This is a genomic window from Citrobacter sp. Igbk 14 (genome assembly GCF_028069825.1).
Classification (GTDB): domain Bacteria; phylum Pseudomonadota; class Gammaproteobacteria; order Enterobacterales; family Enterobacteriaceae; genus Citrobacter.
In genome coordinates this window covers 1-57,133 of sequence record NZ_JANEWM010000019.1, presented here as the reverse complement: position 1 = coordinate 57,133, position 57,133 = coordinate 1, and the positions used below count along the sequence as shown (strand labels likewise).

General features: G+C 53.2%; 57 protein-coding genes, 5 tRNA genes, 1 other RNA gene and 1 riboswitch (1 of these 64 cut by a window edge). Of the genes, 21 read left to right on the top strand and 42 right to left on the bottom strand.

The annotated features are described in order from the left end of the window. The 4 genes in view from hlyD to NNN64_RS09840 are tightly spaced (at most 10 nt apart) and all read left to right on the top strand, a layout consistent with a single transcriptional unit that may run on beyond the window. Positions 1-39, top strand: partial view of a secretion protein HlyD gene (hlyD, locus tag NNN64_RS09855; RefSeq protein ID WP_271441260.1) — the 3' portion only. It extends 957 nt beyond the left edge of the window; 39 of the gene's 996 nt are visible here — the last part of the coding sequence; its start codon lies beyond the left edge, outside the window; it ends in the stop codon at positions 37-39. Further along, positions 32-1,768 (top strand): ATP-binding cassette domain-containing protein, encoded by a 1,737-nt coding sequence (locus tag NNN64_RS09850; protein ID WP_202039079.1) that lies wholly within the window; start codon positions 32-34, stop codon positions 1,766-1,768. Before hlyD ends, NNN64_RS09850 begins: the two co-directional genes overlap by 8 nt. Further along, positions 1,761-2,894, top strand: a complete 1,134-nt coding sequence (locus NNN64_RS09845; protein WP_121584394.1) for an ABC transporter permease — start codon at positions 1,761-1,763, stop codon at positions 2,892-2,894. The genes NNN64_RS09850 and NNN64_RS09845 overlap by 8 nt, the downstream gene beginning before the upstream one ends. Positions 2,895-2,904: 10 nt before the next feature. Further along, a complete protein-coding gene (locus NNN64_RS09840; RefSeq protein ID WP_271441259.1) occupies positions 2,905-4,011 on the top strand; it encodes an ABC transporter permease in 1,107 nt (368 codons plus the stop codon). Here the strand turns inward: NNN64_RS09840 and NNN64_RS09835 are convergent. Next, positions 3,973-4,383 (bottom strand): YbhQ family protein, encoded by a 411-nt coding sequence (locus NNN64_RS09835; protein WP_048212208.1) that lies wholly within the window; start codon positions 4,381-4,383, stop codon positions 3,973-3,975. The genes NNN64_RS09840 and NNN64_RS09835 overlap by 39 nt on opposite strands. Before the next feature lie 192 nt (positions 4,384-4,575). On the opposite strand from NNN64_RS09835, the gene NNN64_RS09830 reads away from it, so the two are divergent. Together NNN64_RS09830 and clsB are read left to right on the top strand one after the other, a co-directional pair. Continuing rightward, entirely contained in the window at positions 4,576-5,337 is a 762-nt protein-coding gene (locus NNN64_RS09830; protein ID WP_271441258.1) for an endonuclease/exonuclease/phosphatase family protein, read from the top strand. After that, positions 5,334-6,575: a cardiolipin synthase ClsB gene (clsB, locus tag NNN64_RS09825; RefSeq protein WP_271441257.1), complete on the top strand. Its 1,242-nt coding sequence runs from the start codon at positions 5,334-5,336 to the stop codon at positions 6,573-6,575. The genes NNN64_RS09830 and clsB overlap by 4 nt, the downstream gene beginning before the upstream one ends. Positions 6,576-6,719: 144 nt before the next feature. On the opposite strand, the gene NNN64_RS09820 is transcribed toward clsB, so the two are convergent. From NNN64_RS09820 to moaA, 6 genes are all read right to left on the bottom strand, one after another. Beyond that, on the bottom strand, positions 6,720-7,424 hold the full coding sequence (locus NNN64_RS09820; protein WP_137384338.1) for a Bax inhibitor-1/YccA family protein: 705 nt from the start codon (positions 7,422-7,424) through the stop codon (positions 6,720-6,722). Positions 7,425-7,465: 41 nt separating this feature from the next. Further along, positions 7,466-7,918 carry a molybdopterin synthase catalytic subunit MoaE gene (gene moaE / locus NNN64_RS09815; RefSeq protein WP_271441256.1) on the bottom strand — a complete coding sequence of 151 codons (453 nt, stop codon included), beginning with the start codon at positions 7,916-7,918 and terminating at the stop codon, positions 7,466-7,468. Between the two features lies 1 nt (position 7,919). Next, positions 7,920-8,165 (bottom strand): molybdopterin synthase sulfur carrier subunit, encoded by a 246-nt coding sequence (moaD, locus tag NNN64_RS09810; protein WP_271441255.1) that lies wholly within the window; start codon positions 8,163-8,165, stop codon positions 7,920-7,922. Further along, the gene (moaC, locus tag NNN64_RS09805; RefSeq protein WP_271441254.1) at positions 8,158-8,643 is read right to left on the bottom strand and encodes a cyclic pyranopterin monophosphate synthase MoaC; all 486 of its coding nucleotides are present in this window, start codon (positions 8,641-8,643) and stop codon (positions 8,158-8,160) included. Before moaC ends, moaD begins: the two co-directional genes overlap by 8 nt. A gap of 2 nt (positions 8,644-8,645) precedes the next feature. Continuing rightward, positions 8,646-9,158 carry a molybdenum cofactor biosynthesis protein B gene (gene moaB, locus NNN64_RS09800; RefSeq protein ID WP_271441253.1) on the bottom strand — a complete coding sequence of 171 codons (513 nt, stop codon included), beginning with the start codon at positions 9,156-9,158 and terminating at the stop codon, positions 8,646-8,648. Positions 9,159-9,177: 19 nt separating this feature from the next. Continuing rightward, a complete protein-coding gene (gene moaA, locus NNN64_RS09795; RefSeq protein WP_115602345.1) occupies positions 9,178-10,167 on the bottom strand; it encodes a GTP 3',8-cyclase MoaA in 990 nt (329 codons plus the stop codon). Beyond that, a riboswitch (molybdenum cofactor riboswitch) is annotated at positions 10,155-10,300 on the bottom strand. It overlaps the preceding gene by 13 nt. Before the next feature lie 289 nt (positions 10,301-10,589). Between moaA and yvcK the strand changes: the two genes are divergently transcribed. Then, positions 10,590-11,498 (top strand): uridine diphosphate-N-acetylglucosamine-binding protein YvcK, encoded by a 909-nt coding sequence (gene yvcK / locus NNN64_RS09790; RefSeq protein WP_101741867.1) that lies wholly within the window; start codon positions 10,590-10,592, stop codon positions 11,496-11,498. Positions 11,499-11,703: 205 nt separating this feature from the next. Then, positions 11,704-11,901, top strand: a complete 198-nt coding sequence (locus NNN64_RS09785) for a hypothetical protein (protein ID WP_271441252.1) — start codon at positions 11,704-11,706, stop codon at positions 11,899-11,901. A 58-nt stretch (positions 11,902-11,959) separates the two neighbouring features. Here NNN64_RS09785 and uvrB read toward each other — a convergent pair whose 3' ends face one another. Beyond that, positions 11,960-13,981, bottom strand: coding sequence for an excinuclease ABC subunit UvrB (gene uvrB, locus NNN64_RS09780; RefSeq protein ID WP_271441251.1), 2,022 nt, complete (start codon positions 13,979-13,981; stop codon positions 11,960-11,962). Between the two features lie 768 nt (positions 13,982-14,749). On the opposite strand from uvrB, the gene NNN64_RS09775 reads away from it, so the two are divergent. Then, positions 14,750-15,472, top strand: coding sequence for an ABC transporter ATP-binding protein (locus NNN64_RS09775; protein ID WP_271441250.1), 723 nt, complete (start codon positions 14,750-14,752; stop codon positions 15,470-15,472). On the opposite strand, the gene bioD is transcribed toward NNN64_RS09775, so the two are convergent. From bioD to bioB, 4 genes are read right to left on the bottom strand one after another with little or no spacing between them, the layout of a single operon-like run. After that, a complete protein-coding gene (bioD, locus tag NNN64_RS09770; RefSeq protein WP_271441249.1) occupies positions 15,438-16,136 on the bottom strand; it encodes a dethiobiotin synthase in 699 nt (232 codons plus the stop codon). The genes NNN64_RS09775 and bioD overlap by 35 nt on opposite strands. Continuing rightward, positions 16,099-16,884: a malonyl-ACP O-methyltransferase BioC gene (gene bioC / locus NNN64_RS09765; protein ID WP_271441248.1), complete on the bottom strand. Its 786-nt coding sequence runs from the start codon at positions 16,882-16,884 to the stop codon at positions 16,099-16,101. Before bioC ends, bioD begins: the two co-directional genes overlap by 38 nt. Then, positions 16,868-18,025, bottom strand: coding sequence for an 8-amino-7-oxononanoate synthase (gene bioF / locus NNN64_RS09760; protein WP_271441247.1), 1,158 nt, complete (start codon positions 18,023-18,025; stop codon positions 16,868-16,870). Before bioF ends, bioC begins: the two co-directional genes overlap by 17 nt. Next, positions 18,022-19,062 carry a biotin synthase BioB gene (bioB, locus tag NNN64_RS09755; RefSeq protein WP_271441246.1) on the bottom strand — a complete coding sequence of 347 codons (1,041 nt, stop codon included), beginning with the start codon at positions 19,060-19,062 and terminating at the stop codon, positions 18,022-18,024. Before bioB ends, bioF begins: the two co-directional genes overlap by 4 nt. Before the next feature lie 76 nt (positions 19,063-19,138). Between bioB and bioA the strand changes: the two genes are divergently transcribed. Both bioA and NNN64_RS09745 read left to right on the top strand, forming a co-directional pair. Continuing rightward, positions 19,139-20,428 carry an adenosylmethionine--8-amino-7-oxononanoate transaminase gene (gene bioA / locus NNN64_RS09750; protein ID WP_271441245.1) on the top strand — a complete coding sequence of 430 codons (1,290 nt, stop codon included), beginning with the start codon at positions 19,139-19,141 and terminating at the stop codon, positions 20,426-20,428. A gap of 57 nt (positions 20,429-20,485) precedes the next feature. Further along, positions 20,486-20,962 (top strand): kinase inhibitor, encoded by a 477-nt coding sequence (locus tag NNN64_RS09745; RefSeq protein ID WP_271441244.1) that lies wholly within the window; start codon positions 20,486-20,488, stop codon positions 20,960-20,962. A gap of 90 nt (positions 20,963-21,052) precedes the next feature. Here NNN64_RS09745 and hutH read toward each other — a convergent pair whose 3' ends face one another. The 5 genes from hutH to hutI form a co-directional block, all read right to left on the bottom strand. Next, positions 21,053-22,573 (bottom strand): histidine ammonia-lyase, encoded by a 1,521-nt coding sequence (gene hutH / locus NNN64_RS09740; RefSeq protein WP_271441243.1) that lies wholly within the window; start codon positions 22,571-22,573, stop codon positions 21,053-21,055. A 1-nt stretch (position 22,574) separates the two neighbouring features. After that, the gene (gene hutU / locus NNN64_RS09735) at positions 22,575-24,260 is read right to left on the bottom strand and encodes a urocanate hydratase (protein WP_271441242.1); all 1,686 of its coding nucleotides are present in this window, start codon (positions 24,258-24,260) and stop codon (positions 22,575-22,577) included. 211 nt (positions 24,261-24,471) lie between these two features. Then, the gene (locus tag NNN64_RS09730; protein WP_271441241.1) at positions 24,472-25,197 is read right to left on the bottom strand and encodes a histidine utilization repressor; all 726 of its coding nucleotides are present in this window, start codon (positions 25,195-25,197) and stop codon (positions 24,472-24,474) included. Between the two features lie 87 nt (positions 25,198-25,284). Continuing rightward, a complete protein-coding gene (hutG, locus tag NNN64_RS09725; RefSeq protein WP_271441240.1) occupies positions 25,285-26,226 on the bottom strand; it encodes a formimidoylglutamase in 942 nt (313 codons plus the stop codon). Further along, complete coding sequence (gene hutI, locus NNN64_RS09720; protein WP_271441239.1) at positions 26,223-27,446, bottom strand: imidazolonepropionase; 1,224 nt, start codon at positions 27,444-27,446, stop codon at positions 26,223-26,225. Before hutI ends, hutG begins: the two co-directional genes overlap by 4 nt. 224 nt (positions 27,447-27,670) lie before the next feature. On the opposite strand from hutI, the gene NNN64_RS09715 reads away from it, so the two are divergent. Beyond that, positions 27,671-28,954 carry a putative acyl-CoA thioester hydrolase gene (locus NNN64_RS09715; protein WP_271441238.1) on the top strand — a complete coding sequence of 428 codons (1,284 nt, stop codon included), beginning with the start codon at positions 27,671-27,673 and terminating at the stop codon, positions 28,952-28,954. Between the two features lie 93 nt (positions 28,955-29,047). Here the strand turns inward: NNN64_RS09715 and pgl are convergent, their stop codons facing one another. Further along, positions 29,048-30,043 (bottom strand): 6-phosphogluconolactonase, encoded by a 996-nt coding sequence (gene pgl / locus NNN64_RS09710; RefSeq protein ID WP_271441237.1) that lies wholly within the window; start codon positions 30,041-30,043, stop codon positions 29,048-29,050. Positions 30,044-30,207: 164 nt separating this feature from the next. On the opposite strand from pgl, the gene NNN64_RS09705 reads away from it, so the two are divergent. Beyond that, positions 30,208-31,026: a pyridoxal phosphatase gene (locus NNN64_RS09705; RefSeq protein WP_271441236.1), complete on the top strand. Its 819-nt coding sequence runs from the start codon at positions 30,208-30,210 to the stop codon at positions 31,024-31,026. Here the strand turns inward: NNN64_RS09705 and modC are convergent, their stop codons facing one another. The 4 genes from modC to NNN64_RS09685 all read right to left on the bottom strand — a co-directional run bounded on the left by modC (position 31,027) and on the right by NNN64_RS09685 (position 33,889). Beyond that, on the bottom strand, positions 31,027-32,085 hold the full coding sequence (gene modC / locus NNN64_RS09700) for a molybdenum ABC transporter ATP-binding protein ModC (RefSeq protein ID WP_271441235.1): 1,059 nt from the start codon (positions 32,083-32,085) through the stop codon (positions 31,027-31,029). 2 nt (positions 32,086-32,087) lie between these two features. Next, complete coding sequence (gene modB / locus NNN64_RS09695) at positions 32,088-32,777, bottom strand: molybdate ABC transporter permease subunit (protein WP_005125418.1); 690 nt, start codon at positions 32,775-32,777, stop codon at positions 32,088-32,090. After that, on the bottom strand, positions 32,777-33,550 hold the full coding sequence (gene modA, locus NNN64_RS09690) for a molybdate ABC transporter substrate-binding protein (protein ID WP_137384362.1): 774 nt from the start codon (positions 33,548-33,550) through the stop codon (positions 32,777-32,779). The genes modB and modA overlap by 1 nt, the downstream gene beginning before the upstream one ends. A 189-nt stretch (positions 33,551-33,739) precedes the next feature. Then, a complete protein-coding gene (locus NNN64_RS09685; RefSeq protein ID WP_003023026.1) occupies positions 33,740-33,889 on the bottom strand; it encodes an AcrZ family multidrug efflux pump-associated protein in 150 nt (49 codons plus the stop codon). Positions 33,890-34,019: 130 nt separating this feature from the next. Between NNN64_RS09685 and modE the strand changes: the two genes are divergently transcribed. The 7 genes from modE to gpmA all read left to right on the top strand — a co-directional run bounded on the left by modE (position 34,020) and on the right by gpmA (position 41,889). Further along, entirely contained in the window at positions 34,020-34,808 is a 789-nt protein-coding gene (modE, locus tag NNN64_RS09680) for a molybdenum-dependent transcriptional regulator (protein WP_137384363.1), read from the top strand. A 157-nt stretch (positions 34,809-34,965) separates the two neighbouring features. Continuing rightward, positions 34,966-36,438 carry a molybdate ABC transporter ATP-binding protein ModF gene (modF, locus tag NNN64_RS09675; RefSeq protein ID WP_271441234.1) on the top strand — a complete coding sequence of 491 codons (1,473 nt, stop codon included), beginning with the start codon at positions 34,966-34,968 and terminating at the stop codon, positions 36,436-36,438. Positions 36,439-36,657: 219 nt separating this feature from the next. Beyond that, the gene (gene galE, locus NNN64_RS09670) at positions 36,658-37,674 is read left to right on the top strand and encodes a UDP-glucose 4-epimerase GalE (RefSeq protein ID WP_040232497.1); all 1,017 of its coding nucleotides are present in this window, start codon (positions 36,658-36,660) and stop codon (positions 37,672-37,674) included. Between the two features lie 9 nt (positions 37,675-37,683). Beyond that, complete coding sequence (galT, locus tag NNN64_RS09665; protein WP_271441233.1) at positions 37,684-38,730, top strand: galactose-1-phosphate uridylyltransferase; 1,047 nt, start codon at positions 37,684-37,686, stop codon at positions 38,728-38,730. A 3-nt stretch (positions 38,731-38,733) separates the two neighbouring features. Next, entirely contained in the window at positions 38,734-39,882 is a 1,149-nt protein-coding gene (galK, locus tag NNN64_RS09660) for a galactokinase (RefSeq protein ID WP_271441232.1), read from the top strand. After that, complete coding sequence (gene galM, locus NNN64_RS09655) at positions 39,876-40,916, top strand: galactose-1-epimerase (protein ID WP_271441231.1); 1,041 nt, start codon at positions 39,876-39,878, stop codon at positions 40,914-40,916. Before galK ends, galM begins: the two co-directional genes overlap by 7 nt. Positions 40,917-41,136: 220 nt before the next feature. Further along, a complete protein-coding gene (gene gpmA / locus NNN64_RS09650) occupies positions 41,137-41,889 on the top strand; it encodes a 2,3-diphosphoglycerate-dependent phosphoglycerate mutase (RefSeq protein WP_271441230.1) in 753 nt (250 codons plus the stop codon). A gap of 109 nt (positions 41,890-41,998) precedes the next feature. On the opposite strand, the gene aroG is transcribed toward gpmA, so the two are convergent. Then, positions 41,999-43,051, bottom strand: a complete 1,053-nt coding sequence (aroG, locus tag NNN64_RS09645; protein WP_271441229.1) for a 3-deoxy-7-phosphoheptulonate synthase AroG — start codon at positions 43,049-43,051, stop codon at positions 41,999-42,001. Positions 43,052-43,426: 375 nt separating this feature from the next. On the opposite strand from aroG, the gene zitB reads away from it, so the two are divergent. Then, positions 43,427-44,368, top strand: a complete 942-nt coding sequence (gene zitB / locus NNN64_RS09640) for a CDF family zinc transporter ZitB (protein ID WP_271441228.1) — start codon at positions 43,427-43,429, stop codon at positions 44,366-44,368. On the opposite strand, the gene pnuC is transcribed toward zitB, so the two are convergent. The 19 genes from pnuC to cydA form a co-directional block, all read right to left on the bottom strand. Continuing rightward, on the bottom strand, positions 44,365-45,084 hold the full coding sequence (gene pnuC / locus NNN64_RS09635) for a nicotinamide riboside transporter PnuC (RefSeq protein ID WP_137383136.1): 720 nt from the start codon (positions 45,082-45,084) through the stop codon (positions 44,365-44,367). The genes zitB and pnuC overlap by 4 nt on opposite strands. Positions 45,085-45,111: 27 nt before the next feature. Beyond that, complete coding sequence (nadA, locus tag NNN64_RS09630; RefSeq protein WP_271441227.1) at positions 45,112-46,155, bottom strand: quinolinate synthase NadA; 1,044 nt, start codon at positions 46,153-46,155, stop codon at positions 45,112-45,114. Positions 46,156-46,436: 281 nt separating this feature from the next. Beyond that, positions 46,437-46,569, bottom strand: a non-coding RNA gene (locus NNN64_RS09625) — RtT sRNA. A gap of 22 nt (positions 46,570-46,591) precedes the next feature. Beyond that, positions 46,592-46,667, bottom strand: a tRNA-Lys gene (locus tag NNN64_RS09620). A gap of 32 nt (positions 46,668-46,699) precedes the next feature. Next, positions 46,700-46,775: transfer RNA gene (locus tag NNN64_RS09615), tRNA-Lys, on the bottom strand. A 149-nt stretch (positions 46,776-46,924) separates the two neighbouring features. Beyond that, positions 46,925-47,000 (bottom strand) — tRNA-Lys (locus NNN64_RS09610). Positions 47,001-47,003: 3 nt separating this feature from the next. Then, positions 47,004-47,079 (bottom strand) — tRNA-Val (locus NNN64_RS09605). Positions 47,080-47,105: 26 nt separating this feature from the next. Further along, positions 47,106-47,181 (bottom strand) — tRNA-Lys (locus NNN64_RS09600). Between the two features lie 164 nt (positions 47,182-47,345). Further along, a complete protein-coding gene (gene cpoB / locus NNN64_RS09595; protein WP_048212240.1) occupies positions 47,346-48,134 on the bottom strand; it encodes a cell division protein CpoB in 789 nt (262 codons plus the stop codon). 9 nt (positions 48,135-48,143) lie between these two features. After that, positions 48,144-48,662: a peptidoglycan-associated lipoprotein Pal gene (gene pal / locus NNN64_RS09590; RefSeq protein ID WP_003022983.1), complete on the bottom strand. Its 519-nt coding sequence runs from the start codon at positions 48,660-48,662 to the stop codon at positions 48,144-48,146. Between the two features lie 34 nt (positions 48,663-48,696). Next, complete coding sequence (gene tolB / locus NNN64_RS09585) at positions 48,697-49,989, bottom strand: Tol-Pal system beta propeller repeat protein TolB (RefSeq protein ID WP_038638949.1); 1,293 nt, start codon at positions 49,987-49,989, stop codon at positions 48,697-48,699. 90 nt (positions 49,990-50,079) lie between these two features. After that, positions 50,080-51,348 (bottom strand): cell envelope integrity protein TolA, encoded by a 1,269-nt coding sequence (gene tolA, locus NNN64_RS09580; protein WP_271441226.1) that lies wholly within the window; start codon positions 51,346-51,348, stop codon positions 50,080-50,082. A gap of 64 nt (positions 51,349-51,412) precedes the next feature. After that, positions 51,413-51,841, bottom strand: a complete 429-nt coding sequence (gene tolR, locus NNN64_RS09575) for a colicin uptake protein TolR (RefSeq protein ID WP_137381327.1) — start codon at positions 51,839-51,841, stop codon at positions 51,413-51,415. Positions 51,842-51,844: 3 nt separating this feature from the next. Then, complete coding sequence (tolQ, locus tag NNN64_RS09570) at positions 51,845-52,537, bottom strand: Tol-Pal system protein TolQ (protein WP_003022976.1); 693 nt, start codon at positions 52,535-52,537, stop codon at positions 51,845-51,847. Then, the gene (gene ybgC, locus NNN64_RS09565) at positions 52,534-52,938 is read right to left on the bottom strand and encodes a tol-pal system-associated acyl-CoA thioesterase (RefSeq protein WP_271441225.1); all 405 of its coding nucleotides are present in this window, start codon (positions 52,936-52,938) and stop codon (positions 52,534-52,536) included. The genes tolQ and ybgC overlap by 4 nt, the downstream gene beginning before the upstream one ends. 259 nt (positions 52,939-53,197) lie before the next feature. After that, a complete protein-coding gene (gene ybgE, locus NNN64_RS09560) occupies positions 53,198-53,491 on the bottom strand; it encodes a cyd operon protein YbgE (RefSeq protein WP_149335058.1) in 294 nt (97 codons plus the stop codon). Then, positions 53,491-53,604 (bottom strand): cytochrome bd-I oxidase subunit CydX, encoded by a 114-nt coding sequence (gene cydX, locus NNN64_RS09555; protein ID WP_061381940.1) that lies wholly within the window; start codon positions 53,602-53,604, stop codon positions 53,491-53,493. Before cydX ends, ybgE begins: the two co-directional genes overlap by 1 nt. Positions 53,605-53,618: 14 nt before the next feature. Further along, positions 53,619-54,758, bottom strand: coding sequence for a cytochrome d ubiquinol oxidase subunit II (gene cydB, locus NNN64_RS09550; protein ID WP_271441224.1), 1,140 nt, complete (start codon positions 54,756-54,758; stop codon positions 53,619-53,621). A 15-nt stretch (positions 54,759-54,773) separates the two neighbouring features. Then, positions 54,774-56,342, bottom strand: a complete 1,569-nt coding sequence (cydA, locus tag NNN64_RS09545; protein ID WP_137381347.1) for a cytochrome ubiquinol oxidase subunit I — start codon at positions 56,340-56,342, stop codon at positions 54,774-54,776. Positions 56,343-57,133: the final 791 nt, after the last annotated feature.

Below are 57,133 nucleotides of genomic sequence, written 5' to 3'. Positions count from 1 at the left end.
GTGACGGTAAAATTCGGTACCGAGGCGCGGCATGAATGACGCCGTCATTACGCTGAATGGTCTGACGAAACGCTTTGCCGGGATGGAAAAACCGGCAGTCGCCCCACTCGACTGCACCATTCATGCAGGCTACGTTACCGGGCTTGTCGGGCCTGATGGTGCCGGGAAAACCACGCTGATGCGGATGCTGGCGGGGTTGTTAAAACCTGATGACGGCAGCGCCACAGTGATCGGCTTCGACCCCATCAAGGACGACAGTGCGCTGCATGCGGTACTGGGTTATATGCCACAGAAATTTGGCCTGTATGAAGATTTAACCGTCATGGAGAACCTCAATCTCTATGCCGATTTGCGCAGTGTCACCGGCGAAGCGCGAGAAAAAACGTTTGCCCGCCTGCTGGAATTTACCTCGTTGGGGCCATTTACCGGGCGTCTGGCTGGCAAACTTTCCGGTGGGATGAAACAGAAGCTGGGGCTGGCCTGTACGCTGGTCGGCGAGCCCAAAGTATTGTTGCTTGATGAGCCGGGTGTCGGCGTCGATCCCATCTCCCGTCGTGAACTGTGGCAAATGGTGCACGAACTGGCGGGGGATGGCATGTTGATCCTCTGGAGTACCTCGTATCTGGATGAGGCAGAGCAGTGCCGCGATGTGCTGCTGATGAACGAAGGCGAACTGTTGTATCAGGGCGAACCGACGCAACTGACGCAAACCATGGCGGGCCGCAGTTTCCTGATGAGCAGTCCGCAGGAAAACAACCGTCGGTTGCTGCAGCGGGCATTAAAACTACCGCAGGTCAGCGACGGGATGATTCAGGGGAAATCGGTACGTTTGATCCTGAAAAAAACAGCCACTGCGGACGATATTCGTCGGGCGGACGGGATGCCGGAGATTAACATCAGCGAAACGACTCCCCGCTTCGAGGATGCCTTCATTGATTTACTGGGGGGGGCTGGTACGTCGGAATCCCCACTGGGCGCGATCCTGCATACGGTGGAAGGAACGCCTGGTGAAACGGTGATCGAAGCCAAAGCACTGACCAAGAAATTTGGTGATTTTGCGGCCACCGATCATGTGGATTTTGCCGTACAACGTGGTGAGATTTTTGGCCTGCTTGGGCCGAACGGTGCCGGTAAATCCACCACCTTTAAAATGATGTGCGGCCTGCTGGTCCCCACCTCCGGCAAAGCGCTGGTGCTGGATATGGATCTGAAAGTCAGCTCCGGCAAAGCGCGCCAGCATCTGGGTTATATGGCGCAAAAATTCTCCCTGTACGGCAACCTGACGGTTGAGCAGAACCTGCGCTTTTTCTCTGGCGTCTACGGTCTGCGCGGCCGTGCGCAGAAAGACAAAATTGGGAGTATGAGCGAGGCATTCGGCCTGAAAAGCATCGCGTCTCACGCCACCGACGATCTGCCGCTGGGCTTTAAGCAGCGCCTGGCACTGGCCTGCTCGCTGATGCATGAACCCGATATCCTGTTCCTTGACGAACCCACTTCCGGGGTCGATCCCCTCACCCGTCGGGAGTTCTGGCTGCATATCAACAGCATGGTAGAGAAAGGGGTTACGGTGATGGTCACCACCCACTTTATGGACGAGGCGGAATACTGTGACCGTATCGGGCTGGTGTATCGCGGCAAGCTGATTGCCAGCGGCACACCTGATGACCTGAAAGCACAAGCAGCCGATAGCGACACGCCGGACCCGACTATGGAGCAGGCGTTTATTACGCTTATCAATGACTGGGATAAGGAGCATACGCATGAGTAGCCACTCTCTCTCCTGGCGGCGCGTGCGGGCGTTGTGCGTGAAAGAAACACGCCAGATCGTCCGCGATCCCAGTAGCTGGCTAATTGCGGTAGTGATCCCGCTACTGCTGCTGTTTATCTTCGGCTACGGGATCAACCTCGACTCCAGCAAGCTGCGGGTGGGGATTTTGCTTGAACAGCAAAGCAAAGAGGCGCTGGACTTTACCCATACCATGACCGGCTCGCCCTATATTGATGCCACCATCAGCGATAACCGTCAGGAATTGATTGAGAAAATGCAGGCCGGACGCATTCGCGGCCTGGTGGTGATCCCGGTAGATTTTGCCCAACAGATGGCGCGCCCCAACGACGTAGCGCCCATTCAGGTCATCACCGACGGCAGTGAGCCAAACACGGCTAACTTTGTGCAGGGTTATGTCGAAGGTATTTGGCAGATTTGGCAAAAGCAACGGGCGGAAGACCGCGGTGAATCGTTCGAGCCACTGATCGATGTGCAGACCCGGTACTGGTTTAACCCGGCGGCCATCAGCCAGCATTTTATTATTCCTGGGGCGGTCACTATCATTATGACGGTCATTGGCGCGATCCTCACTTCGCTTGTGGTGGCGCGTGAGTGGGAACGTGGCACCATGGAAGCGCTGCTGTCTACCGAAGTCACCCGCGTCGAACTGCTGCTGTGTAAGCTTATCCCCTATTACTTTCTTGGCATGCTGGCGATGCTGCTGTGTATGTTGGTTTCGGTATTTATTCTGGGCGTGCCGTATCGCGGTTCGTTGCTGATCCTGTTTTTTATTACCAGCCTGTTTCTGCTCAGCACGCTCGGTATGGGTTTACTGATTTCCACCATCACTCGCAATCAGTTTAACGCCGCACAGGTGGCGCTAAACGCCGCCTTCCTGCCCTCAATTATGTTGTCGGGATTTATCTTCCAGATAGATAGCATGCCGGCGATTATCCGCGCGGTGACTTACATTATTCCCGCACGCTATTTCGTCAGCACATTGCAAAGCCTGTTTCTGGCGGGAAATATTCCGGTGGTGCTGATTATCAACGTGTTGTTTTTAATCGCTTCGGCGGTGATGTTTATTGGCCTGACGTGGCTTAAAACCAAACGTCGGCTGGATTAAGGGGACTGGCATGTTTCATCGCTTATGGACATTAATTCGCAAAGAGCTGCAATCGCTGCTGCGTGAGCCGCAGACGCGGGCCATTCTGATTTTACCGGTGCTGATTCAGGTCATTCTGTTCCCGTTCGCCGCAACACTGGAAGTCACTAACGCCACTATCGCTATCTATAACGAAGATAACGGTAAACATTCGGTGGAATTAACCCAGCGTTTTGCCCGTGCCAGCGCCTTTACCCATATTCTGCTGCTAAAAAGCCCACAGGAAATCCAACCCACCATCGACACGCAAAAAGCACTGCTGCTGGTGCGCTTCCCGGCAGACTTCTCGCGTAATCTGGATACTTTCCAACAAGCACCCATGCAGCTCATTCTCGATGGGCGCAACTCCAACAGCGCGCAGATCGCCGCGAATTATCTGCAGCAGATCGTTAAGGCGTATCAGCAGGAGCTGATGGACGGCAAGCCAAAACCGAACAACAGCGAGCTGGTCGTGCGTAACTGGTATAACCCCAATCTGGATTACAAATGGTTCGTAGTTCCGTCGCTGATCGCTATGATCACCACCATCGGCGTGATGATCGTCACCTCACTGTCGGTCGCTCGTGAACGCGAACAGGGCACACTCGAACAGCTGCTGGTTTCCCCGCTGACGACCTGGCAGATTTTCATCGGTAAAGCGGTGCCTGCACTGATTGTTGCCACCTTTCAGGCCACCATCGTACTGGCCATCGGCATCTGGGCCTATCACATCCCGTTTGCCGGTTCACTGGGTTTGTTCTACTTCACGATGGTGATTTACGGGTTGTCGCTGGTGGGATTTGGCTTGCTGATTTCGTCATTGTGCGCGACACAGCAGCAGGCATTTATCGGCGTCTTTGTCTTTATGATGCCGGCGATTTTGCTGTCCGGATATGTCTCTCCGGTCGAAAATATGCCGGTATGGTTACAAAACCTGACGTGGATAAACCCGATCCGTCACTTTACGGACATCACAAAACAGATTTACCTGAAGGATGCGAGTCTGAAGATTGTCTGGGGAAGTTTGTGGCCGCTATTGGTAATAGCGGCCACAACAGGCTCAGCGGCGTATGCGATGTTTAGACGCAAAGTGATGTAACTTTTTGTCTTTCGCCAACAGCGAGACCACTGCGGGTCCGGCAAGGATCGCCAGCCCCGCCAGCGCCAGTAACACGTTGTTTTGCAGCACACGCGACAGCAGCCACAGTACGATCATTGCCGCACCGAAATACCACGTGGTCGTCAGCTCTTCCAGCACGTCAGCCACATCACGCCAGCGCTGTTCATGGTGACGTTGCAATGCCAGCATTAAGATAACCGTTACGCCATACACGACGCATAATCCCAGGCCGACGTGCACCAACTTGCCACTCATCCAGCCCATTACCAGCAACGCCACTACCAGTAAATGCAACACAATCTGCCAGCAACTTAGACCCGTTGCGACACGAACACGTTGTTGCCACCTCATGGCTTTTCTCCTGAAGGATTTTTAACTAATTATTCAGAGTACCGGACTTTACGGAAAATTCCGCAACACCGCATCTTTTTGTGACGGCGACTACACTATTTATTTCGCCACAGAATTCGCGATACGGTCAAAACCCCCCGCATCCCGAAGGATGACGGAGAGAGTCAGGAAAGTGACGCCAACGGGAGAATCATGAGCGAATCCGCAGACCGATTTTCATTCAATGTGCTCACCATTAATACTCACAAGGGTTTCACCGCCTTTAACAGACGCTTTATTTTGCCCGAGCTGCGGGATGCCGTCAGGGCAGTTGGCGCTGATATTGTGTGCCTGCAGGAAGTGCTGGGCGCTCACGACGTACACGCACTGCAGATAGAAAACTGGCCGGATACCAGCCACTACGAGTTTCTGGCCGACACCATGTGGAGCGATTTCGCCTACGGGCGCAATGCCGTGTATCCACAGGGGCATCACGGCAACGCCGTGCTATCGCGTTACCCCATTGAACATTATGAAAACCGTGATGTATCCGTTGGCACGAGTGAAAAGCGTGGTGTGCTTTACTGCCGCATTGTGCCGCCGATGCTTTCCCGCCCGATTCATGTGATGTGCGTCCACCTCGGTTTGCGTGAGGCCCATCGCCAGGCACAGCTCAGCATGCTGACAAATTGGGTCAATGCCCTGCCCGACACGGACCCCGTGGTGGTTGCTGGCGATTTTAACGACTGGCGACAGCAGGCGAATTATCCGTTGAAGAGCCAGGCCGGTCTTGACGAGATTTTTACTCGCGCTCACGGTCGCCCGGCACGAACGTTCCCGGTGCGATGTCCTCTACTGCGCCTCGACAGGATCTATGTAAAAAATGCTAACGCCAGTATGCCAACCGCGCTGGCGCTGCGACACTGGCGACATTTGTCCGATCATGCCCCCCTGAGCGCGGAGATTCGTGTATGAAAACTGGCTGGCGTGAAGGCAATCAAATTCAGCTACTGGAAAACGGCGATCAGTACTATCCCGCCGTATTTCACGCGATTGAACACGCGGAGCAAAAAATCATTCTGGAGACCTTTATCTGGTTTGAAGATGCGGTAGGAAAACAGCTACATGCCGCGCTGCTCGCTGCCGCGCACCGCGGGATCGCCGCAGAGGTGTTGCTGGACGGCTATGGCTCACCAGATCTCAGCGATCGCTTTGTCGAAGAGTTAACCGCGGCGGGTATTGTTTTCCGTTATTACGATCCGCGCCCACGTCTGTTCGGGATGCGCACCAATCTGTTTCGCCGGATGCATCGCAAAATTGTGGTCATTGACGATCGCATCGCCTTCGTTGGCGGCATTAATTACTCCGCCGAACACATGTCTGACTACGGTCCGGAAGCCAAGCAAGATTACGCTGTGCGTGTTGAAGGCCCGATTGTGGTCGATATTCTTACCTTCGTGCTGGAGAGCCTGCCGGGACAAAGCGCCGTACGCCGCTGGTGGCGGCGGCATCACCGGGCCGTCGAAAATCATCGCCCCGGTGAAGCCCAGGTGCTGTTCGTCTGGCGTGATAACGAGGAACATCGCGATGATATTGAACGCCATTATTTGAAAATGCTCGCGCAGGCAAAGCGGGAAGTGATTATTGCCAATGCCTATTTCTTCCCCGGTTATCGTCTGTTGCATGCACTACGTAAAGCGGCGCGACGCGGCGTACGGGTAAAACTCATCGTTCAGGGCGAGCCTGATATACCCATTGTGAAAGTGGGTGCCCGGTTGCTGTATAACTATCTGGTCAAAGGGGGCGTCCACGTCTATGAATATCACCGCAAGCCGCTGCATGGCAAAGTGGCGCTGATGGACGATCACTGGGCTACCGTCGGCTCCAGCAATCTTGACCCGCTCAGTCTGTCGCTGAATCTGGAAGCCAATCTCATTATTCATGACCGTGCTTTTAATCAGATACTGCGCGACAACCTGAACCCTATTATTGCGCAGGACTGCAAGCGGGTTGACGAATCCATGCTGCCAAAACGTACCTGGTGGAACCTGACCAAAAGCGTATTGGCATTTCACTTTTTACGCCACTTCCCGGCACTGGTCGGTTGGCTACCGGCACACACTCCACGCCTGACTGAAGTTGAGCCGCCGGCACAACCCGCGCTCGAAACACAAGATCGCATTCAAACCGGGGATGCAGGAGGAAAAAACTGATGGCGACGTCGGGTGAAAAAGTTGCGGGTATCAAACGAGGAGGCGATGGCTAAATCATCATGACTTTAGTGCCGGATGCGGCTTAACGCCTTATCCGGCCTACTTTCAAGGCCGGACAGGCGCAGCGCCATCCGGCGACAAGCATTATCGACGATTGCCGAAGATACGCAGCAACATCAGGAACAGGTTGATGAAGTCCAGATACAGCGTTAACGCGCCGAGGATCGCATACTTGCGCAGATTCGAACTATCACGCAAGTCGATCTGCTCACCGATGTTTTTCAGCTTTTGCGTATCGTAGGCCGTCAGGCCGACAAACACGATCACCCCAATGTAGGTCACCGCCCACATCAGCGCTTCGCTCTTCAGCCAGAAGTTAACCAACGAAGCCAGAACGATACCAATTAACGCCATAAACAGCATGTTACCCAAGCCGCTGAGATCGCGTTTAGTGGTGTATCCGTACAGGCTCATAATACCGAACATCCCGCCGGTGACCACGAAGGTGCTGGCGATAGACGAGTAGGTATAAACGATAAAAATACTCGATAGCGTCAGCCCGGTTAACGCCGAATAGAGCATAAACAGCGTCGTTGCCATTCCGGCACTGAGCTTTTGCACCATTCCCGACAGGACAAATACCAGCGCCAGTTGTGCAATGATCAGCCCAAAGAAGGTAATTTTGCTGGAAAAGACAAACATCATCACCGCAGGCGTATTCGCCGCATACCATGCAATAAACGCCGTCAGTAACAACCCACAGGTCATCCAGCCGTAGACCTGCGCCATGTAGGTTTGCAGGCCGGAACGGGCCTGCACAATAGAATCGGATCGTGGGAATCGGTCCATGACAATCTCCTGAGTCAGTATGTGCCTAAACCAATTGTACTCTACCAGCGTTTTGCTGCTTGCTTATCGCTGTCGCGGGCGTCGACCCAACGTTCACCTTCTGGCGTGGCTTCGCGTTTCCAGAACGGCGCACGCGTTTTCAGGTAATCCATAATGAACTGCCCGGCATCAAACGCGCTACTACGGTGTGCACTGGTCACACCGACAAAAACAATTTCATCGCCCGGCCACAATTCGCCAATACGATGGATCACCGTTACCCGGCCTAACGGCCAGCGCGTACGCGCTTCGTCGACGATTTCCGCCAGCGCTTTTTCAGTCATCCCCGGATAGTGTTCCAGCGTTAATGCTTGCACGCTGTCACCCAGATTATGATTGCGGACTTTACCAGTGAAGGTGACCACCGCGCCGTCTTCATCGCGCTCGGCAAGCCAGGGGTATTCATCACCGACGCTGAAGGGTGCATGCCCAACAACAATTCGCGTTTCAGCCATTTTAGCCTCCGGTCACTGGCGGGAAGAAAGCCACTTCATCACCCGCCCTGAGAGGATGTTCAAAGCTGACCAGCGTCTGGTTTACCGCCGCCAGCAGCTTGCCATCTTCCAGCGCCAGTGCCCAACGATCGCCTTTGCCTGCCAGATGCTGGCGCAGTGCTTCTACCGTTGCAAATTCAGCTGTCACCTCTAGCGCATCGGTGTTAACCAGTTCTCGCACCTGGGCAAAGAAAAGAACCTTAATCATGTGCATCCACCTTAAAATCCCCCGACTTGCCGCCGCTTTTTGCCAGCAGACGTACCGGACCAATCACCATATCCTTTTGTACTGCTTTGCACATGTCGTAAATGGTCAACGCCGCTACGGAAGCCGCCGTTAATGCTTCCATTTCAACACCGGTTTTTCCCGTCAGCCGACATAGCGTTTCGATGCGGACACGGTTGTGTTCCGGTTCGGCCTGCAGGTTGACTTCAACCTTGCTGAGCATCAGCGGATGGCACAGCGGGATCAGATCCCAGGTGCGTTTAGCCGCCTGAATACCCGCAATGCGGGCCGTAGCGAAAACATCACCTTTATGATGGCTGCCATCAATAATCATCCCCAGCGTTTCACTACGCATGGTCACGAATGCTTCAGCTCGCGCCTCGCGTACCGTCTCTGCTTTGGCAGAAACATCCACCATGTGCGCTTCACCAGCGGCATTAATATGGGTTAATTGCGACATACTTATTTCTTCAAATGTGGGTGGAAGTTACACGGACGTGTACGGGCATCGAGCTGCGGCGCAATAATATTTTCCCAGGCGGTACGACACGCTTTGGTCGACCCCGGCATGGCGAAAATCAGCGTCTTATTTGCCACCCCGGCAACCGCACGAGACTGCAGCGTCGCCGTACCAATCTCCTCAAAGGAGAGCATGCGAAATACTTCGCCGAAGCCTTCGACTTCTCTGTCAAACAGCGGCAGCAGCGCTTCCGGTGCCTGATCGCCTTCGGTTAAACCGGTACCGCCGGTAATGAGCACGACTTGCACATCGTCACTGGCAATCCACGCAGAAACCAGGGCGCGAATCGCATAACGGTTCTCTTTGACAATCGCCTTATCAACAATCTGATGACCCGCTTCCAGCGCCGAATCGCGCAGATAATGGCCGGAAGTGTCGTCCTCTTCGCCACGACGGTTGGAAACGGTAAGAATAGCAATGCGTGTCGGGATAAATTCAGCGCTTACCTGACTCATGAGAAACTCCTTTTAGCGATCAGCCGCCAATGTAAGATAAGTTTTGCGTAATACCGGTATTGTTCTGATGCAGGAAATGGGTCTGCTTTTTCTCCAGCAACGCGGCAGAGATACGTTCTTCAAGCGCAGCCTGCTGGGCGTCGTCGGTCAGCAAATCACGCAAATTCACCCCGCCTTCACCAAATAAACACAGATGAAGTTTACCGACGGATGACACACGCAGGCGATTGCAGGTGGCGCAAAAGTCTTTCTCATAAGGCATGATCAGACCAATTTCACCGGCATAATCAGGATGACAGAAAACCTGAGCCGGACCATCGCTGCGCTGGCGTAACTGGTGGATCCAGCCGCGCTTAAGCAGTTCATCGCGCAGTACCTGCCCGGAGATATGGTGTTTGCGGAAGAGAGAACTGCCCTCACCCGTTTCCATCAGTTCAATAAAACGTAGCTGAATTGGCCGCGGTTGAACCCAGGCCAGGAAGGTGTCCAGTTGATGATGGTTTACATCGCGCATCAGCACGGTGTTGACTTTCACTTTTTCAAAACCGGCATCGAAGGCGGCGTCAATCCCCGCCATCACCTGCTGAAACTTATCCTGCCCGGTAATGGCATGAAACTGACGGGCATCGAGGCTGTCGACGCTGACGTTAAGTGCCGTCAGCCCGGCATCGCGCCATGCAGCAGCATCGCGCGCCAGACGATAACCATTGGTGGTTACCGCAATCTGACGAATCGCGTCGTTTTCACGTACGGCAGCAATAATGTCGGTAAAATCGCGACGCAGTGACGGTTCGCCACCTGTCAGACGCACCTTTTCCGTTCCCAGACTGGCGAACGCACGTGTGACGCGGCGAATTTCATCAACGGTCAGAAAGCCGTTATTAGTCACACCACCTGGCTTATAGCCATCTGGCAGACAGTAGGTGCAACGAAAGTTACACACATCGGTAATCGACAAACGCAAGTAGTAAAACTTACGCGCGAATGCATCGGTAAGTTGAGAGCCCATGTACACCTTTCCAAATACGGGAGGCGAAGTCATTTCTTCCTGCGCCCTGGTGACAATCGTATTCACGTATCGTCACGGCCAAAGCACCGTATCATTTGACCCAGGTGCAGAGGCTAGAGTGTTTATACTCGTCATGCTTCGAGTACATTGTGGTTATGCCGATACTAGCGTGTAAATGACACTTTTGCCATGTACACTTTCGCTGTATAAATATGTATATAGCGACATGATCGTGCGATTTCGCTACAGAATAAGCAAAAACCATGGTTTTGCATTGATATACATCATCTTGCTATCAGGTCGATGTCGTCAGAAAGGGGTAGATCGCAGAAAATTATTTTCTGCCGATGGCGACTGGATAATTGCTGAAAACACGCTATTTACGTTACTGTAGCGCCGATCAATTGATATCAGGAATAACTATGCGCACTCGTACGCTGGCAGATCTGGATCGCGTTGTCGCTCTCGGCGGAGGGCATGGATTAGGACGCGTTCTGTCGTCACTTTCCTCTTTAGGTTCACGTCTGACGGGCATCGTCACGACCACCGATAACGGCGGTTCCACAGGGCGAATTCGCCGTTCAGAAGGCGGTATTGCCTGGGGAGACATGCGGAACTGCCTTAACCAATTAATTACCCAACCAAGCGTTGCATCGGCGATGTTTGAGTACCGTTTTGGCGGTAATGGCGAACTTTCCGGTCATAACCTCGGAAATCTGATGTTAAAGGCGCTCGATCACCTCAGCGTGCGGCCTCTGGAAGCCATCAATTTAATTCGCAGCCTGCTAAAAGTTGATGCACATTTAATTCCCATGTCAGAACTGCCGGTGGACCTGATGGCGCTCGACGATCAGGGACATGAAGTGTATGGCGAAGTAAATATCGACCAGCTCACTACCCTGCCGCAAGAATTAATGCTCTCACCTAAAGTTCCCGCCACGCGAGAGGCGATTGAAACCATCGCGGAAGCGGATCTGATCCTGATAGGACCGGGGAGTTTTTATACCAGCCTGATGCCGTTATTACTGCTTGACGAAATGGCGCAGGCATTGCGTCGCACACCAGCGCCAATGGTTTATATCGGCAATCTGGGACGCGAACTCAGCCTGCCTGCCGCCAGCCTGACCCTTGCCGATAAGCTGGCTATCATTGAACAATATGTTGGTAAGAAGGTGATTGATGCGGTGATTGTGGGGCCAAAAGTCGATGTTTCGGCCGTGACCGACCGCATTGTGATTCAGGATGAACTGGAAGCCAGCGATATCCCCTATCGTCATGACCGTCAGTTGCTGCATAGCGCGCTGGAGAAAGCGGTGCAGGCGTTAGGGTGAACGTCTTTGCCTGATGCGCTGCGCTTATCAGGCCTACAAAACGCGCTGCACTGCCATCCGGCACCAAACGCTGTCTGATGCGCTGCGCTTATCAGGCCTACAAAACGCGCTGCACTGCCATCGGGTACCAAACGCTGTCTGATGCGCTGCGCTTATCAGGCCTACAAAACGCGCTGCACTGCCATCGGGCACCAAACGCCGTCTGATGCGCTGCGCTTATCAGGCCTACAAAACGCGCTGCACTGCCATCGGGCACCAAACGCTGTCTGATGCGCTGCGCTTATTCGGCATACAAAAACGCGCTGCACTGCCATCCGGCACCAAACGCTGCCTGATGCGCTGCGCTTATCAGGCCTACAAAACGCGCTGCACCGCCATCCGCTATCTGATACGCCGCGCATAAGGCCTACAGGTGCGCGTGTAGGCCGGATTAAGGGGTTTATCCCGCATCCGGCACACACTTACGATGCCGCGATAAACAATTCACGCAACTGATGCAACTGGTCACGGATCTGCGCGGCCTCTTCGAACTCAAGGTTCTGCGCATGCTGCATCATCTGACCTTCTAACTCGTGAATCTTCTGCTGCAACGCTTTCGGCGTCATATCCAGCTCAACCACCTCGGATTTCGCCCCAGCACGCGACTTCCCTTTACCTTTCGCTTTGGTCTTCGCAATATTCTGCCCCAACGCCAAAATATCAACGACTTTCTTGTTCAGCCCTTGTGGCGTAATACCGTGCTCTTCGTTATACAGTTGCTGCTTCTCGCGACGACGTTCGGTTTCACCAATGGCCTTCGCCATCGATGCGGTAATTTTATCGCCGTAGAGAATCGCTTTACCGTTGATGTTACGCGCGGCTCGACCGATGGTCTGGATAAGCGATCGTTCCGAACGCAGGAACCCTTCTTTGTCTGCATCCAGAATCGCCACCAGAGAGACCTCTGGCATGTCCAGACCTTCTCGTAACAGGTTGATACCCACCAGCACGTCAAACTCGCCCAGGCGCAAATCACGGATGATTTCCATGCGTTCGACGGTATCAATGTCGGAGTGCAAATAGCGTACCCGCTCGCCGTGTTCTTCGAGATATTCGGTGAGATCCTCCGCCATCCGTTTCGTGAGTGTCGTCACCAGCACGCGTTCGTTAATCGCCGCGCGAATGCGGATCTCAGACAGCAGGTCATCAACCTGCGTCGCGACCGGACGAACTTCAATGACCGGGTCCAGCAGCCCGGTGGGTCGCACCACCTGATCGACCACATCATCACCGGATTTCTCCAGCTCATAATTGCCCGGCGTCGCTGAAACATAAATGGTTTGCGGTGCCAGCGCCTCGAACTCTTCAAACTTCAGCGGACGGTTATCCAGCGCCGACGGCAGACGGAATCCATATTCAACCAGCGTCTCTTTTCGTGCCCGGTCGCCGCGGTACATCCCACCAATTTGCGGAATCGTAACGTGGGATTCATCCACCACCAACAGGCCATCGGCGGGCAGGTAATCAAACAGCGTCGGCGGCGGCTCGCCCGGACCGCGTCCGGACAGATAGCGTGAATAGTTTTCAATACCCGAGCAGTAACCCAGCTCGTTCATCATTTCCAGATCGAACTGCGTACGCTGGCTTAAACGCTGTTCTTCCACCAGCTTGTTATTCGCCAGCAGGATTTTGCGGCGCTCCGCCAGCTCGACTTTAATTTCTTCCATTGCCTGCACAATACGTTCGCGCGGCGTCACGTAGTGGGTTTTCGGGTAAATGGTGAAGCGCGAAATAGTGGATTCAACCTGCCCGGTTAGCGGGTCGAACAGCGATAAGCGCTCAACTTCTTCATCAAACAACTCGACGCGCAGTGCGATATCGTCAGATTCGGCCGGAAAGATGTCGATCACCTCACCACGCACACGGAACGTCCCGCGCTGGAATGCCTGATCGTTACGCGTGTATTGCAGCTCAGCAAGCCGGCGCAGGATCGCGCGCTGGTCGATAATCATCCCCACCGTCAGGTGCAACATCATCTTCAGATACAGATCCGGATCGCCCAGACCGTAGATCGCGGAAACCGAGGCCACCACCACCACATCCCGCCGTTCAAGCAGGGCTTTGGTCGCCGATAAACGCATCTGCTCAATGTGTTCGTTAACCGAGGCATCTTTCTCGATGAAGGTATCAGAGCTCGGTACGTAGGCTTCCGGCTGATAGTAGTCGTAGTAGGAGACGAAATATTCCACCGCGTTATCCGGGAAGAACTCTTTCATCTCGCCGTACAACTGGGCTGCGAGGGTCTTGTTAGGGGCCAGCACCATCGTCGGACGCTGTAAGTCCGCAATCACGTTGGCGATAGTGAATGTCTTCCCCGACCCCGTCACCCCGAGCAGCGTCTGATGCGCCAGACCATCCTCCAGCCCTTCTTCCAGGCGACGAATCGCCTCAGGCTGATCGCCAGAGGGTTTAAAAGCGGAATTCAGTTTGAACGGTTTACTCATGAGCAGCTACCTGAAGCAATGGGCGGGCAGGTGTGTAATTTTACTCGCAGCAGTATATTTTGCCAGTAAAATATACTGGATGAAAAAACAGTAACGCACCAGAATATTTCTGTTACGCCATCAGAAAGCCCGCCATAGCAGGCTAAAATTTTGGCACTGGCGAGATAAAACACCAGCAAAAATGTGTTATCCCCAAACCAATGACTTTTTTAACATTTGTCAAGACGGCAGATGAAAGTTTTATGGCAACGCATGACGCTTCTGCGACAGCCATTGCTTTTATCTAACATTCTGTATTTCAATGACTATTCTCTCAAGCCGTCTTTCGCATCAATTTAGTCGCAGGCCGCGTCTTCTCTCGCTTACATTGTGTTTTCTAACTCTAATACACAAGGTTATCCACAGGAATAGTGGATAACTGCCTCCAGCCCGTGCTGACTGCCGCCTGGCAAAAACACCGACTTGCCCTTTTCGGGTGGGATAAAAAAAAATTATCGGCATTTTTTTATATTTATCAGCCAACGAAGCCCTGGAGACGGTCGAGATCTTGCTCGCATTTTCACCATTTACCTGCCTGCACCATCCCGACGCGACCAGGCACTGGCAGTGTGCGCAAAATTAACCCGGATCGTTAAAATCCAGACATCGCTGCCGGTGGATCACGCTATCCCGCTGTTTTTCGCGTATTTCCCTTTTCTGGCAAGAGATTTGCAATTTTCTTCTGCTTCCCGGCCTGTCGGGCGAATAACTTCATGATGGAGAAAATCGATGTTGAGTCTTCGCGCAGTGAATCACTATTACGGCAACCAGCACACGCTATGGAATGTGGATCTCGACCTGCAGCCCGGCAAGTGTACCGGCGTGCTGGGACTTCCGGGGATGGGGAAAACGACGCTGGCCAATTGCATCATCGGCAATTTGCCTATCGAAAGCGGTACGATGGTCTGGCATCAGGCAGGCGCGCCACCGTGCGATCTGAGTCCGATCCCGGCGGCAAACCGCATTGCGCTGGGTATTAACTCCGTTTCACAAGAGAGACGAATTTTTTCGCAACTGACAGTCGAGGAAAATCTGCATATTGCGCGCCAGGCGGTTGAAGAAAGCGAAACGATGAACAGCAGCGATATATACCGCCTCTTCCCACAGTTGTACAGTCTGCGTCAGACCAAAGGGGGCGTCTTATCAGAGGATGATCAGCACCAGCTCGCACTCGCCAGCGCACTGGTTACACGCCCACGCCTGCTGATCCTCGATGAGCCTACGCGAGGCACGGGCCAGGCGTATATCCACAAGCTGGGGAACCTGATTGTGAGGCTAAGCCAGGAGTTGGGCATCGCGATTATGCTCGCAGAGCAAAGCCTGCCGTTTATTCGTCGGGTCGCTGATTGCTATTGCCTGTTACATCGCGGACGCAATGTGGCCCAGGGACAACTGACGCAGTTCAACGACCCGTTTCTTAACGCCTGGATGGTGCCAGAGGCAAAACGCTAAGGTCAAGATAGTGCCCTGTCGTTGCGCGTTCTGGCTCGTCTTCCAGCCAGGGGATTTCCCCCAGCAGCGGGGCCGGAATCGCGCGTTTCAGCGTTGCCATATATTCAGCATGGCGTTTCCCTGGCGGAGTCACATCATTGGCGACCCACCCCGCCAGCGTCAACCCAGCCTGTTGTACCGCTTGCGCAGTCAGAATGGCATGGTTGATGCAGCCAAGCTTGACGCCAACCACCAGAATAACCGGCATTTGTTCCGTCTGTACCCAGTCAGAAAAACTCAGCGTGGGTGAAAGCGGCGTATACCAGCCGCCAGCGCCTTCCACCAGCACCCAGTCGGCCTGCATTTGCAGCGCCTGTAAACCCGCAGACATCACTGAAGCCAGAATCGGTCGCCCTTCATCAGCGCTGATGATATGCGGTGACGTGGGTTCGGCAAAGGTATAGGGATTGATTGCCGTATAGTTCACTGCCACAGCGCTGTTGCGCTGCAGGGCAAGGGCATCAGAGTTTCGCAGACCATCTGCCGTCATTTCACTCCCAGAGGCGACGGGCTTATAGCCGACCGTTCGATAACCCAATTGTCCCGCTGCCTGCAGTAGCGCACAGCTGGCAATGGTTTTACCGACCTCAGTGTCCGTCCCGGTGACAAAATACGTTCTGGTCACGTTGAATTACTCCTAAAAAAAGTTGATACGTCAGCGGGTATTTTCCCTGCACGGAGGGCCAGGCTAACTGTAACTGCTGCAGTTGTGAACGGGTCAGTACGCGCTGTTCGCGTCCATCATGGAGATGCGTCGCACCGATCCCTTTGAGCGAGCGCATGGCGCTCAGCGCGTCGTCAAACCACAGTGTCACCGTATGAAGCTGATACTCGACGTCCCAGCCATGCAGCGCCTTTTCAAGTTGCTCCACGGGCAAGAAACGGTTGGTGTGCTCCCGGTCATCTACCGCTTGCCACGCCCGACGTAATTCCGGCATCGAACCATGTGCCAACGTACTAAACGCCACCGTGCCTCCGGGACGCACAACCCGGCAAAGCTCGTTTAGCGCCCCGCGTAAATTATCGCACCACTGAACCGCCAGATTGCTCCAGGCCAGGTCAAAGGTGGCGGTGTTTTGTGGGATGGCTTCAATATCCGCCAGCAGATAATGGTGGGCGGCATTTTGCCGCTGTGCCTCTGCCAGCATTTGTTCAGAAAGATCCAGTGCGCTGACTTCGCTTCCCTGCTCACGCCAGTAGCGACTCATGCGCCCAGGGCCGCACCCCGCATCCAGTACCCGTGCATAATCCCGTTCACCAAGCAGCGTCAGCAAGGCATCGGCGCTTTGGCACTGTAGCCCGGCATGTTGTTCATAGTGGGAAGCGGCGCGTCCAAATGCGGCAGCAATGGCCTGTTTATTGACCTGCGCCATGCAGCACCTCCAGTAAACGGTCAATATCCTGGCATTCATGAGCCTGCGTCAGCGTCAGCCGTAATCTGGCTGTGCCGACCGGTACAGTAGGAGGCCGGATGGCGGTCACCCAACAACCCTGAGCGCGTAAAGCCTCCGCCAGTTGCAGCACTTTATGGTTATCGCCCACGATCAATGGCTGGATGGCACTGTCTGAATTTGCCAGCGTGAAATCCGGCGTATCCAGGCCAGCACGAAAACGTTTGATCAACATCGCCAGTTTTTCCCGGCGTTCATCCCCCTCACGACTGCGGATCACTGCCAGCGCGGCACGCAATGCCTGCGCCTGCGCTGGTGGCATGCTGGTGCTGTAAATCAGATGACGGGCAAACTGCAGCAGATAATCAGCCACGCTGTCAGAACACAGTATTGCCGCACCGCTGACGCCAAATCCCTTACCAAATGTCACCACCAGCAGTTCAGGTTTGACCTGCTGTCGGGAGCACGAGCCGCGCCCTTCCTCACCGCACACGCCGATACCGTGCGCATCATCCACCAGCAACCAGGCCGCCTGGCGTTGCGCTGCAGCATGGATATCCGCCAGCGGTGCACTATCGCCATCCATGCTGAACACGCCTTCGGTAACCACTAACTGCTGCCCCGGACAGGGGGCTGACAGCAGACGAGCCAGATGTTGCGGGTCGTTATGGGTAAAACGGCGTAACACGGCGGGACTCAGGCTGGCCGCTTCCAGCAACGACGCATGGCTGAGGCGGTCGGCGACAATCCGGTCATTTTTTCCCATCAACGCGGCGATCACCGCCTGGTTGGCAGCAAAGCCGGAGATGAACAGCAATGCTCGTGAATAACCCAGCCATTGCGCCAGTTCGTCTTCGAGCGCCTGATGCGCGATGGAATAGCCGCTAACATGGCCTGACCCTCCGCTACCGACGCCAAAACGTTCAGCCCCCTGCTGCCAGGCACAGACTATCTGCGGATGGTGACTCAACCCCAGATAATCGTTACTGGAAAAATTCAGATACTGACGCCCCTCGGCCAACAACCAGCGCCCTGCCCCCTGCGTCACCGCATAACGGCGACGCAGGGCATCAGCACAACGACGCGCCGTTAGCGCATTGTCAATTTTTTGCTGCCAGGTCATACGGTTGCCGCGTTGTAGTAGTCGTCTGTATCCGGGGTGCGCAACGCCTGCTCCAGACGTTGCTGCTGTTCGTTATCCCCCGCCAGCACCGCCGTTTGTTGCGGATTCAGACCGAGTTTGCGGAATAAAAGCAGATCTTTGTCTTCGTTCGGGTTGGGTGTAGTCAGCAGCTTGCAGCCGTAGAAAATCGAGTTGGCCCCGGCCATAAAACACATTGCCTGGGTCTGTTCGTTCATCTGCTCGCGCCCAGCGGAAAGACGCACGTATGACGTTGGCATCATGATGCGGGCCACAGCGATAGTGCGAATAAAATCAAACGCATCGACATCGTCGTTATCTGCCAGCGGCGTGCCTTTTACTTTCACCAGCATGTTGATCGGCACGCTTTCAGGCGGTGTTGGTAAATTCGCTAACTGCAGCAATAAACCAGCGCGATCGGTCACCGTTTCACCTAACCCCACGATACCGCCAGAGCAGACTTTAATCCCCGCCTCGCGCACTTTGTCCAGCGTATCAAGTCGCTCCTGGTAGGAACGGGTGGTGATGATATTGCCGTAGAACTCCGGCGAGGTGTCGAGGTTGTGGTTGTAGTAGTCGAGTCCCGCACTGGCCAGACGCTGAGCCTGCGTTTCATTGAGCGTGCCCAGCGTCATGCAGGCTTCCAGCCCCAGTTCTTTTACGCCCTGGACCATCTGTTCCAGGTAAGGCATATCGCGCTCATGCGGATTCTTCCACGCCGCCCCCATGCAAAATCGCGTTGAACCGGCCTGTTTCGCCTTACGCGCGGAATCCAGAACCTGCTCAACTTCCATCAGGCGCTCGGTTTCCAGACCGGTTTTATAGCGTGAACTTTGCGGGCAGTATTTGCAATCTTCCGGACAAGCACCGGTTTTAATCGACAGCAGCGTACTCACCTGTACCTGCCGCGGATCAAAATGCTGACGGTGCACCTGTTGCGCTTCAAACAGCAGATCCAGCAGCGGTTTTTCAAATAATTCGGTGACTTGCGACATTGTCCAGCGAGAAGTGTGAGCCATATTGATATACGTTTCGTTGTAAGTTTGGTGTAGACTCGTAAACCTAAATCTTTTTAATTTGGTTTACAAGTCGATTATGACAACGGACGATCTTGCTTTTGACCAACGCCATATCTGGCATCCATACACCTCGATGACCTCTCCTTTGCCGGTTTACCCGGTGGCTCGCGCCGAAGGTTGCGAACTGATTTTAGCCAGCGGTGAGAGACTGATTGACGGCATGTCATCCTGGTGGGCGGCGATCCATGGCTACAATCACCCGCAGTTGAACGCCGCGATGAAAACGCAGATTGATGCCATGTCGCATGTGATGTTTGGCGGTATTACCCATGCCCCAGCCATTACATTGTGTCGCCAGTTGGTGGACATGACACCCAAGGCGCTGGAGTGCGTTTTTCTCGCGGATTCAGGTTCGGTTGCCGTCGAAGTGGCAATGAAAATGGCGCTGCAATACTGGCAGGCAAAAGGCGAAGCGCGTCAGCGTTTCCTGACGTTTCGTAACGGCTATCACGGTGACACCTTCGGCGCCATGTCGGTCTGCGATCCCGACAACTCAATGCACAGCCTGTGGAAGGGTTATCTGCCAGAAAACCTGTTTGCGCCCGCCCCGCAAAGCCGCATGGGCGGCGAGTGGGACGAACTGGATATGGTACCGTTCGCCCGCCTGATGGCCGCGCATCGCCACGAGATAGCAGCGGTGATCCTTGAGCCAATCGTACAGGGCGCTGGCGGTATGCGCATGTATCATCCCGAATGGCTGAAGCGTATTCGCAAGATGTGTGACCGTGAAGGTATCCTGTTGATTGCCGATGAAATTGCCACCGGATTTGGTCGTACAGGTAAACTGTTTGCCTGTGAACATGCTGGTATTACGCCGGATATTTTGTGCCTCGGCAAAGCGTTAACCGGCGGCACGATGACCCTTTCCGCGACCCTGACCACCCGCCTGGTCGCAGAAACCATCAGCAACGGTGATGCTGGCTGCTTTATGCACGGCCCGACCTTTATGGGTAATCCGCTGGCCTGCGCCGTCGCCTCGGCCAGCCTGTCGCTGCTCAACACCGGCGAGTGGCGCTCACAGGTCGCGGCCATTGAAACGCAGTTGCGTGAAGAACTCCCCCCCGCAGCGGATTCCGACTATGTCGCCGACGTGCGCGTGCTTGGCGCTATTGGCGTCATTGAAACTACGCGTCCGGTGAATATGGCCGCATTACAGAAGTTCTTTGTCGAACAGGGCGTGTGGGTACGACCGTTTGGCAAGCTGATCTATCTGATGCCGCCGTACATTATTCAGCCCGAGCAGTTGCGCCGCCTGACGCAGGCCGTCAATGAGGCTGTGCGCCAGGCAACATTTTTTAGCGATTAATCAGCGGTAAGCTCTACAGTTTCTGGCTACACTTTTTGGCTAACGAGAGGAGTCAGCATGAAATTAATCAGCAACGATCTGCGCGATGGGGAAAAGCTACCGCATCGCCATGTCTTTAACGGCATGGGGTACGACGGGGATAATCTTTCGCCACATCTGGCATGGGATGATGTGCCCGCCGGAGCTAAAAGCTTTGTCGTGACCTGCTATGATCCTGATGCGCCTACCGGCTCCGGCTGGTGGCATTGGGTGGTGGTCAATCTGCCGGCGGATACCCGCGCACTACCGCAAGGGTATGGCTCCGGACGGGTTGCCCTGCCGGATGGGGTCATTCAAACCCGAACAGATTTCGGCAAAGCGGGCTATGGCGGTGCGGCACCACCGAAAGGCGAAACCCATCGCTATATATTTACGGTTCACGCGCTGGATGTGGAACGGATTGATGTCGATGAGAACGCCAGCGGCGCGATGGTCGGATTTAACGTCCATTTTCATTCGCTCGCCAGCGCATCGATTACGGCGATGTTTAGCTAAACGCAGCGCCGGATGTCGGCTTCGCCTCATCCGGCCTACGGGTTTCCTGGTTTCCCAGGCCGGATAAGCGTCAACGCATCCGGCAGGGTATTACAAAAACTCAGGTAACAATTTTAACAACGCACCCTGCGCTAACAGTTCGGTCGCACATTCAATATCCGGGGCGAAAAAACGGTCCTGCGTATAGTGCACAACCTGCTCACGCAGCGTCTGGCGCGCCTGCTCCAGTAGCGGACTTGAGGTTAATCCTTCACGTAGATCAATCCCCTGACAAGCCGCCAGCCACTCCACAGCAATCACGCCACGCGTATTCGCCGCCATCTCCCACAGTCTACGACCTGCTGCAGGTGCCATTGAGACATGATCTTCCTGATTTGCTGACGTGGGTAAACTATCCACGCTGTGTGGGTGCGCGAGGGCTTTATTCTCGCTCGCCAGCGCAGCTGCAGTCACCTGAGCAATCATAAAGCCGGAGTTAACCCCGCCATTTTTCACCAGGAAAGGCGGCAGTTGCGACATATGTTTATCCATCATCAACGCAATACGTCGCTCGGATAACGCCCCGATTTCGGCAATCGCCAGCGCCAGATTATCCGCTGCCATTGCCACCGGTTCAGCATGGAAGTTACCACCAGAAATAACATCACCTTCTTCGGCAAACACCAGCGGGTTGTCCGAAACGGCGTTGGCCTCCACCAGCAACACCTCCATGACCTGGCGCATTTGTGTCAGACAGGCTCCCATGACCTGAGGCTGGCAGCGCAGAGAATAGGGGTCCTGCACTTTTTCACAGTTGTGATGCGACTGTGAAAGTGCGCTGGAATCGGTCAGCACATGGCGATACAGCGTCGCGGCATCAATTTGTCCACGCTGTCCTCGTGCCGCATGAATACGGGCATCAAACGGACGACGCGAGCCTAATACCGCTTCGGTGGTCAGTGCCCCGCACACCGTCGCGGAAGCAAACAGCTCCTGCGCCTCAATCAACCCACGTAATGCAAAGGCGGTGGAAGCCTGGGTGCCATTCAGCAGCGCCAACCCTTCCTTCGCTTCCAGAGTAATCGGCTCCAGCCCGGCCTTCTTCAGCGCGTCTGCCGCCGGGAGCCATTCTCCCTGCCAGCGCGCCTTGCCTTCTCCCAACAGTGTCAGGGACATATGCGCCAGCGGGGCCAGGTCGCCCGATGCCCCCACCGATCCTTTCGCCGGAATGAGCGGGTACACCCCGGCGTTGACCAGCGCAATCAGCGCTTCAATGACGTTCAGGCGAATACCGGAAAAACCACGCGCCAGGCTGTTAATTTTCAGCACCATAATCAGGCGCACCATCGCATCATCTAACGCTTCGCCTACACCTGCTGCATGAGACAATACCAGCGAGCGCTGTAAATTTTGCAGATCGTCAGTCGCGATACGTGTCTGAGCCAGCAGCCCAAACCCGGTATTAATGCCATACGCCGTGCGGCCTTCCGCGACAATGCTATTGACGCAGGCGACGCTGGCATTAATTGCGTCAATCGCACTGGCATCGAGGCTCAGTTGAACCGGCTGTTGCCAGATATCGCGCAACTGCGCAAAGCTAAGGTGGCCAGGCGTTAAGGTAATTGTGTTCATATCAGCGTTTCCCCTGCGTGGCGGCAATCATCGGCAAATTCAGCCCTTCTTCGACGGCACATTCCACTGCAATGTCATACCCGGCATCGGCATGGCGCATGACACCTGTCGCCGGATCGTTATGTAATACCCGGGCAATACGTGCAGCAGCTTCATCAGAGCCATCACAAACAATCACCATGCCGGCATGTTGGGAGAACCCCATTCCAACGCCACCACCGTGGTGCAGTGATACCCAGGTCGCACCACTGGCGGTATTAAGCAGCGCATTCAGCAACGGCCAGTCGGATACCGCGTCAGAACCGTCGCGCATCGCTTCGGTTTCGCGGTTCGGGCTGGCAACAGAGCCTGAATCCAGATGGTCACGGCCGATGACGATAGGTGCAGACACTTCACCGCTGCGTACCATCTCATTAAATGCCAGACCCAGCTTTTGTCGCCATTCCAGACCAACCCAACAGATACGTGCCGGTAAGCCCTGGAAGTTGATCCGCTCACGTGCCATGTCCAGCCAGTGATGCAGATGCTTATCATCAGCCACGATCTCTTTCACTTTGGCATCGGTTTTATAAATATCCTGCGGATCGCCGGAAAGCGCTACCCAGCGGAACGGACCAATGCCGCGGCAGAACAACGGACGAATATAAGCAGGCACAAACCCTGGGAAATCAAAGGCGTTTTCCACCCCCATCTCTTTGGCCATCTGGCGAATGTTATTGCCGTAATCAAACGTCGGTACACCCATTTTGCTAAACGCCAGCATCGCTTCGACATGCGTTGCCATTGAACGTTTCGCCGCCTGTACCGTGCCCTGCGGATCGGATACCGCTTTCGCCTGATACTCTTCCCAACTCCAGCCGGACGGCAGATAACCGTGCAGCGGATCGTGGGCGCTGGTCTGGTCAGTGACCATATCCGGACGTACGCCGCGCTTAACCAGTTCCGGTACAATGTCAGCAGCGTTCGCGCACAATGCAATGGACACCGCTTTACCTTCGCGGGTGTATTTGTCGATACGCGCCAGCGCATCGTCCAGCGATGTCGCCTGCTCGTCCACGTAACGGGTACGCAGGCGGAAATCAATGCGGCTTTGCTGGCATTCAATATTCAGCGAGCATGCGCCCGCAAGCGTAGCAGCGAGCGGTTGCGCCCCGCCCATGCCGCCCAGCCCGGCAGTCAGAACCCAGCGTCCGCTCAGGCTGCCCTGATAATGCTGACGTCCAGCTTCAACGAAGGTTTCGTACGTCCCCTGCACGATGCCCTGACTGCCGATGTAGATCCAGCTCCCGGCAGTCATCTGGCCATACATCGCCAGCCCTTTGGCGTCCAATTCGTTAAAGTGTTCCCAGGTCGCCCAGTGCGGCACCAGGTTGGAGTTGGCAATCAGCACACGCGGTGCGTTGTCGTGGGTTTTGAACACGCCGACCGGTTTCCCGGACTGAACCAGCAGAGTTTCATCAGATTCCAGTTCGGTCAGTGCCTTGACGATGGCGTCATAGCACTCCCAGTCACGCGCGGCGCGGCCAATCCCGCCGTACACCACCAACTCATGCGGATTTTCCGCCACGTCAGGGTCCAGATTGTTCATTAACATGCGCAGCGGCGCTTCGGTCAGCCAGCTTTTGGCCGTTAAGGTAGTGCCGCGTGGGGCACGCACATCCTGCTGACGATACTTGCTGTGAGACATGACAAAAACTCCTCAGGCTGAATGTAGGCCGGATCAGGCGTGTATGCCGCCATCCGGCACAGCGCCTGATGGCGACGCTAACGCGTCTTATCAGGCCTACGATTAACGATCACATTAGCTAAAAGTATATACTTGTCTATACAATCAGGCGCAAGATCGCAATTAACAACTGAGCTACATTTTTGCCATACTGCGGCAGCAATCACGATTTTCAGGACATAAATCGCCCTTGCAGACGATAGCGGGAACCAGGGAAAAGTAAGCGGGCATGAGAGACAATAGAAGACGCCGACCAGGTCTTCCGGCGGATCAACAGGCAGGGATCGTGCTCCTTGATATGCAACAGCGCACACTCTTCCGCGCTGGCGCGTACCGCTTCGACAATATGTTCCCCTTCCGTCAAAGGGGCGATGAGTGACAGGTAAGCATGCGGTGTGGTCTGGCTGTAATCCTGCAACAGATACTCCGGCACAATCTCCGCATTCACGCAGCGATCTTCAATCTGCACCGGCAGCTCGTTCTCATAGTGCACCATGATGGAGTGAAAAATGGGGGTGCCTTCTTTGACGTTTAACGCCGTGGCTTGCTGCGCATTTGCCCGGGTTCTTTCCAGCGTCAGGACCTCACATCGATGCTGATGCTGGCGCGCATTAATTTCATCCGCGATGCTGCGGATTTCGAACAGCGCGGATTGACCTTTCGGTTCGGCGACAAATGTTCCCACCCCTTGCAAACGCACCAGCAATCCTTCATCCGTTAGCTCACGTAGTGCCCGGTTGATCGTCATACGGCTAAAACCATACTGCGCCACCAGTTCCGCCTCCGATGGGATACGATCGTGAGGTTGCCAGATACCGCTGGAAATCTTCTCACTGATCTCCATTTTGACCTTTTCGTAAAAAGGAGCCGGAGCAGTTTGGGGGCGGGTTCGGTGCATTCGTGAGCCTTCCTTAAGCTGAGAATTTTAATAAGTGCAGTTTACAGGTATAACCCGGACCTGATAAGCGCAATTCCCTCAGGCCTGTCAGTGCCACCAGTGTGCAATTTGCCAGCCTAAACGCGCCGCAACGCGTGCCGCCCTGCCATCGTCATCAAAACGCGGGTTAAACTCAACCATATCCACCGCCTGGAGTTTACCGCTGCGACAAAGGGGTTCAATGAGCCCCAACAACGTCGCCAGCGGGACACCCAACGCGGCAGGCGCGGATACGGCCGGCATTTCCCATACCGGTAATACGTCAAGATCGATAGTCAGATAGATGACGTCCATGTTTGCAACAAATTGCGCCAGCTGAGTCTGAGCCGTATGACAGTGCAGATCTTCCACCACGATGACCCCCAGCCGTTGCGCCTCATCCCACAAAGCCTGGGTATTCGCAGCCCGACTGACGCCCACGCAGGCGTAATGAAATTCACGCTGCTGTTGCTCACAGAGATGTGCCAGTTGACGAAACGGCGTACCGGATGTGGGTTGTTCGGCGTAGCGTAGATCCATGTGCGCATCGAGGTTAACAATCCCCACTTTTGCCTGCGGGAATGCATCCAACACCCCTGCACCATGAGCAAATGCCGTTTCGTGTCCCCCGCCCAACACGAAGGTACGCATATCCGCCTGCAGGCAACGCTGCACCGCTGTGCGCAGCGCCTGCTGAGCACCTTCAAGGTCGGGCGCCTGGGCCACAATGTTTCCCAAATCCACCAGCCGTTGATGGCCCGCGTGACTGGCTAAATTGGCCAGCGCTTTACGCAGCACATCGGGCGCACCAGCCGCCCCCATACGCCCCTGATTGCGCTTTACACCTTCATCACAGGCAAATCCGAGCAACGCAATCTGCTCACGGTACATTTCCGGTGTAAATGCCGGGCTAAGCGAAATGGTCTGAAACAGACGCAGCGCAGTCGGCGACTCAGCGCGGTCATCACGCCCCTGCCAGAGAGCAGGAGAAGCGGGTTGCCAGTTGGTCATGATGGTTGCCCTCTGAAAACGCGTTGATAGAGTGGGTTGCGACCGGGTTCATAGAGAATTTCGACCGGTAATTGTGCGTCCCACACAACAAAGTCGGCCACAAACCCGGCTTTCAGTTGTCCATGAGTGGCGTGACGACCCAGCGCGCGGGCAGCATGACGCGTTACCCCTGCCCATGCCTCTTCCGGCGTTAAGCCAAACTGTACACAGGCCATATTCATTGCCCAGTGCAGGCTAATAAACGGGCTGGTGCCTGGGTTGTAGTCGGTCGCCACCGCCATCGGAACCTGATACTGACGTAATAACTCAACTGGCGGACGCTGCTTCTCTTTGAGGAAATAAAAAGCGCCGGGCAATAGCACCCCAACCGTACCGTTTTGGCTCATCGCCGCTACGCCCGCTTCGTCCAGATATTCAATGTGATCGGCTGATAATCCGTGGTAGCGGCTAACCAGTTGCGCCCCGCCCAGTAATGACAGTTGTTCGACATGACCTTTAACCGGGATGCCCAACGCCTGCGCGGCCTGAAATACGCGTTCGCTCTGCGCCAGCGTAAAGCCCACGGTTTCACAGAACAGATCAACGGTTTCAAACAATCCCTGTTCCCACAACTGCGGCAAAATCGTTTCGCAAACCAGCGTAATGTAGCTATCGGGATCATCGCGATACTGCGCCGGTGTGGCATGTGCAGCTAACAGCGTTGGGCTTATTTCGACGGTGTTTTCTGCTGCCAGCGCAGCCACGACGCGTAAAATTTTCTCTTCTGTCGTCAAATCCAGGCCGTAGCCCGATTTGATTTCCAGCAACGTAACGCCTTCTTTGATCAACCGTTCCATTCGCCCCTGCGCCAGCTGTAAGAGCTGCTCATCGGAGGCGCTGCGCGTCGCCGTAACGGTGGCATTGATCCCTCCCCCCTGAGCACTGATCTGTTGGTATGAAACACCGTTTAGCCGCTGTTCCCATTCACCGGCACGATTACCACCAAACACCAGGTGCGTATGGCAATCAATCAGACCCGGCGTAATCAATCGTCCTTGCATATCAAGGGTATTATCGTGTGTAAGGTATAACGACGACTCAGGCACAATGTCCCGAATCTTACCCTGACGGACGATTAGCGCATGGCCATCCACCAGCCCATACGGAGTATCACGTTCAGGATCCATGGTCGCCAGGCGGACATTACGCCAGATAGCATCATCAGGGAAAAATTGCTGCATTCGACTCACCACTTGTCATAGGTTGTATAGACATTTATTTTGCATCCTGTGGATGTTGTCAACCTGAAGGACCAAAATTGTTATCTAATTGTGATATAAGGACTCTCTACACCCGACATTGCTGCTATAAAAAACAACTTTTTACCTTTTCACCTTCCCGTTTCGCTCAACTTAGTATAAAAAAGCAGGCTTCAATGGATAACTTTCAAAGCCCGGAGCAACCTGTGAACATTTCATCAGTTTCCCGTCTGGCGCTGGCAATGGCTTTTGGCGTGACGCTGACAGCCTGTAGCTCTACACCGCCCGATCAACGTCCTTCCGATCAGACCGCGCCTGGAACGTCTATGCGCCCGATTCTGTCGGCAAATGAAGCGAAAAATTTTGTCGCTGCACATTATTTTTCAGCTCTGACGCCAAACACTGCGCCATGGAGTCCTTCCTCTATTTCCCTGCCCGCCCAGCCTGACTTTGTCGTTGGCCCCGCAGGAACTCAAGGCGTTACCCATACCAGTATTCAGGCGGCAGTTGATGCGGCAATCATCAAACGCACCAATAAACGTCAGTACATCGCCATCATGCCTGGCGAGTATCAGGGCACGGTCTATATTCCGGCCGCGACAGGAAGCCTGACGCTCTACGGTATGGGCGAAAAACCGCTTGATGTGAAAATTGGCCAGGCGATTGATGGCGAAATGAGTACCGCAGACTGGCGTCGTACGGTGAACCCTGGCGGAAAATATATGCCGGGTAAACCTGCGTGGTATATGTATGATAATTGCCAGAATAAGCGTGGCACAAACATCGGCGTGATGTGTTCTGCGGTTGTCTGGTCGCAAAACAATGGTCTGCAGTTGCAGAACCTGACCATCGAAAATAACCTCGGTGACAGCGTTGATGCGGGTAACCACCCGGCCGTCGCACTGCGTACCGATGGCGATAAAGTGCAGATCGACAAGGTCAATATTCTGGGACGTCAGAACACCTTCTTCGTAACCAATAGCGGCGTGCAAAACCGTCTGGAAAACGATCGTCAGCCGCGTACGCTGGTGACGAACAGCTACATTGAAGGCGATGTGGATATGGTTTCTGGTCGCGGTGCTGTAGTGTTCGATAACACCGATTTCCGCGTAGTAAACTCCCGCACCCAGCAGGAAGCCTACGTATTTGCGCCAGCAACCCTGTCGAATATTTACTACGGTTTCCTCGCCACCAATAGCCGCTTTACCGCAGCAGGCGATGGCGTCGCGCAGTTGGGCCGCTCGCTGGATGTCGATTCCAACACTAACGGTCAGGTGGTTATTCGCGACAGCGTGATCAACGAAGGCTTTAACATGGCAAAACCCTGGGCTGACAGCGTTATCTCAAAACGACCGTTTGCCGGGAACACCGGTGCGGAAGATGACAAAGGTGAAATTCAGCGCAACCTGAACGACACCAACTTCAACCGCATGTGGGAGTACAACAACCGCGGTATTGGCAGCAAAGTGGTTGCAGTACCTAAGCAGTAAACGTCATTAGGCCCGGTAAGCGGATGCGCCGACCGGGCAGTGTGCCGGACAGTGGTTTACATGCCCTGTCCGGCCTACAAAACGAATAACGAATTAGTACGCGTTAACCACCACCCACATTGGGCCCTGGCCTACCGCATAGCGTCCTTTCTCTGCCAGCAATCCCTGTTCACCCGCAATTTCATACACCGCAATATGGTGGGACTTCTGCCCTGCGGCAATCAGGTATTTCCCGCTGTGGTCGATATTAAAACCGCGCGGCTGTGTTTCAGTAGGCTGGAAGCCTTCTTTCGTCAGCACACTTCCATCTTCTGATACGTTGAATACCGTAATCAGGCTGGCGGTACGGTCACAGGCATACAGATGACGACCATCTGGCGTAATATGGATATCTGCCGCCCAGCGGGTATCAGAGAAATCAGCAGGCATCATATCCAGCGTCTGTACACACTCAATTTTGCCGTACGGATCTTTCAGTTCCCAAACATCGACTGAACTGTTCAACTCATTCACGCAGTAGGTATATTGCTGATTCGGATGGAACACCATATGACGCGGACCTGCACCTTCAACGGTAGTCACTTCCGCGGGTTCCTGTGCAACCAAATGGCCATCATCACTGACGGTGAACAGGCAGATACGATCCTGTTTCAACGCAGGAACCCACAACGTACGGTTATCTGGTGAGATATTGGCCGAGTGACAGCCATCCAGACCTTCAACCACGTCAACCAATTCCACCGGCAGGCCATCCTCCAGACGCGTGACGCTCACACTACCCGCGTTATAAGAGCCGACAAATACGAAACGCCCTTGATGATCGGTCGAAATATGCGTCGGGCTCCCTGGCAGTGCAGATTCCGCAGCGAATGTCAGTGCACCGTCATCAGGTGCGATACGGTATGCCAGCACCCGAAACTCCGGACGCACACCGACATAGAGGTAGCGTTTATCCGGGCTGACAACCATCGGCTGTACCTGACCCGGTACATCAACCACCTGCGTCAGCGTCAGTGAACCATCGTGATTCAGGCCCCAGACGTGAATTTGCTGACTCTCAGGGCTGGCGGTATAAACGGTTTGCTTCATGAAAACTCCTTTGCTTTTGGCAGGTGGCTGCAATGGCCTGACACACGCCTAAGGTAGACGCTTTTATCGGTGAATGCTTAATTAAGGCTCAGAATTTTGTCCGGCCCCCGACTCGGTGTACCATTCTGACAGACAAAATTCTCAACCTTCATCTGGAAAAACCTATGACCGCACGCGTGATTGCCCTGGATTTAGACGGTACGTTGCTGACCCCGAAAAAAACCTTGCTGCCATCCTCTCTCGAGGCGCTCTCTCGCGCCAGAGAAGCAGGCTACCAACTTATCATTGTCACGGGTCGCCATCACGTTGCTATTCATCCTTTTTATCAGGCACTGGCGCTGGATACACCTGCAATTTGCTGCAACGGCACCTATTTGTATGATTATCAGGCGAAAAAGGTACTGGAATCCGATCCCCTTCCGGTTAACCAGGCGTTGCAGTTGATCGATATGCTGAATGAACATCAAATCCACGGGCTGATGTATGTTGACGAGGCCATGCTGTATGAACGCCCGACCGGGCATGTCGAGCGTACCGCAAACTGGGCGCAAACTCTGCCGCCGGAACAGCGTCCTACCTTCACTCAGGTACCGTCTCTGGCACAGGCCGCGCATGACGTGAATGCCGTGTGGAAATTTGCCCTGACTGACGAAGATATTCCAAAGCTGCAGCAATTTGGTAAACATGTTGAACAGCAGTTAGGGCTGGAGTGTGAGTGGTCCTGGCACGATCAGGTTGACGTGGCCCGTAAAGGCAACAGCAAAGGACGACGCCTTGCCCAGTGGATTGAAGCGCAAGGTGGATCAATGGAAAACGTGATCGCCTTTGGCGATAACTTTAATGATATCAGTATGCTGGAAGCCGCGGGCACCGGCGTGGCGATGGGAAATGCCGATGACGCGGTCAAAGCCCGCGCCAATATTGTCATTGGCGACAATACCACCGACAGCATCGCCAAATTTATCTATTCTCAGTTGCTGTAATCAGGCGGTAATCGATACGCTCTTAATTTGGGCGTACAACCACAGGCCAGGCTTGATGCCAAGTTCATCCCTGGCCCATGGGCTGATTCTCGCCCACAGCGTTTTCCCGCCCACTTCAAGCTGTACTTCTACCTGTCCGTTGTCGTCATAGCATGACGCCACCTTTGCCCGTAGTACGTTACGAATACTGGTCTGCTGCGGCGGTTGTAATACCAGCGAAACATCAGATGCCTGAATCCTGATACGCAATGCGGTTTGCAGCGGTTTATCCAGCTTATTGACCCACAGATGCTGATCGCCCAGCGCCAGCGCTGTCATCGCATAATGCGGGTGATGTTCCAGTACGTTAACTTTCAGTATGCTGCTCTGCTGCTCTTTCGGTAGCCAGGGATGCATCACACTGCTTCCCCAGACATCTTCCAGCGAACCAAACGCTTTCACCTGCCCGTTTTCCAGCACCATCACTTTGTCCGCCAGGTGCAAAATTTCATCGAGCGAGTGGCTGACATACAACATGGGAATATTAATTTCGCGCGCCAGCCGCTGCAGATAAGGCAACAACTCACGTTTACGTGGAATGTCCAGCGAGGCTAACGGCTCATCGAGCAGCAACAATTCGGGTGCGGTCAGTAACGCGCGACCAATAGCAACACGCTGCTTTTCGCCACCAGACAGGCCGCTAGGTAGACGGTCGAGCAAAGGCTCTATGCCCAGCAATGCCACCAGCTTATCAAACTGTCCGGCCATGCTTTTCGCCATACCATAACGCAGATTACCGCGCACTTTGTAATGCGGGAACAGACGCGCATCCTGAAAAACATAGCCCACCCGGCGTTTTTCAGGCGTCAGGCAGATACCGTTTTCAACGTCATTCAGTACCCGACCGTTGAGCACAATGCGCCCGGACTGTGGTTGGGTCAGGCCACTGATAGCATTAATCAGCGATGTTTTGCCCGCACCAGAGACACCAAAAATAGCGGTGATACCGCTGGCTGGCAGCGTTTCGTTGAGCGTCAGACAGTGGGTTCCCAGCGTCTGGGAGAAATTAAGTTCCAGCATAATTATCGCCCCGTCCGCTCACGGCTAATTCGCGCCAGCCACTCAGAAATGAGCAGCGAAATCAGCGCCAGCACAATAGAAATAATGCATAACCTTGCCGCCGCACTTTCGCCGCCCGGCGTCTGGATGAGGGTGTACATTGCCGAAGGAATGGTGCGCGTTTCGCCAGGGATATTTGAAACAAAAGTAATGGTTGCGCCGAATTCACCGAGTGAACGCGCGAACGCCAGCACCGTACCGACAATTATGCCAGGCAGCATCAACGGTAAGGTAATGGTCATGAATACGCGCCAGCGCCCGGCTCCCAGCGTTCGGGCCGCTTGCTCCAGCTTGACGTCTACGCCTTCAAGCGCCAGACGTATTGCCCGCACCATAAGAGGAAAAGACATTACCGCTGCGGCCAGAACCGCACCACGCCAGCTAAACGCAAACGTGATACCGAACCAGTCATATAACCACTCGCCAATAAATCCGCGCCGCCCCATAGCCACCAGCAGCAGGTACCCCACCACGACCGGAGGCAGCACCAGCGGCAAGTGCAATACGCTGTCGAGCAACGCTTTGCCCGGGAACTTACAGCGTACCAGTAACCAGGCAAAGAAGATCCCAAACGGCAGGCTAAACAACACGGCCAGGGAAGAAACTTTCAGGCTCAGTAAGACAGCCTGCCATTCTGGATCAGTCAGTATCATTACTTGGTCGTAAATCCATAACGTTTGAAGATTTCAGAAGCCTGCGGTCCCTTCAGGTAATCATAGAACGCGCTGACCGTTGCGTTGGCGTGCCCATCAACAACCGCGATAGGGTATTCCACTTTTTTATGTGAGTCTTCCGGGAAGGTCGCCACAACTTTTACGCCTTTGCTGGCTACGGCATCAGAACCGTAGACAATGCCCAGAGGGGCTTCGTTGCGTTCAACCAGCGCCAATGCGCCACGAACATCTTCAGCCGGTGCCAATTTCGGTGCCAGGGTATCCCATGCACCCAATTTTTGCAGCGCTTCTTTCGCGTAAATACCTGCCGGAACATGTTCCGGGTCGCCTACGGCCAGACGCCCGCCGTTCAACAGGCTGGTCCAGTTGGTTTTGCTGTCGATGGTGAAGTCTTTCTGTGCACTGGCTTTCGGCGCGACAACGACCAGACTGTTACCGAGCAGCGTTTTGCGCGTTGCGGTATCGATAGACTTTTTATCTACCGCGTAATCCATCCATTTCTGATCGGCTGAAATAAACAGATCGGCGGGTGCGCCTGCTTCAATCTGGCGTGCCAGCGTAGAAGAAGAGGCAAAAGAGGAGACAACATCAACATTCTTCTCTTTTTTATATTCTGCGGCAATGTCCTGCATCGCGTTCGTTAACGACGCCGCTGCAAACACTGTGATTTTACCTTCATCCGCCAGTGCATGTCCGGCAACAGAAAGAGAAAGTGTTGCCCCTGCAAACAAGCGTAACCATGTACGTGCCATCTGTAACTCCTTTGAGTTTCGTTATGTAGGCGCAAATATAACGATTAAATCAGGATTTTCCCAGTGGTTATTACTACCAATTAGAGGTTACACAAAGAAAATATCGGCAGGGAAAGCAGGATCTTGAGGAACTAACGCAGTTTGATAATGAGCAATAAAAAACGCCCGGCTAAGCGGGCGTTCGGGGAATCAATGGTTCTGTCTGGATTGGTCTTTCTGACCGATACCGGAAAAAATGTTGAACACTTCACCCAGTCCGTAAATCAGTCCCAGAATGATGGCCATTACCACAGGTACCATGATTACGGCGAATACCAGACTTTTCAATAACTCTAACATGGTCAACTCCAGATATAGTCCTTAGTTGTATTCTAACCACATAACACAGAAAAGCACTCCCCTTTTGTGCGGTCGGCTTTGCTCGGGCGCGGTTTTCCGTCACAATACCCTTTTTTGCCAGGAGCTTGTTATGCAGGCCGAAATCCTACTTACACTGAAACTTCAGCAAAAACTGTTTGCCGATCCCCGCCGCATTTCTCTGCTTAAGCACATTGCGCTTTCCGGCTCCATCAGTCAGGGCGCGAAGGATGCAGGTATCAGTTATAAAAGCGCCTGGGACGCGATTAACGAAATGAACCAGCTGAGTGAGCAGACACTGGTAGAGCGCGCCACCGGTGGCAAAGGCGGCGGCGGTGCAGTGTTAACCCGCTACGGCCAGCGCCTGATTCAGTTATACGATCTGCTGGCGCAAATTCAGCAAAAAGCCTTCGATGTCCTGAGCGATGACGATGCGGTTCCACTGAATAGCTTGCTGGCGGCCATCTCCCGCTTCTCACTGCAAACCAGTGCGCGTAACCAATGGTTTGGCACCATCACCGCACGCGACCACGACCAGGTGCAACAGCATGTTGACGTCCTGCTGGCCGATGGCGAAACCCGGCTGAAAGTCGCGATTACCGCGCAAAGCGGTGAACGTCTGGGGCTTGATGAAGGCAAAGAAGTCTTGATCCTGTTGAAAGCACCGTGGGTGGGGATCACCCAGGATGATGCTATTGCTCAGGCCGCCGATAACCAATTGCAAGGCACCATCAGCCATATTGAACGCGGGAGCGAGCAGTGTGAAGTGTTAATGACCTTGCCGGATGGACAAACACTGTGCGCCACCGTGCCGACTGACGATGCGCTATCACTGCAAGAAGGCGCGAATGTCACTGCCTATTTCAACGCGGATAGAGTGATTATCGCCACACTGTGCTAAATCTTTAAGCCCGCTTCGCCTGATGGCGCTGCGCTTATCAGGCCCACGTTCAGGCCGGATAAGGTACCCGCGCTGCCATCCGGCAACAAACTGCATTGACATTCCCGCCCGGACAAAGTATCCCTGTCATTCATCGCTGCAAAAAATGGGATGCAAAATGTCATCGTTGCAAATTTCGCAAGGCACGTTTCGTCTGAGTGATACCAAAACGCTTCAGCTGAATTCGTTGACGTTAAACGCGGGTGATAGCTGGGCGTTTGTGGGGTCTAACGGCAGCGGAAAATCCGCACTGGCGCGTGCGCTCGCCGGAGAATTGCCGTTACTAAAAGGCGAACGCCACAGCCAGTTCACGCGTATAACCCGTCTCTCCTTTGAGCAGCTACAAAAGCTGGTCAGCGACGAATGGCAGCGTAACAACACCGATCTTCTGAGCCCAGGTGAAGACGATACCGGGCGCACCACCGCGGAAATTATTCAGGATGAGGTCAGCGACCCTGCTCGCTGTGCCGCCCTGGCGCAGCAGTTTGGTATTACCTCACTGCTCAGCAGACGTTTCAAATATCTTTCCACTGGCGAAACGCGGAAAACTCTGCTCTGTCAGGCACTGATGTCTGAACCCGATTTACTGATCCTTGATGAACCCTTTGACGGGCTGGATGTGGCTTCACGTCACCAGTTGGCAGAGCTGCTCGCAGCGTTACATCTGGCCGGTTTTACGTTAGTGCTGGTGCTAAACCGCTTTGATGAGATCCCCGATTTTGTGCAATATGCTGGCGTACTCGCCGATTGCACATTGACAGAAACCGGTGAAAAAACGGGTCTTCTGCAACAAGCGTTAATCGCCCAACTTGCGCATAGTGAACGGCTTGATGGTATTACCCTCCCCGAACCGGATGAACCTTCCGTACGCCGCATATTGTCTGAGAACGAACCGCGGATTATGCTCAACGACGGGGTCGTTTCCTATAACGATCGCCCTATTCTTCATCATCTGAGCTGGCGGGTAAACCCAGGGGAACACTGGCAGATTGTCGGTCCCAACGGGGCGGGAAAATCAACGCTACTCAGTTTAATTACCGGCGATCATCCGCAGGGCTATAGCAATGATTTGACGCTGTTTGGCCGTCGTCGGGGTAGCGGCGAAACTATCTGGGATATTAAAAAGCACATTGGCTACGTCAGCAGCAGCCTGCATCTGGATTACCGGGTGAGCACCACGGTGCGTAACGTCATTCTCTCAGGCTACTTCGATTCAATCGGTATTTATCAGGCCGTATCAGACAGACAACACAAGCTGGTGCAACAGTGGCTGGATATTCTGGGAATGGATAAGCGCACTGCTGACGCCCCTTTCCACAGCCTTTCCTGGGGGCAGCAGCGCCTGGCGCTGATCGTCCGCGCGTTAGTGAAACACCCTACGCTATTGATCCTTGATGAACCCTTGCAAGGTCTGGACCCGCTAAACCGCCAGTTGATCCGCCGCTTCGTTGATGTTCTGATCGGTGAAGGCGAAACCCAATTGCTGTTTGTTTCTCACCATGCTGAAGATGCACCCGCCTGCATTACCCACCGACTGGAGTTCGTACCAGAAAACGATATCTACACCTATCGGCAATCATCCCTGCGTTAGTTTTCATACCTGGGCGCGTTAATGCGCCCTTTTTTAGGCCTGATTTTTCAGATAAAATCTGCAATCATTAAATAACATAATGATTTAAAATCAAAAAACACAGCTCAGGTGTTAAGAATTTGCTTGTGTAAACGATTCCACTAATTTATTCCATGTCACACTTTTCACAACTTTGTTATGCTATCTTCATTACATGATATAGGCATAACGGAGCGAATTATGAGAGTATTGGTTACAGGTGGTAGCGGTTACATTGGGAGCCACACTTGTGTGCAGTTGCTTAAGAATGGCCACGACGTCGTGATCCTTGATAACCTCTGCAACAGTAAGCGCAGCGTACTGCCCGTTATTGAGCGTTTAGGTGGAAAACATCCGACCTTCGTCGAAGGTGATATCCGTAACGAAGCGCTGATCACCGAAATCCTGCACGATCATGCCATCGATACGGTCATCCACTTTGCTGGTCTGAAGGCCGTCGGCGAATCCGTTGCTAAGCCGCTGGAGTACTATGACAACAACGTCAACGGCACTCTGCGTCTGGTCAATGCGATGCGCGCCGCCAACGTGAAAAACTTCATATTCAGCTCCTCCGCCACAGTCTATGGCGATCAGCCGCAAATTCCTTACGTTGAAAGCTTCCCGACCGGCACACCACAAAGTCCATACGGAAAAAGTAAGCTGATGGTCGAGCAGATCCTGACCGATCTGCAAAAAGCACAACCTGAGTGGAGCATTGCGTTGCTACGCTATTTCAATCCGGTTGGCGCACATCCATCAGGGGACATGGGCGAAGACCCGCAAGGCATCCCTAACAATCTGATGCCTTACATCGCGCAGGTTGCCGTGGGCCGCCGTGAGTCTCTGGCCATTTTTGGTAATGACTACCCTACCGAAGACGGTACCGGCGTTCGCGATTACATCCACGTGATGGATCTTGCCGACGGTCACGTTGTCGCCATGGAAAAACTGGCAGGCAAGCAAGGGGTACATATTTACAACCTTGGCGCTGGCGTTGGTAGCAGCGTACTGGATGTGGTAAACGCCTTCAGCAAAGCCTGCGGTAAACCAGTGAACTATCATTTTGCTCCGCGCCGCGACGGCGATCTGCCTGCCTACTGGGCTGATGCCAGCAAAGCAGACCGCGAACTTAACTGGCGCGTGACGCGTACACTGGATGAAATGGCACAAGATACCTGGCACTGGCAATCACGCCATCCACAGGGATATTCGGATTAAGGACACGTCATGACGCAATTCAACCCTGTCGATCATCCACACCGCCGATTTAACCCGCTCACCGGGCAGTGGATCCTCGTTTCGCCGCATCGTGCAAAACGTCCCTGGCAAGGGGCGCAGGAAACGCCATCTAAACAGGTTCTGCCCGCGCATGATCCGGACTGCTTCCTGTGTGCAGGCAATACACGCGTTACCGGCGATAAAAACCCCGATTACACGGGAACCTACGTTTTTACCAACGATTTTGCCGCGCTGATGTCTGATACCCCGGATGCTCCCGACAGCCATGATCCATTAATGCGTTGCCAGAGCGCACGCGGTACCAGCCGCGTGATCTGCTTCTCGCCCGATCACAGCAAAACACTGCCAGAGCTCAGCGTACCCGCGCTGACCGAAATCGTGAAAACGTGGCAGGAACAAACCACAGATTTAGGGAAAACCTATCCCTGGGTGCAGGTATTTGAAAACAAAGGTGCGGCGATGGGATGTTCAAACCCGCACCCGCACGGACAGATTTGGGCCAACAGTTTCCTGCCCAACGAAGTCGAACGTGAAGACCGTCTGCAAAAAGCGTACTTTGCCGAGCAGGGCACGCCAATGCTGCTGGATTATGTCCGGCGTGAACAGGCAGACGGCAGCCGTACGGTAGTAGAAACCGAACACTGGCTGGCAGTAGTGCCCTATTGGGCGGCATGGCCATTCGAAACACTGCTGCTGCCGAAAGCACATGTCCTGCGAATTACCGATTTGACCGACGAACAGCGAACTGACCTGGCGCTGGCGTTGAAAAAACTGACCAGTCGTTATGACAACCTGTTCCAGTGCTCTTTCCCCTACTCTATGGGCTGGCACGGCGCACCGTTTAACGGCGAAGAGAATGACCACTGGCAGTTGCACGCACACTTTTATCCACCTCTGCTGCGTTCCGCGACCGTACGTAAGTTTATGGTTGGTTACGAAATGCTGGCGGAGACCCAACGCGATCTGACAGCAGAACAAGCGGCAGACCGTTTGCGTGCGGTCAGCGACACCCATTTTCGCGAATCCGGAGTTTAAATAATGAGTCTGAAAGAAAAAACACAATCTCTGTTTGCTGAATCGTTTGGCTACCCTGCCACCCATACTATTCAGGCACCCGGTCGTGTAAACCTGATCGGCGAACACACTGATTATAATGACGGCTTCGTCCTGCCGTGCGCCATCGACTATCAAACGGTTATCAGTTGTGCCCCCCGCGATGATCGCACCGTTCGTGTGATTGCGGCGGATTACGACAATCAGATAGATGAATTCTCTCTTGATGCGCCGATTATCGCCCACGAAACCCAGCAGTGGTCAAACTACGTGCGCGGCGTCGTGAAGCATCTACAAAAGCGCAATAACGCCTTTGGCGGCGCGGATCTGGTGATCAGCGGCAATGTGCCGCAAGGTGCGGGCTTAAGCTCTTCTGCCTCGCTGGAAGTGGCCGTAGGTACTGTGTTCCAACAGCTTTATCACATGCCACTCGACGGCGCACAGATTGCCCTGAATGGCCAGGAAGCGGAAAACCAGTTTGTCGGCTGCAACTGCGGCATTATGGACCAACTCATCTCTGCACTGGGCAAGAAAGACCATGCGCTACTGATCGACTGCCGTACGCTGGGCACCAAAGCTGTTTCCATGCCGGAAGGTGTGGCGGTAGTGATCATCAACAGCAACTTTAAACGTACATTGGTTGGCAGTGAGTACAACACCCGTCGCGAACAGTGTGAAACCGGTGCGCGCTTCTTCCAACAACCCGCGCTGCGTGATGTCAGCCTTGAGGCCTTTAACGCGGTCGCACATGAACTGGATCCCATCGTTGCCAAACGTGTTCGCCATGTGATCACAGAAAACGCCCGCACGGTTGAAGCCGCAGCGGCTCTGGAGAAAGGCGATCTGCAACGTATGGGCCAGCTGATGGCTGAATCTCACGTTTCAATGCGCGATGACTTCGAAATCACCGTGCCACAAATTGATACGCTGGTCGAGATTGTTAAAGCAACTATCGGCGATAAAGGCGGTGTACGTATGACCGGTGGCGGCTTCGGCGGCTGCATCGTGGCGTTGATCCCACAAGATTTGGTTCCTGCCGTACAGCAGGCTGTCGCTGAACAGTACGAAGCGAAAACCGGTATCAAGGAAACCTTTTACGTCTGCAAACCTTCACAAGGAGCCGGACAGTGCTAAACGAAATTCCCGTAATGGCGCCCGACGGCCAACCGTTTCGCCTGCTCACCCTGCGTAATGACGCGGGGATGGTAGTCACGCTGATGGATTGGGGCGCGACGCTGCTTTCTGCCCGTATCCCGCTTAGCGATGGTAGCGTGCGAGAAGCATTACTCGGCTGCGCCAGCCCGGAGCAATACCCACAACAGGCCGCATTTTTAGGCGCATCCATCGGCCGCTATGCTAACCGTATCGCAGACAGCCGTTATACCTATGCCGGTGAAACCGTTGCGTTACTGCCAAGCCAGGGTGACAACCAGTTGCATGGTGGGCCGGACGGTTTCGATAAACGCCGCTGGCAGATAGTGGATCAAAATGATCGTCAGGTGCTGTTTGCCTTAACCTCTGACGATGGCGACCAGGGTTTTCCGGGTCACCTCTGCGCCACCGCGCAATATCGCCTGACCGATGATAACCGTATTTCGATTACCTACCGTGCGACGGTGGATAAGCCCTGCCCGGTAAATTTGACGAATCACGTTTATTTCAATCTTGACGGCGACAAAACGGATATCCGTCAGCATACGTTGCAGATTCTGGCCGATACGTACCTGCCGGTTGATGAAATGGGTATCCCGCATGACGGACTGAAACCCGTGGCTGGCACCTCGTTCGATTTCCGGGCACCTAAACGCATCGACAGCGAATTTCTGGCCGATGACGATCAGCGCAAGGTGAAAGGTTACGACCACGCTTTCTTGTTGCAGGCGCAAGGCGATGCCCGCAAACCGGTCGCTATAGTTTGGTCCCAGGATGAAAAACTGCAAATGGAGGTATACACCTCTGCCCCGGCATTGCAGTTCTATTCCGGTAACTTCCTCGGCGGCACGCCCTCCCGTGGACCTGAAGTCTATGCCGACTGGCAAGGACTGGCGCTGGAAAGTGAATTTCTGCCTGACAGCCCAAATCATCCAGAATGGCCGCAACCAGATTGCTTTCTGCGACCGGGTGAAGAGTACACTAGCCTGACCGAATACCGGTTTATTCCTGCCTGACAGTTTACCGTGACGAGCTGATACCCGGCTCGTCATTTATCCCCTCTCGGGATCCGCTCAAAACCACACCACTCAAAGACAAAATCGCAACCTTGAGTTCGCAAGAACCTTACACTGCGCCGCTATTTTCGCTATGGTTATGCGTAAGCATTGCCGCTGGTGCATTACGGCAATATAATGATAATTATTATCATTCAATATGATTCATAGGAGTGAGTGTATGGCTGTAACTAAGCTGGTTCTGGTACGTCACGGTGAAAGTCAGTGGAACAACGAAAACCGTTTTACCGGTTGGTATGATGTTGACCTGTCTGAGAAAGGCGTGGGCGAAGCAAAGGCGGCAGGTAAACTGCTGAAAGAGGAAGGCTACAGCTTCGATTTTGCTTATACCTCTGTGCTGAAACGTGCCATCCACACCCTGTGGAATGTCCTGGACGAACTGGATCAGGCCTGGCTGCCCGTTGAGAAATCCTGGAAACTGAACGAACGTCATTACGGCGCGCTACAGGGGCTGAACAAAGCCGAAACCGCTGAGAAATACGGTGACGAGCAGGTTAAGCAATGGCGTCGTGGTTTTGCGGTAACCCCGCCGGAACTGACTAAAGATGACGAGCGCTATCCGGGTCAAGATCCGCGTTATGCCAAACTGACGGACAAAGAACTTCCGGTCACCGAAAGCCTGGCACTGACTATCGATCGCGTTATCCCTTACTGGAATGAAACCATTCTGCCGCGCATGAAAAGCGGTGAGCGCGTCATTATTGCCGCTCACGGTAACTCCCTGCGTGCGCTGGTGAAATACCTGGATAATATGGGTGAAGATGAAATTCTTGAACTGAACATCCCGACGGGTGTACCGCTGGTGTATGAGTTCGACGAAAACTTCAAGCCGATCAAACATTACTATCTGGGTAACGCTGACGAGATCGCAGCAAAAGCCGCAGCGGTAGCCAACCAGGGTAAAGCGAAGTAATTTTCATCCCGGTTCAAACGAAAAAAGCGTGGAATGCTCCACGCTTTTTTTATTGCCGGATGGCTGCGTTGCCTTATCCGGCCTACCGAGCGTAGCCCGGATAAGTTTTTTACCCGCGACGCGCTTTAACCGCATCCGCCAGCTGGCGCAGCACAGCATCGGTATCTTCCCAACCAATGCAGGCATCAGTGATGCTCTTGCCGTAGGTCAGCGGTTCACCGCTATCCGGGTTCTGATTACCTTCGACCAGATGGCTTTCGATCATCACACCAATAATGGCTTTCTCGCCGCCGGCAACCTGTCCACAAACATCGCTGGCTACATCCATCTGCTTTTTGAACTGCTTGCTGGAGTTGGCATGGCTAAAGTCGATCATCACCTGCGCAGACAGACCCGCTTTGACCAGACCTTCTTTTACGTCTGCGACGTGCTGAGCGCTGTAGTTTGGCTCTTTGCCACCACGCAGAATGATATGACAATCACCGTTACCACTGGTATTTACAATGGCGGAGTGACCCCATTTGGTCACGGACAGGAAGCAGTGTGGTGCGCCTGCGGCGTTAATGGCATCAATGGCAACTTTGATTGTGCCATCGGTACCGTTTTTAAAACCAACCGGACAGGAAAGACCAGACGCCAGCTCACGGTGCACCTGAGACTCAGTGGTACGCGCGCCAATTGCGCCCCAGCTCATCAGATCCGCAAGATATTGCGGGGTGATCATATCCAGAAACTCACCCGCAGCCGGCAATCCGCTGTCGTTGATATCCAGCAGCAATTTACGTGCGATGCGCAGGCCATCGTTGATCTGGAAGCTGTTGTCCATATGTGGATCGTTGATAAGCCCTTTCCAGCCGACGGTGGTACGCGGTTTTTCAAAGTAAACGCGCATGACGATTTCAAGCTCGCCTTTCAACTCTTCGCGCAGCGCCAGAAGACGTGCGGCATACTCTTTAGCGGCAGCCGGATCATGAATTGAGCACGGTCCAATAACAACCAACAGGCGATCGTCATTCCCTTTCAGAATTTTATGAATCGCCTTACGGGCATGCGCAACCGTATTTGCGGCATTTTCAGTAGCGGGGAATTTTTCCAGCAGTGCAACCGGGGGTAATAACTCGTTGATCTCTTTAATGCGTAAATCGTCGTTCTGATAATTCATGATTATTCCAGCGTAGCCATACTTATATAAATGAATGCAATCCCCCCAATCTATATCTTCAGTCATAAAGTGTAAACGGGGTTTTACAGTACGAACCGTGTTATCCCGGGATTAAGCAAAAAAACGCAAGAATGTAGCGAATAGTGAGATCCAGACCGCAAATCCCAACTGTAATTGCGGCTTTTATTATTATTTTCAAAATTCTGTGCTGACTATCGATACACATCGTGGATCTTTACCCACTGTACGGTAAGGCAACACCCACTATTTACGTGGCTGATAAAGGGAGAATAGAAGCTCTCCTTTTTAATTTTATCCCCCCAAAAACGGTATGATGTCATACAGTAAAGATGAGAATAACAAAGGGATGGCACAATGGCGCACTCACATACTCATACTTCCCCCGACCAGCCAAAAGATAATAATGCCCGTCGACTGCTGTTCGCCTTCTGCATTACAGCGGGGTTCATGCTGGTCGAAGTGGTAGGAGGGATACTTTCAGGCTCGCTGGCGCTGCTGGCGGATGCCGGACATATGCTCACTGATGCCGCAGCGCTGCTTTTTGCTCTGCTGGCCGTTCAATTTGCCCGTCGACCGCCGACCATCCGACACACTTTCGGCTGGCTGAGGCTCACGACGCTGGCCGCATTTGTGAACGCTATTGCATTGGTGGTGATCACGATTTTAATCGTCTGGGAAGCGATTGAGCGCTTCCATACGCCCCGTCCGGTCGCCGGCGGGATGATGATGGTCATCGCCGTTGCGGGTTTACTGGCTAACGTCCTCGCCTTCTGGGTTTTACATCGCGGCAGCGAAGAGAAAAACCTCAACGTTCGTGCTGCAGCACTGCATGTTATGGGCGATTTACTGGGCTCGGTCGGCGCGATCATTGCAGCACTGATCATTATCTGGACGGGCTGGACCCCTGCGGACCCTATTCTCTCTATTCTGGTTTCTGTTCTGGTGTTGCGTAGCGCCTGGCGCTTACTGAAAGACAGTGTGAATGAATTACTCGAGGGCGCGCCCCATGCGCTGGATATCGCCGCTCTACAGCGACATCTCAGCCGGGATATCCCCGAGGTTCGCAATGTACACCATGTTCACGTCTGGATGGTGGGTGAAAAACCGGTCATGACGCTGCATGTTCAGGTCGTCCCGCCGCACGATCACGATGCGTTGCTGGAACGCATTCAGCACTTTCTTATTCATCACTATCAGATTGAACACGCGACGATTCAGATGGAATATCAACCATGTAATGGGCCAGACTGTCACCTGTATGAGGGACTGTCCGGCCATTCACATCACCATCACTAATGGGAAAACGCGCGTGAACCACGTTCGCGCGCGCTGTTAATCCACATCCTGCTGCCGTTCAACGCGATCACAGTCAGAATCATGTATTCCAGCGACATGGCATACACCCCTTGCAGGGCAAAGATCACTACGCTGATGATGTTAATGATCACCCACAATAGCCAGTTCTCGACGTATTTGCGCGTCATCAGGATCATCGCCACAATCGATAGCACCATCATGCAGGAATCCCAAAACGGGAACGCATCCGGTTGCAATTCAGGTAATGCAACCTGTAATCCCAGTCCTTGCATGATAGTCACCGCAATACGGGTGAGAAACGCAAACACCGGGTCGATGTACACTGTCATCAGACCAATTGCCACCACACAAGCCGCCAGCCAGCCCAACGCTTTTGGCAACGGCAGCCAGCGAATTTTAAGTTCAGCCTCATGCTGGCTGGTTTGCCGGGACCAGGCGTACCAGCCATAGATATTGGCGGCAAAAAAGAACACCTGCAGCAACAAGCTGGCGTAAAGTTGGATCTGAAAGAAGATAATCGCAAACAGCGTGACGTTTATCAGACCAAAGAAGTAATTACTGATTTTCTCCATACTGGCGAGGCCAATACACAGTAACCCGGCGATAGTCCCCACCGCTTCAATCCACGACAGATCGTACCCGCCTGCACCGATTGGAATATGTACCAGAATGTTCTGCGTGCTAAAAAAATCCATCTTTTCCCCCAGAGCGAAACGCCGTAATTAAGCTCGTAGTGTAGCCGCAAATTCCAGCATGCGGTTTAACGGCAGCAATGCGCCTTCTCGCAGTGCGGCATCAACATGTATCTCATGAGCCACACCACCCTGCTCAAGTCCCTCAGCAATCGCTTTAAGGCCGTTCATTGCCATCCACGGACAGTGCGCACAGCTACGACACGTTGCACCTTCACCCGCTGTCGGGGCTTCAAGCAGCTCTTTATCCGGAACAGCTTGCTGCATTTTGTAAAAAATACCCCGATCGGTCGCCACAATCAGTTGCTTGTGCGGTAACGATTTAGCGGCGCTGATTAGCTGGCTGGTTGATCCCACCGCATCAGCCATATCAACGATAGACTGGGGAGATTCAGGGTGCACAAGTACGGCAGCGTCAGGGTACAGCCCTTTCATGCGTGTTAATGCCTGGGTTTTAAATTCATCATGAACGATACAGGCACCCTGCCAGCAGAGAACATCCGCCCCGGTCTGTTTTTGTACGTAATTACCCAGGTGCTTGTCAGGAGCCCAAATGATTTTTTCCCCCAAGCTATCAAGGTGTTCAATCAGTTCGACGGCAATGCTGGACGTCACGACCCAGTCCGCACGTGCTTTAACGGCGGCTGAAGTGTTGGCGTAAACCACGACAGTGCGATCCGGATGCGCATCGCAAAATGCGCTAAACGACTCAATCGGGCACCCCAGATCTAGTGAGCATTCAGCCTGTAAGGTTGGCATCAGTATGGTTTTTTCCGGGCTCAGAATTTTGGCTGTTTCGCCCATAAACCGGACTCCCGCAACCAGCAACGTAGAGGCAGGATGTTTTGATCCGAACCGCGCCATCTCCAGCGAGTCAGAGATACAGCCTCCGGTTTCTTCGGCCAACTGCTGTATTTCAGGATCGGTGTAATAGTGCGCAACCATGACGGCATCACGCTCTTTCAGCAGACGTTTAATTTTCTCTCGATAAAATTGCTTTTCATCCACACTCAACGGCGCAGGTTTTGGCGGAAACGGGTAGATTGCTGCTTCAGGATCAAACATCACGCTCATCTTGCTTTCTCGTTTTACTGGCTTAACGAAATAACCGAGTAGAAGCGTGACATACGCTATATTCGGTTAGAATTGTTTTGTATGCTAAACAAGATAGCGGATTGGTGTCGAAAAGTCACAAGAATTGCGAGTGATGAATGCCGGATGGCGACTGGCGTCTTATCCGGCCTACATGAGTCGTGCCGTCAGCAGCCCTGATAAGCGAAGCGCATCAGGCAAGCAGATTAGAATCTTATAAATCGCAAATAGCAAAAAGGCACCGCCAGCGCCCTCTTTTACACTGGTGGGGCGTGCAGGATGACTCGCTTCGCTCGCCCTCCGGGCCGTCGCCGTAAACGGCTCCGTTGTCTCACTACGTTCGACCCGAACCTGCTGCAGGTTCGAATCGTTAATTCTGTGCATAGCAAAAAGGCGCCTTTAGGGCGCCTTTTTACACTGGTGGGGCGTGCAGGATTCGAACCTGCGACCAATTGATTAAAAGTCAACTGCTCTACCAACTGAGCTAACGCCCCCATATGGGGTTTACTGCTTCAATTATTCAGGATGGTGGGTCGTGCAGGATTCGAACCTGCGACCAATTGATTAAAAGTCAACTGCTCTACCAACTGAGCTAACGACCCGCTCGGATGTCACCTGAAAAATTTTTTACTCGACACCAATATAAGAATTGGTGGGGCGTGCAGGATGACTCGACTTCGTCTCGCCCTAGCGGGCCGTTGCTAAAGCAACGTTATCCTTCACGTTTAACATCTGAGTACGATGTTAAAGTTGGTGGGGCGTGCAGGATTCGAACCTGCGACCAATTGATTAAAAGTCAACTGCTCTACCAACTGAGCTAACGCCCCGAGTGGTGGGTGATGACGGGATCGAACCGCCGACCCCCTCCTTGTAAGGGAGGTGCTCTCCCAGCTGAGCTAATCACCCGTTACTGCGCTGGATACTGCATTAAATGGTGGGTCGTGCAGGATTCGAACCTGCGACCAATTGATTAAAAGTCAACTGCTCTACCAACTGAGCTAACGACCCACTTTTGCGCTGCTTTTGGTTTGTTTGATATCCCTTGGCAACGGCGGCATATATTACTGATTTCAGATTTTAGCGCAACAAAAATTTCGATGTAAATAACTCAACTGCTTAGGAATCACACGACGCGACCAGAAATAACACGATTTCTGGTCGCATGGTGTGCATTACATCGCGCCAAGACGTTTTTGCGCTTGTTTCGCGCCATCAGTACCAGGGTATTTAGTGATAACCTGCTGATAAACGGCTTTCGCTTTTGCTGTGTCACCTTTGTCCTGCATGATGACGCCGACTTTATACATCGCGTCTGCAGCCTTCGGTGATTTGGGGAAGTTTTTAACTACGGATGCAAAATAGAACGCTGCATCATCTTTTTTACCCTTGTTGTAATTCAACTGACCGAGCCAGTAATTCGCATTTGGCAGGTAAGTAGAATCCGGGTACTTTTTGATGAAGTTCTGAAATGCAACGATCGCATCATCCTGACGGGATTTATCCTGTACCAGAGCGATTGCCGCATTGTAATCAGTATTCGCATCGCCAGTTTGCGCCGGAGCGCCTGACGAGGCTGCAGCACCCGCATCGGGTGCTGGGGTTGCCGCCCCACTCTGATCACCAGCCGCAGATTGCGCCGCAGGCGCGCTACCGCTGCCGAGATTATTCATCTGCAGCAATATCTGTTTTTGGCGTTCAACAACCTGATTCAGCTGGTACTGACTTTCCTGAATTTGACCACGCAGGGCATCAATATCGGACTGATTATCGGAGAGTTGTTGCTGGAGTTGGGTTAAAAGCTGACTGTGAGCGTTAGAAATACGCTCGAGTTGAGTGACGCGGTCTTCGACCGAGCCAGAGCCGACACTACTGATTGGCGCCTGAGCAAAAGCGGCCCAGGGGGCCGCTATGCCAACCAGTAACGACAGACTCAACAGGTGATGTCTGAAGTTACTGCTCATGCAATTCTCTTAGTAAACCAGTACGGCGCGACGGTTTTTGGCGTAAGCCGCTTCGTCATGACCCAGTACTGCAGGTTTTTCTTTACCGTAAGAAACGATGGAGATCTGGTCCGCAGAAACGCCTTTACCCTGCAGGTACATCTTAACGGCGTTAGCACGACGTTCACCCAGGGAGATGTTGTACTCAGGAGTACCACGTTCGTCCGCATGACCTTCTACGGTGACTTTGTAAGACGGGTTGCTACGCAGGAAGTTAGCGTGCGCATCCAGCATTGCAGCGAAGTCAGAACGGATATCGTACTTATCCAGATCGAAGTAAACGATGTTGTTCTGCTGCAGCTGTTGCATCTGCAGACGCGCTTGCTCTTCGGAGGACATGTTGCCGCTACCGTTTGCATCCATACCAGTGCCGGCACCCAGCATGCCTTCGCTGCCGTCATTGCTGGCGTTCTTGTTAGAAGAACATGCCGCAATAGCCATAACAGGCAGAGCAATCATCAGCCCTTTCAGCACTTTGTTCAGTTGCATTTCAATGATTCCTTTATTAATCAATTATTTATTATCACAGATACGGCGACCAGGCAGGGAATTTAACCTGTCCATCAGTTGCCGGAAGACGCGCTTTGAAACGCCCATCTGTAGAAACCAAATTCAGCACGGATCCCATCCCCTGAGAAGAGCTGTAGATTACCATAGTGCCGTTAGGTGCCAGACTTGGCGTTTCGTCCAGGAACGTTGACGACAGAACTTGTACGCCACCCGCTACCAGATCTTGTTTGGCAATGTGCTGCTGACCGTTCGCCGAGCTTACCATTACCATAAACTTACCGTCGCTGCTGACATCAGCATCCTGGTTTTGCGAACCTTCCCAGGTAATACGCTGCGGAGCACCGCCGTTGACGTTAACTTTATACACCTGCGGACGACCGGCCTGGTCAGACGTAAAGGCCAGGTTTTGGCTGTCCGGGAACCAGGTAGGTTCCGTGTTGTTGCTACGACCATCAGTGACCTGACGGATCTGACCGGAACCGATGTCCATAACGTACAGGTTCAGGCTACCGGTTTTAGACAAGGCAAACGCCAGTTTGCTGCCATCCGGAGAAAACGCAGGTGCACCATTGTGACGCGGGAACGAAGCAACCTGACGCACTGCGCCGTTGGACAACGTCTGAATAACCAGCGCTGAACGACCGCTTTCGAAGGTAACGTAGGCCAGTTTAGAACCGTCCGGAGACCACGCCGGAGACATCAACGGCTGCGGAGAGCGGTGAACGACAAACTGGTTGTAACCATCGTAGTCAGACACACGTAATTCGTACGGGAACTGACCACCGTTCGTCTGAACAACATACGCGATACGGGTACGGAATGCGCCCTTAATACCGGTCAGTTTTTCAAATACTTCGTCACTTGCAGTATGCCCCGCATAACGCAGCCACTGCTTGTTCACTTTATAGGTGTTCTGTGCCAGTACGGTACCTGGTGCGCCACCGGTATCAACCAGTTGATATGCAACGCTATAGGAACCATCCGGGTTTGGCGTAACCTGGCCTACCACGACGGCATCAATACCCAGAGCGGACCATGCAGCAGGCTGAACTTCAGCTGCAGTCCCCGGCTGCTGAGGCAGACGAGATCTGTCTAGTGGGTTAAATTTACCGCTGTTACGCAGGTCAGCACCTACGATACCACCGATATCTTCAGGTGCAGCGCCCGGCCCTGCCCACTGGAACGGGACAACACCAATCGGGCGTGCCGAGTCTACCCCTTGGGTGATCTCGATACGTACTTCTGCATGCAGCACTGCTGCCCACAGCATCAGAAAACCAAATGCTACTCGTAATGCCTGCTTCATCATATCTCCCTTATCTGGACGGAACGCCCACGATAATTTAGCAGAATGTTAACAAACTCAAATACACAAAACTACCAGTTAAACTATGCTCTATTGCGGAATAAATTTCACAACAAGCTGATTATTTTTAACTGCATTATAGACCGCATCATTTGGAGGCTTAGGTAAGCTAGCTAGTCTTGCCGCAGTCTTAGCTGCCGAACATAAAGCCTCGTCCCCCCCTTCAGATGTGATACCAATCAGCGAGCCATCAGGATTTAAATTCAATCTAAGAACACACTGCTTTCCGATGTATGACTTATAGTCATGGAAATTCCTAGATATTGCCCCCGTAATTTGGCTTGCATACCCATTAAGTTCCGCGCCAGTTGCCGCCCCAGCTGCAGAGGAGTTGCCTGAATTAGAACCACTCCCTTTTGATGGGTTCCCCGATTTCGGCGCATTCTTACCGGAGCTTAAGTCACCGAATAATTCGTCAACCCCCGAAGCGGCAGCCGCTTTTTCGGCGGCGGCTTTTTTCGCGGCGGCGGCTTTATCGGCTGCTGCTTTCTTATCGGCGGCGGCTTTCTCTGCAGCAGCTTTTTTATCTGCAGCGGCTTTCTCGGCGGCGGCTTTCTTCTCTGCAGCCGCTTTTTCAGCAGCGGCAGCTTTCGCGGCAGCCGCTTTTTCGGCAGCAGCAGCGGCTTTCTCAGCGGCAGCTTTTTCAGCCGCAGCTTGTTTAGCGGCTTCAGCCTGGGCTTTCTTCGCGGCGTCTGCGGCAGCCTTAGCGGCTTGTGCTTCGGCAACTTTCTTCGCATCAGCGGCGGCTTTAGCAGCTTCAGCTTCAGCTTTTTTCTGGGCATCAGCAGCGGCTTTCTTCGCAGCATCTGCCGCTTGTTTCGCCTGAGCATCTGCTTTGGCTTTCGCGTCTGCTGCAGCCTTCGCCGCAGCTTCTTCAGCCTGCTTCTGTTGCTCCTGTGCTTTCGCCGCAGCGGCTTCAGCCTGTTTCTGCTGTTCCGCCTGCTCGCGCACTTTTTCCTGCGCCGCTAAACGTTCTTTCTCCAGCTGTTTCAGACGCTCTTGCTCTGCCGCCTGCTTCTCACGAAGCTCCTCGGCCTGCTGCTGCGCCTGTTTCTCACGCTGTTCTTCTGCACGTTTCGCACTTGCCTGCTGTTGCTGCTGCCTGTCGTACTGTTGAACAACAGCACCAGGATCGACCATAACGGCGTCGATGGACGAGCCACCACCACCGCCGGCTGAAGCATCAATGTGCTCATCGAACGAACTCCAGATCAGTGCCGCAAATAAAATGACATGCAGCACCGCTGAAATAATTATCGCCCTTTTGAGCTTGTCGTTTTGTTCGGTTGCCTTTGACACTCTCGGTTCCCAAAAAACTGTTCGCCTGTTACGCGCTATCTTTCAAGCCAGGAATACGCAGACATCAGATTGGCTGCGTCATTAAGCCAACCGATTTCACGCCTGCACTGTGTAACAAGTTCAGCGCTTTAATTATTTCATCATAAGGCACGTCTTTCGCACCACCGATTAAAAAGACCGTTTTCGGGTTGGCCTGCAGACGGCTCTTCGCTTCCGCGATAACCTGCTCTGGTGGTAGTTGATCCATCCTGTCTTTTTCAACCACCACGCTGTATTGTCCAACACCGGAAACTTCAATAATGACCGGAGGTTCGTCGTTGCTACTGACGGCTTGCGACTCAGTCGCATCCGGCAGGTCGACTTCCACGCTCTGTGTAATGATTGGCGCTGTTGCCATAAAGATCAGCAGCAGGACCAGCAGTACGTCGAGCAACGGTACAATATTGATTTCGGACTTGAGTTCGCGACGACCTCGTCCACGCGTTCTGGCCATGGTTTACCCCTTGTTGCTCTCGCTAACGGTAAACGCCTGGCGGTGCAGAATCGCGGTGAACTCTTCCATAAAGTTGTCGTAATTCAGTTCCAGCTTGTTCACGCGCTGATTCAGTCGGTTGTAAGCCATAACCGCCGGGATTGCCGCAAACAGGCCAATGGCTGTTGCAATCAACGCTTCCGCGATACCCGGTGCAACCATTTGCAGGGTTGCCTGTTTTACCGCGCCCAGCGCGATAAATGCGTGCATGATCCCCCAAACGGTACCGAACAGACCAATGTATGGGCTGATGGAGCCGACGGTTCCCAGGAACGGAATATGCGTTTCCAGCGTTTCCAGTTCGCGGTTCATAGAGATACGCATCGCACGGGATGCCCCCTCAACAACCGCTTCCGGCGCGTGGCTATTTGCCCGATGCAGGCGCGCAAATTCTTTGAATCCACTGTAGAAAATTTGTTCCGAACCGGCCAGATTATCCCGGCGCCCCTGGCTTTCCTGGTACAAACGCGATAATTCGATACCAGACCAAAACTTATCTTCAAACGCTTCTGCTTCACGTGAGGCGGCATTCAAAATACGGGTCCGCTGGATGATAATGGCCCAGGATGCGATTGAGAAACCAATCAAAATCAACATGATAAGTTTAACCAGAAGGCTTGCCTTCAGGAACAAATCAAGGATATTCATGTCAGTCACTGCTTAAACTCCGCGACAATAGACTTGGGAAGCGCACGAGGCTTCATTTTGAGTGGATCAACGCAAACAATCAGAACTTCGGCTTCATTCAGCACGACGTTCTCTGCGTTGACAATGCGTTGCGTGAAAACCAATGAGGTGCCACGCATTGACGTAATTTCGGTTTGGACTTCGAGCATATCGTCGAGCCGGGCTGGCGCAAAATATTCCAGGATCATCTTGCGCACCACAAAGGCTACACGTTCTGCCAACAGCACCTGCTGACTGAAGTGATGATGACGCAGCATCTCTGTGCGTGCTCGCTCATAAAAAGCAACATAGCTGGCGTGGTAAACCACCCCACCGGCATCGGTGTCTTCATAATAGACACGAACCGGCCATCGAAATATATACTTATTCATTCTTACTGCCTCTTTGTTGGCTTCGTCCACTCACACCAGTCGCTTATCTTTGTAAACGCCTGGTGACTCGCGTTCTTGCCGCCGCGATGCATCAAGAATGTCGTTGTATATCGCGCTGTCTTCACTGTACATCCCGGTAGTGCTTTCAAACTTCGCTACTATACGCGCGGGAATGATGCTTTGGAATGGGGGAAAGTAAACGGAGAGTAAAAAATTATGGGCTTATGCAAGCCCATAAATATTTAAGGATGTTTCTTATTCAAAAGAAGAAGAAAATCAGACCAACAACGAGGACGATATCTGCGATAAGCGGGCAGAAGATGCCCTGCCAGTGCACCGCACGAGGACGAAATCCAACGCCATGAATGATGCCAGTGCAGACCGCCCACATCAGCAGGAAGCCATGCCAGATCTCAAGCTCACTGGTTTTGGCCGCGAAACGTGACGGATCCCAGAATATGCAACCAGCCAACACGATTGCCAGCACAAAGGAAAGCGCCCGCAAGGGGCGCTTATCCATCGCGTTGTATACCATCGCGATAATGTTGGTCATCAACTTTCTTCTTGTCCGGCTTTGCCTGATTCAACGTGCTCAAGCGCCAGTGCTGTGATTATCCCAAATGCACAGGCAAGAAGCGTTCCCAAAATCCATGCGAAATACCACATTTTTAGCTCCTTACTTAGTACAGAGAGTGGGTGTTGCTTTCAATATCTTCTTTAGTGATGCGACCGAACATCTTCCAGTAACACCAGCTGGTGTAGAGCAGAATAATCGGTACAAACACCGCCGCAACCCAGGTCATTAGGTTCAATGTTCTCTGGCTGGAGGTGGCATCCCACATAGTCAGACTTGCGTTCATCATGGTGCTGGACGGCATCACAAACGGGAACATTGCGATACCGGCAGTCAGGATGATGCAGGCTAACGTCAGTGAGGAGAAGATGAACGCCCAGGCCCCTTTCTCCATACGAGAAGTCAGAATGGTCAGCAGCGGCAGAACCACGCCCAACGCCGGAACCAGCCACAGGATAGGTGCATTGTTAAAGTTCACCATCCAGGCGCCTGCTTCACGCACCACTTCTTTGGTCATCGGGTTAGAGGCCGCGTGGTGATCCAGTGCGGAAGTCACAACATAACCATCAATCCCGTAAATAACCCAAACACCGGCCAGTGCGAAGCAAACCAGAGTCACCAGCGCCGCAACCTGTGAGGTGGTACGAGCACGCAGGTGTAGTTCACCTACGGTACGCATCTGCAGATAGGTTGCGCCCTGAGTGATGATCATCCCTACGCTCACAATCCCTGCCAGCAGACCAAACGGATTCAGCAACTGGAAGAAGTTACCGGTGTAGTACAAACGCATGTACTCATCCATGTGGAACGGAACACCTTGCAGCAGGTTGCCAAACGCAACGCCGATAACCAGCGGCGGAACGAAGCTACCAATGAAGATGCCCCAGTCCCACATGTTGCGCCAGCGCATATCTTCAATCTTGGAGCGGTAATCGAAACCGACCGGACGGAAGAACAATGACGCCAGTACCAGGATCATCGCCACGTAGAAACCGGAGAACGCAGCAGCGTACACCATCGGCCACGCAGCGAACAATGCGCCACCCGCGGTGATAAGCCATACCTGGTTACCGTCCCAGTGCGGGGCGATGGAGTTAATCATAATTCGACGCTCGGTATCATTACGACCGAGGAAACGGGTGAGCATGCCCACCCCCATGTCGAAGCCATCAGTGACCGCAAAACCAATCAGCAGAATGCCAACCAGCAGCCACCAGATAAAACGCAATACTTCATAATCGATCATTTGACGACTCCTGTCTTAGCGTGCCGGCTGAGTAGTCACAGTAGACTGCTCGTAGTGATAACGACCGGTTTTCAGGCTACTCGGCCCAAGGCGTGCGAACTTGAACATCAGGTACAGTTCAGCCACCAGGAACAGGGTATACAGGCCGCAAATCAACAGCATCGAGAAGATGAGATCACCCGCAGTCAGCGAAGAGTTCGCCACGGCTGTCGGTAACACTTCACCTATCGCCCACGGTTGACGGCCATATTCTGCGACAAACCAGCCAGATTCAATGGCAATCCACGGCAGCGGAATAGCATACAGCGCTGTGCGCAGCAGCCATTTTTTCTCGCCGATACGATTACGAATCACGGTCCAGAAGGACACAGCAATGATAGCCAGCATCAGGATGCCGCACGCCACCATAATACGGAATGCGAAGTACAGCGGCGCAACACGAGGAATAGAGTCTTTCGTGGCTTGCTGGATTTGCGCTTCAGTCGCATCAGTCACTTTATCTGTATAACGTTTCAGCAGCAGACCATATCCCAGATCTTTCTTCATGCTGTTGAACTGGTCGCGAACAGCCTGATCGGTAGAGCCTGCGCGCAGTTCTTCCAGCAGCTGATACGCTTTCATCCCGTTACGGATACGCTCTTCGTGCTGCACCATCAGATCTTTCAGACCAATGACCGGTGTATCAACAGAGCGGGTAGCGATGATGCCCAACGCATAAGGAATTTGAATCGCAAAATGGTTTTCCTGCGCATCCTGGTCCGGAATACCGAACAGCGTAAAGGATGCCGGTGCAGGTTGGGTTTCCCACTCGGCTTCAATAGCAGCAAGTTTGGTTTTCTGCACGTCGCCCATTTCGTAACCAGATTCATCACCCAGAACGATAACAGACAGAATGGCAGCCATACCAAAGCTGGCAGCGATAGCAAAAGAACGTTTAGCAAACGCGAAGTCACGGCCGCGCAGCATATAGTAGGAGCTGATACCCAGAACGAACATCGCGCCACAAACATAACCAGAAGCCACAGTGTGAACAAATTTCACCTGAGCAACCGGGTTGAGCACCAGTTCAGAGAAGCTCAGCATCTCCATACGCATGGTTTCAAAGTTGAAATCCGCAGCGATTGGGTTTTGCATCCAGCCGTTCGCAACCAGAATCCACAGTGCGGACAGGTTAGAACCCAGCGCCACCAGCCAGGTGACACACATATGCTGGACTTTACCCAAACGGTCCCAGCCGAAGAAGAACAGACCTACAAAGGTGGATTCGAGGAAGAAGGCCATCAAACCTTCAATCGCCAGCGGCGCACCGAAAATATCCCCGACATAGTGGGAATAGTAAGACCAGTTAGTCCCGAACTGGAACTCCATGGTCAGACCGGTTGCCACACCCAGAGCGAAGTTGATACCAAACAACTTGCCCCAGAACTTGGTCATATCTTTATAAATCTGTTTGCCGGAAAGGACGTAGACCGTTTCCATGATGGCCAACAAGAACGCCATACCGAGCGTCAGTGGCACAAACAGGAAGTGGTACATCGCGGTCAAGGCAAACTGTAAGCGCGACAGTTCGACTATATCTAACATCATGACTCCTTGCTCATCGCATGAAGACTCCGAGAGTGAACCCCGTTAGAAAGGGTCACACGCATGCCCCAATACAAATTTATTTGCTTCCTTCCCCCGCTGCTCTTTCTTCTCATTTGAAGAAAGGACAATGATGAAAAGTTACAAACATGTTAATAAAACACTCAAATTGATCCCGCAATTATATTACGCCGTAAAATCCTTACAATAAACAGGTTTTTATCGAGGTAAATTTGCATTTTTCGATAGTGATCAATTTATAGCTAATTTATCACTTTCAGACCAATTTGATCTGCAGCAATTTAACCTCATTTGGTGATGTTTACCAAGTTTTAAACATTGATTTAAATCAATTTTCAATTTTAATGTTAATAGTGTTTATCGCTAGTGCGACTAGTGAACACCATGTTAACGATATGTTTTTCAATGAGTAATTGCCGTTACTACAAATGATAGGATATTTATTTAAATCTACACGATCTTTTAACCAGTCGGCGGGACAAAATTATGGACAGATAAAGAGTCACTATTGCTGGGTAGCTCACAGTTTTTTGTTTAGCAAGTCCTGTAATCATTATTTAATACAAATTATTCATTTTAATTTTACTTATAATTAACACCGCGATGTAACTATCTCAACTGAAAGCGAAGCGGCAAACATTGACCGGTGCCCTGAGGCTTGGCGATCGCCCCGCAGAGACCCACCGTTTCGCTTAAAACATCACTATAAGTTATCACTCCCGCCACAACATCACCTCTACGCCAAAGAATAACTATATTACGAACAATTC

Excerpts from the sequence above, each read along its gene's own strand:
- NNN64_RS09850 (WP_202039079.1), top strand. The coding sequence starts at position 32 with ATGAATGACGCCGTCATTACGCTGAATGGTCTGACGAAACGCTTTGCC.
- NNN64_RS09845 (WP_121584394.1), top strand. The coding sequence starts at position 1,761 with ATGAGTAGCCACTCTCTCTCCTGGCGGCGCGTGCGGGCGTTGTGCGTG.
- NNN64_RS09840 (WP_271441259.1), top strand. The coding sequence starts at position 2,905 with ATGTTTCATCGCTTATGGACATTAATTCGCAAAGAGCTGCAATCGCTG.
- NNN64_RS09835 (WP_048212208.1), bottom strand. The coding sequence starts at position 4,383 with ATGAGGTGGCAACAACGTGTTCGTGTCGCAACGGGTCTAAGTTGCTGG.
- NNN64_RS09830 (WP_271441258.1), top strand. The coding sequence starts at position 4,576 with ATGAGCGAATCCGCAGACCGATTTTCATTCAATGTGCTCACCATTAAT.
- clsB (WP_271441257.1), top strand. The coding sequence starts at position 5,334 with ATGAAAACTGGCTGGCGTGAAGGCAATCAAATTCAGCTACTGGAAAAC.
- NNN64_RS09820 (WP_137384338.1), bottom strand. The coding sequence starts at position 7,424 with ATGGACCGATTCCCACGATCCGATTCTATTGTGCAGGCCCGTTCCGGC.
- moaE (WP_271441256.1), bottom strand. The coding sequence starts at position 7,918 with ATGGCTGAAACGCGAATTGTTGTTGGGCATGCACCCTTCAGCGTCGGT.
- moaD (WP_271441255.1), bottom strand. The coding sequence starts at position 8,165 with ATGATTAAGGTTCTTTTCTTTGCCCAGGTGCGAGAACTGGTTAACACC.
- moaC (WP_271441254.1), bottom strand. The coding sequence starts at position 8,643 with ATGTCGCAATTAACCCATATTAATGCCGCTGGTGAAGCGCACATGGTG.
- moaB (WP_271441253.1), bottom strand. The coding sequence starts at position 9,158 with ATGAGTCAGGTAAGCGCTGAATTTATCCCGACACGCATTGCTATTCTT.
- moaA (WP_115602345.1), bottom strand. The coding sequence starts at position 10,167 with ATGGGCTCTCAACTTACCGATGCATTCGCGCGTAAGTTTTACTACTTG.
- yvcK (WP_101741867.1), top strand. The coding sequence starts at position 10,590 with ATGCGCACTCGTACGCTGGCAGATCTGGATCGCGTTGTCGCTCTCGGC.
- NNN64_RS09785 (WP_271441252.1), top strand. The coding sequence starts at position 11,704 with ATGCGCTGCGCTTATCAGGCCTACAAAACGCGCTGCACTGCCATCGGG.
- uvrB (WP_271441251.1), bottom strand. The coding sequence starts at position 13,981 with ATGAGTAAACCGTTCAAACTGAATTCCGCTTTTAAACCCTCTGGCGAT.
- NNN64_RS09775 (WP_271441250.1), top strand. The coding sequence starts at position 14,750 with ATGTTGAGTCTTCGCGCAGTGAATCACTATTACGGCAACCAGCACACG.
- bioC (WP_271441248.1), bottom strand. The coding sequence starts at position 16,884 with ATGGCGCAGGTCAATAAACAGGCCATTGCTGCCGCATTTGGACGCGCC.
- bioF (WP_271441247.1), bottom strand. The coding sequence starts at position 18,025 with ATGACCTGGCAGCAAAAAATTGACAATGCGCTAACGGCGCGTCGTTGT.
- bioB (WP_271441246.1), bottom strand. The coding sequence starts at position 19,062 with ATGGCTCACACTTCTCGCTGGACAATGTCGCAAGTCACCGAATTATTT.
- bioA (WP_271441245.1), top strand. The coding sequence starts at position 19,139 with ATGACAACGGACGATCTTGCTTTTGACCAACGCCATATCTGGCATCCA.
- NNN64_RS09745 (WP_271441244.1), top strand. The coding sequence starts at position 20,486 with ATGAAATTAATCAGCAACGATCTGCGCGATGGGGAAAAGCTACCGCAT.
- hutH (WP_271441243.1), bottom strand. The coding sequence starts at position 22,573 with ATGAACACAATTACCTTAACGCCTGGCCACCTTAGCTTTGCGCAGTTG.
- hutU (WP_271441242.1), bottom strand. The coding sequence starts at position 24,260 with ATGTCTCACAGCAAGTATCGTCAGCAGGATGTGCGTGCCCCACGCGGC.
- NNN64_RS09730 (WP_271441241.1), bottom strand. The coding sequence starts at position 25,197 with ATGCACCGAACCCGCCCCCAAACTGCTCCGGCTCCTTTTTACGAAAAG.
- hutG (WP_271441240.1), bottom strand. The coding sequence starts at position 26,226 with ATGACCAACTGGCAACCCGCTTCTCCTGCTCTCTGGCAGGGGCGTGAT.
- hutI (WP_271441239.1), bottom strand. The coding sequence starts at position 27,446 with ATGCAGCAATTTTTCCCTGATGATGCTATCTGGCGTAATGTCCGCCTG.
- pgl (WP_271441237.1), bottom strand. The coding sequence starts at position 30,043 with ATGAAGCAAACCGTTTATACCGCCAGCCCTGAGAGTCAGCAAATTCAC.
- NNN64_RS09705 (WP_271441236.1), top strand. The coding sequence starts at position 30,208 with ATGACCGCACGCGTGATTGCCCTGGATTTAGACGGTACGTTGCTGACC.
- modC (WP_271441235.1), bottom strand. The coding sequence starts at position 32,085 with ATGCTGGAACTTAATTTCTCCCAGACGCTGGGAACCCACTGTCTGACG.
- modB (WP_005125418.1), bottom strand. The coding sequence starts at position 32,777 with ATGATACTGACTGATCCAGAATGGCAGGCTGTCTTACTGAGCCTGAAA.
- modA (WP_137384362.1), bottom strand. The coding sequence starts at position 33,550 with ATGGCACGTACATGGTTACGCTTGTTTGCAGGGGCAACACTTTCTCTT.
- NNN64_RS09685 (WP_003023026.1), bottom strand. The coding sequence starts at position 33,889 with ATGTTAGAGTTATTGAAAAGTCTGGTATTCGCCGTAATCATGGTACCT.
- modE (WP_137384363.1), top strand. The coding sequence starts at position 34,020 with ATGCAGGCCGAAATCCTACTTACACTGAAACTTCAGCAAAAACTGTTT.
- modF (WP_271441234.1), top strand. The coding sequence starts at position 34,966 with ATGTCATCGTTGCAAATTTCGCAAGGCACGTTTCGTCTGAGTGATACC.
- galE (WP_040232497.1), top strand. The coding sequence starts at position 36,658 with ATGAGAGTATTGGTTACAGGTGGTAGCGGTTACATTGGGAGCCACACT.
- galT (WP_271441233.1), top strand. The coding sequence starts at position 37,684 with ATGACGCAATTCAACCCTGTCGATCATCCACACCGCCGATTTAACCCG.
- galK (WP_271441232.1), top strand. The coding sequence starts at position 38,734 with ATGAGTCTGAAAGAAAAAACACAATCTCTGTTTGCTGAATCGTTTGGC.
- gpmA (WP_271441230.1), top strand. The coding sequence starts at position 41,137 with ATGGCTGTAACTAAGCTGGTTCTGGTACGTCACGGTGAAAGTCAGTGG.
- aroG (WP_271441229.1), bottom strand. The coding sequence starts at position 43,051 with ATGAATTATCAGAACGACGATTTACGCATTAAAGAGATCAACGAGTTA.
- zitB (WP_271441228.1), top strand. The coding sequence starts at position 43,427 with ATGGCGCACTCACATACTCATACTTCCCCCGACCAGCCAAAAGATAAT.
- pnuC (WP_137383136.1), bottom strand. The coding sequence starts at position 45,084 with ATGGATTTTTTTAGCACGCAGAACATTCTGGTACATATTCCAATCGGT.
- nadA (WP_271441227.1), bottom strand. The coding sequence starts at position 46,155 with ATGAGCGTGATGTTTGATCCTGAAGCAGCAATCTACCCGTTTCCGCCA.
- cpoB (WP_048212240.1), bottom strand. The coding sequence starts at position 48,134 with ATGAGCAGTAACTTCAGACATCACCTGTTGAGTCTGTCGTTACTGGTT.
- pal (WP_003022983.1), bottom strand. The coding sequence starts at position 48,662 with ATGCAACTGAACAAAGTGCTGAAAGGGCTGATGATTGCTCTGCCTGTT.
- tolB (WP_038638949.1), bottom strand. The coding sequence starts at position 49,989 with ATGAAGCAGGCATTACGAGTAGCATTTGGTTTTCTGATGCTGTGGGCA.
- tolR (WP_137381327.1), bottom strand. The coding sequence starts at position 51,841 with ATGGCCAGAACGCGTGGACGAGGTCGTCGCGAACTCAAGTCCGAAATC.
- ybgC (WP_271441225.1), bottom strand. The coding sequence starts at position 52,938 with ATGAATAAGTATATATTTCGATGGCCGGTTCGTGTCTATTATGAAGAC.
- ybgE (WP_149335058.1), bottom strand. The coding sequence starts at position 53,491 with ATGACCAACATTATCGCGATGGTATACAACGCGATGGATAAGCGCCCC.
- cydX (WP_061381940.1), bottom strand. The coding sequence starts at position 53,604 with ATGTGGTATTTCGCATGGATTTTGGGAACGCTTCTTGCCTGTGCATTT.
- cydB (WP_271441224.1), bottom strand. The coding sequence starts at position 54,758 with ATGATCGATTATGAAGTATTGCGTTTTATCTGGTGGCTGCTGGTTGGC.
- cydA (WP_137381347.1), bottom strand. The coding sequence starts at position 56,342 with ATGTTAGATATAGTCGAACTGTCGCGCTTACAGTTTGCCTTGACCGCG.